Here is a 55,054-nt window from a genome sequence, read left to right as displayed (position 1 = left end):
AATGTTCGATCGCTTGCGTAATCTCCGTCTGCAATTCCGCCAGAATCTCCGCTTCCTTGCCGGCATGAAACTGTAAGAACGTAAAAATGACGTGGTTGATCTCAGTTACCGGGTCGCTCACGTCTACGAGAAATTCGAGTTTTTGCGTAAATTTCGCCATGTAAAAACCTCCGTAAAAAGGAAATGGCTCCCACGTGTCGAATACGGACAATAAACGACAAAAGGAGCGTGTTGTAATGACCCTAAATGGCCGTGAAAAAAGAGACTTGCTTATTCAAGCTGGGATACAGGCTATTCCATATGTTGGCGGATCATTGTCAACGCTTTATTATGGACATAAGCAAGAAGTCCGATTTAAGCGAATTGAATCGTTCTATGAAGAAATTAAAGAAGAGCTAGAACGTCTACACGCAAGCATTCCTGCGGTTGAAACACACGATCCCAACGAACTAATGTCACTTATTGAACAGCTACATGATAATATAGAATCAGAACATCTTGAGGAAAAGCGCCGTTATTATAAAAATTACTATATCCGAATCTTGAAGAGCCCTGTCATACGTAATAATTATGACCAACGAAAGATGTTCTTAGATATTTTAAGATCACTAACTCTTACACAGATTGAGATTTTTCAGTTTTTAATTGAACAACCTGCCCCTGTGATTGATCGAGGTATTAGTCGCCCTGGGTACAGTGAGACATTAATATCCGGTTCAATCGAACAATTAAAGATTCTCGGCTTAGTTGACTCTCAACTTCATGGTATTGTGATAGGATCACAAAGTGGAATTAATGCGTCTATTTCAGCAAGTCAATTAGGCAAAGAGTTCCACCGTTTCTGCATGAGAAGCATTATTTCTCCTTAGATAATTTTGAAGTTACTACTCCAGACGCGAAGAGTAACGTCCACAGCCACCAGTATTTTACGAGCAACTGGCCGGGCGTCAAATTGATCAAGTCCGATAGAAACGCCATCATACGCCGATTCGCTCCTTTTACGTCAATATAAAAAGCCCGAACCAGTTACGGTCGGGCTTCGTTAACGTTGCGTATTATTATTCAATAACGGAATTACTTCGTTGCTTCAGCAAGTTCGGCTTCGAGCGCTGCGATTTCCGCTTCGTATTCGGCGATTTTGGCGTCAAGAACCTCAATGGCTTCTTTCTTTTCCTTTACCGCAGCAGCAGACGATAAGCCTGTTAGTTCCGCTTCTCTATCAGACTTTTCTTGTTTGAGATTAGAGATCATTCTTTCGTATAAGCCTATATGCATTCCGATAAATTCCGCATCCTTCTCAGTAACCGTTCCCACGCCGTCGGCCTCCTTCGTCTCAAGGAACACCTTGCCTGGCTCGAAATCGACGTCCATGCCGGCAATTTCCGCAATTTGACGCACAGGACCGTAGCTGTTTCCGTTAATAATCGGAACTTCTCCGACTACTTTGCCGTCAACATGCAGCTCCCAAACGCTGCCTACTTTCGTCCCTACGAGTTGCTTTACTTCCGCAGCAATGGCGGAGCCTGCCGTCATAACGACTGCGCCGACAAGTGTTCCTGCGATAAAATACTTCGTCTTTTTCATAACGTTCCCCCTCCAGTTGTTTGCCACCATTATACAATAGTTACGCCGCCTGGAGGAGGTAGTTTCGTAGATTAGCCGCCAAGCGCCGATATTCTAGCGTCCAAACTCTGCGCGTACGATAAACTTGCTTTCGCGTCAAGCGCTTGCTGTAACGTTTGAACTACTCCACCGGCAAATCCTTCACTACGAACACTCGACCAGTTTAGAAAGAAAACGCCTGTATACCCTCGAAGAGTAATCCGGTTAAGTTCCGCATGAATTGCAGGGCCATCAATGTAAAGCCCGATATCAGCGTTAGGGTTTGGCGTCATGCCTACCGTGTTTCCGTTATTTCGAAATAACAATGACGAAACGGACGTAGGGCTGCCGAAAGCTCGCATCTCTATCATCGCTGTTGCCGACGATTCTACCTTGAACATACTCGCCGTATTCGACATCTCCGCGCGAGGATAAGCGCCAGCTCCCGCCGTCTGAACGAGCGATCCCGTTATAATAGTACCCGCCAAGCTACTCCCGATAATACTCCCGCCAATTATCTGCCCGGAACCGGATAAGCTGCCGGTATTAATCGACCATCCGCCGATTGTCCCGGACAGCGCCGTAATGTGTCCCGTAAAGTTACCGTTAGCCGCCTGTAACGTCCCGGAAAAGTACGCGTTACCCGTCGCTGCATCTTGCCATATCGTACGGACGCCGGCCTTGTTATATAACGCTAACCCGTACTCGCCTGGAGCCGTCTGTCCTAACCGTACCATCGTCCGGTTCATATCGTCAGATACCCGCATGCCGAAGCCGTCAACCAACGTTACCGAATCGTCATACTTTACGCCTTTGAGGACGGCGTTTTTCGATGTGTACGTTATCGCCCGTTTCGATCCGACCGTCGCCTGGAACACGTAATCGGCCGTTTTCAGTTCGCGGAAATTCGCCAATACAACGCGGGCCCTTTTCGGCTCAAACGGATACCGCTCGTACTCCGTAACCCGCGCATCAAACCGGTAGCCCATCGATTCATCGATGATCGTTACCGTATCGCCTACGTCGCGGATCGCTTCGGCCCGGAAGTCATCGTCGAGTTTTTCGAGTTCGACGAAATCGACTTCGTAGGACACTTTCGGCAGCTCGACCGTTTTAAGATACTTCTGCATTTCGGCGAGCAAACGGGCCTGGTCCTCGATTTCCGCGAACTCGACGGAGCCTTCGTATACGTGGCCTGTGTCGATATATTCCGAGTCGATATACTTAACGGGATGGCCCGGCAGCCCCTCGATCGTCAAGCCGTTTTTGCCGTAGCCGTACAGCCGCGTGATCCGTTCCATATCGTGTGACTTCCGCGTAATCCCCGTCAGATTTTTCCGGTACCGAATCTCGACGCCGTAATTTCCGCCCCGCCGCGTCGTCAGCGTTATATCCGTGTTATTGTACGTCAGCTCACCGTTGTATAGCGTTCGGACCTCGCCGAGCAAGTCAAATTTCCGCTTTTCGCCGAACTCGAATACGTCATCGGACGCAAAAGAGCCCTCCACCGCGAAAGTGAAGGGCGTGCCATTTGCGATAAGGCCGAGCTGGTACGTCGGCGGCTGCGTTGCTAAAAAGTCTACGTAATCGTCGAGATAATACCGATTAAGCTCGAACGCAAGATGATGCGCCTCGACCCGTTTATATACGCGAAGCCCCCGCCGCTCCTCGTTGACCGATTTAATGACGAAATACTGTCCCGCAATTCCTCGGTCGGTCATGTCGCCGGGGAACCGGACTTCAGCGGCTTCCTTAATTGCGTCGTATCGACTCTTATCGTCAGGCAGACGCGGATACGAAAAGGTGACGTAAAACTGCCCGTTAAGCGTTTCCTTTACGCAAACGTCCGTGGCGGCCGCAAGAATCTGCCGGGCAGGCGCGCCGTTAATAATCGAATGTATTTCGAGTCTGCTGCGTAATTTTCGCGTCAGATTATCGCCTCCTTACAAGTGCCTGTCGCGCCAAGTTACGCGTACCTGGACCGTCCGGCTGCCGCTACTATCCGTATACGTAATCGTGTTAGCGCCCGGATACAGGTCGAAAAAGTCGCCGTCATAGCCAGCGTAAACGCCATTACGAAGCACGCGCAGCCGGCCGGAATCAATCACGACTTTATCGCCGGGACTGACGGGGCCATCGACGGTAATTGACTGGACCCGGTATTTACGGGGCTGGGCCGTTAATGCGCCGTCGGCCGCCATAATTGCCGCTAAAATCCGTTCGCGGACGAGCGCCGCCGAAAGTTCCCCGTCAGCCCCCATCGCTACGGACTGCGTAATATCACGTATAAAATCGGCTGACAACGAACCATCCCCGGATAGGACGAGCGAGCCCGTAAAAGTCGCGGAAGGGGCCGCGGATAATGCCGCATCGCCGGAAATAAATGCCGAGAAGATTACGTCAGTGATAAACGGCCGATTAAACGGAGTAGCGTTAAATGCCGTTTGATTAAACATCGGCCGCGTCAATTAACGTTTGGACTTCGGATCGCCAACGCAGCGGAACGTCGGTAATTTCGCGATGATTCGATTTGATAAGATCGTAGTAAATTTTCGCCATAGTTACGCACCTCCTACGATGATTTCCGCGAGTTCGGCAAGCGCCAGTTGTGTCGCCAGCTTGTCCGCTTCCTGCGTTTCGGCTAGCTCGGCAAGCGCGAGTTTTAGCGCGGTATTTTCGGATTCCAAAACCGCAACCGTCTCCGTAAGCGGACGCTGAAATATTGGGACTTCCGGCTCTTCCGGATCTGGGTACGAAAAAAGGACTTGCTCAGTGTCCGGGTCTACTCGGTAACCATTACACGCGGCAAAGTCCTCTGCATATTGTCCGTATTCCAGTTGCAACATACCGACCGTCTCCGGGACTCTTGCGGATAAAGCAACGTATGAGTCAAAGTCTTGCTCGACCGTTGTCTCAATCACGTTTCCGGAGCGTTCTCCTGCGTCCAAAATGATGTTGCCTGTTTCCAGTTCAAAGTAAAGCCTGCGCCCAATCTGCATGTCATTCCCTCCTATTCAAAAGCCCACCAATATAACGTTGTTGGTGTACCGCTGCTAGACGCGCGATAAAGCACTAGGGACGCCCCCGAAGATGTTACCTGGAATTGATCGGAGCCGGTGCCTTGTGCTCCGTTTGATATGTTTGTTGCAGACCCGCCGCGAATATCAGGGTACGTATTTATTAGCGACCCAGTTGATTGACTTGTATATATAGTCGCCCAGTCGCTTTGTAATGTCGCGTTAATACCTGTCAAATTGACGAGTATGAGCGACGGCGAAAATGCTAGACCCGTAATATCTATTTTGTGGTAACCGTCAGTTGCTGCGTAATGCATTTTTGACCCTTGTGCCCAGCGCTTACCCTCAATAAGTGTACCAATAAGCCCAAAAACATTCGATCCGGCACGGATGTTAGACGCAATCAAATCCGGCTGCGCTGCCGATCGTACATTGCCGAAACTTCCGCTACCTGGATAATATCCGGTCGGCGGCTTGAGGTATACGCGGTTGCCGGTGCCGGGATTAAATAAGACCGTGGATATCGCGTCCGGTTCTTGGCTGGATCGGTCCTGCATCGTTCCCGTCACGATCCCTGATTCAGTGCCAATTGTACTCGGCGCGAGAACCTGGGCAGCGGTCGCTGTTCCGTACTCACCCCCTTCACCCTGTAAGATAAAAGCCGTTCCGCTGAATACCAACGTGTAGACGGACCCGGATTTGAGCAGCCCCGCCGCCGGAGCCGATCCGTTAGGTTTGCGGATTGCTTGCGCCCCCGTCCCGTTGACATTAAGCGTAGGATTCGCGCCGTTATCTACGTGTAGTTTGACCATAACGCGCATACCCTCGACAAGTTGCGGAGCAGGCGCAAGAGTTAACGTGTATGCCGTTGCTGTACCGGCTGTTGTGCCGTAGCTGTTACGCTGTACGAGGTCGTGAGCGTTGTTGTCCGCCTTGGCTTCGATGTAGTCGAGCGCAAAATCCTGCACCCCATTGTGCTGCTGAAGCTTGGCGATATCCTGCGTAGCCTGCGCCACGGCCCCACCAAGAGTAGATCGATAGACAAGCGTTGCATCAACGGCGTTGGCGGTGTAGGCGTATTTGTCGAGGACGATGTAATCAACATACCACTCATTTGCTGCGATTTCGGCGGCGGTGTACCTTGCAGAGTTGGCCGAAATAAACGTTGGGGGGCCTGACACAGCTCTCCAACTACTATCTAGCTCCGTCCCTTTATAGACCGACAAAAATTTTCGTGTAGTATACTTAACACGAGACGATCCCCAAAACTCCGTGGAGTCAGCGGACATAATATACCATCCGCTGCCGTCTAGTTTTGGATAGGCCCGCTCTCTTACTACAACTCCCTCCATCAACTCAACCTGATTTCCTCCCTTGACCACATTCAGCCCGCCAATATCGCCCGTCAGCGTCTCCGTGATCGGCGTTGCCCGCACGTAATCAAGTGTGGCGTATGCAAACTCAGGCGTTACTTTGTTGGCGGCTACGTAGGCTTCCGTGTTTGTTGCCGGGGCTGCGCCCGTTAGTATGGATACCCACGAGTTATAGACGGTCCCGTTATTACCGTTAGCCTTCCAGCCGTTACAGAATCCTTTTCTTGCATTGGAATTTGGAGCTACCGCGTCCGTCCATCCGCTCATAGCATTACCGACCGAAAGATAAATCCGATTATCACTCGTTGTAATAATAAATTGATCTGCTGCTATCGGTGCTGGCCCATACCGTTGCAAAACGAGTCCATCAAATCTAACTGCATTTTGATGCTGAATCGTATTTGTCGGCACTGCAATGTTTTGGTATAGACGCTTGTAACCCGTATACACGCCTTCTAAACCTACATCGCTTAATCCGTCCATTTTCAGTCCTGCCACCAACCGCCTAAACACCTGCCCCGTTGCGCTGTCGTAGCTGTCCGCAATCGTCCGGTCTACGTTGCTGGCGAGTTTGACGGGAGCGTGGGCGTATTGTGGGTTGTATGGCGTAAATGGGGTCGCTGCTGTCCCTAGTTCAAGTTGTGGATTCGCGAACGTGAATGTACCCGTCGATGCCGATGCCTTGCCGAATCCAATTCGTAGCGACGTATTCGCGCCAGAGTTGAAGCTTACCGTAGTCGCTGACGAAGAGCTGACGATATTGGTCGACGTCTGCAATCCCGTAACAGAGATACGCCCGTTATGCGTGACTGATAAGTTGTATGTCGTGTTCGGCGCGCACGGGATATCAAGTGTGCTCGAATTTCCGCCGGAGGTGTCCGTGGTCGTGAGTGTCAGTTGATACGGATCGGTAACCGTCGCAAACTGGTTGATCGTCCACCGTGTAAATGGCGGCAACAAGTTTTTGCCCTGCAATGCCAAGCTCACGCCCTGCAAATGCTGCACCGAATCCACGTAAGGCCAACGGCGGTCTATTGCTTCTCCGGTTATCGTTGTGCCAATGGCGGCGTAGTCGGCGGCGGATAGTTCGTAGAGGCGGATTTCATCGAAATAAACGATCGCCGACGCTGTTGTTACGCCTAACAACGTCCTAAATCCGTTACCCACTAAAACATTTGCTGTCGGGACTTTTAACGGGACGAATTGCCACTGCCCTACAAGCGAGGTGTTTACAGATGCAGCATAACGCGATGTGTTCGTGCCTGCGTCACGTAATGATACGTTAATCGTTCCCGATGTATATGACTCAATGTAGACCCAGCAGCCGAATAAATATTGTTTGGTTGCGTCAAGAACATACGCATAATCCTTGTAAAACGTTGACGTTGAAGCGGATGCCGTAACCTTGATGGCATTAATTCCGCTCCGTTTCTGCGTTGTGGACAATTCCACCGTGCCAAACGTCTGAAACGGAGTTAGACTTTCGCAACCGCCATCGCGCCCCAAAATGTTACAGAGCGTGCAGCCGATAACCTTAAACGTTGCCCCGCTTGCCTGGTCGCTGTTAATGACGTTGACTCCCCGCTGTATGGGGGACGGGATTGTTTGGCCTTCGTCCAGTTTTTCGCGGATCGTGTCGTAATCGTAGGCGGTAAAGTTTCGAGCAATTTTCGAGCTAATCGACCAAGCGCGGGCGGTGCCTTGAAATCCACGTGTTACGGACGATAGCGTATTTCCGGACTTTGCCGCATACATAACCGTTTCCGCGTTCTCGCCTTGCCCGATAGTCGCGATATTGGGCGCATCCGGCAGCGCGGCTCCATTTAACACCGTAATCGTCGTAGCGGCTCCGTCAATTGCTGCGGCTAACTCGGTTACTGGCGAGTTCACCATTGCAGGATATAGCGTTGACATTCGTTTTCACCTCGTTAATTTTTCGTTAGTTTACAGATAAAGCAACGGACGCGGCCGGAAATTTGAGCAAATCGTTAACCTGAAGCGTACGCGGATTGTCAACCGCTCCGTAAAAGAGCAGGTTGCCGCCGGTCGCAGCATCTCGTATGCCGACGTGCGTAATCGTGCCCCAGTCTGCCGTCGCGGTCGGAAACGCAACCTCGGCGTTACTTCTTAATGTCCGCCGGCCTGTCTCCGTAGCTGGCGCTGCAAATGTAACCGCCCGCCTCGCATACGCCCCGCCAGTAACTTCCGTACCTGTATCGGCCGCCGTCGGATTACTCGTATAAAGTGCGATATATACCGTAGAGGGCCGCGTCCAGGCAACGTTCCTAAACGTCTGATTAAGCCACGCGTCCGCGAGATAATTCGATACCGCTAATGCCATTTGTTAATCACTCCGTTTCTATTCTGTCTCGTACTCGATCGTCAGCGTAAACCCAGCGGCCAAAGTCGTCGTGCCCGCGTTTGATAATTCGATAATTGGCGGCGTCGGTTCGGAGCCTTCGGATTCCAGGACAAACGAAAAAGGGGCAGCCGTTAGACTGTCCTCGTAGATTCGTTCCGGCCCGTATGCAAACGGGTCCGTACATTTAAGTGTGACTCGAAACTCGCCGTACTGTCCGATCTGCTCGGGGACGAGCCGGCCCGAAAGTTTGGCGTAAAAAAAGCGGTCAGGCACCTCGTCGAAAACGAGAATGCCCGCCGCTGTTGTCGGTTTAAGCCACGTTAATATTTCGGATTGCCGGCGCTTGAATGGGATATCAACGCTCGGATCGATATCCATTACGATTTCAATTTCGCGTTTACCGAGTTCGGTCCCGAAGTCCAGTACGCCGGGCAATCCGGCCGGTTCGTCTTCATACTCACGCAAGTCCGGGCTGTTTACCGTATAGCGAAGAAGGCGCGCACCGAACTCGGAACAGTGCCGCCCTTTGAACACGAAGCCGTATTCAGCCACGTTAAGCACCTCCCGTATAGTTGTTGCGCGCCATTTCCGCCGCCATATCTACGCCGACACGGCCGATAGCCCGAACGTCGATTTCATCTTCGAGGGTCGTGTCGTTCATTTCAACGCCGACGATGCGCTCGATATTTACCGTTGTTCCACCGCTTCTGCCGGCCCCGTCGATCAAACTCCGCAGTTGCCCTGGAGTAAAGACGTACTCGTCGCGTCGAAGGATCGCTGCAACTTCGTCCGGCATTAGCATATCGCCGGCGTTAAATGTCCGGCCAGTTAAGCCGTCGCGTCCCGTATGAAACAGAGGCAATCCGTCAGCACCGAACCAGCGGCCCGTCCTGCTATCGTAAGTACCGCCAATCTCCGCGCCGAGTCGTTTGTTTTCGGCAGCAACACCCGCCATAGCAGCCGTGTTGCCTTCCGACTGATACGTTTTCCAAGCGGCCGAGTTCGCCTTCATTTGCGCCGCGATAGCCGCTTGATACGGATCGACGACCGCTGCCGCCGCGACTTGCTGACCGGTAATTGTCGCCATTTCCGCCTGAAACCGAGTCATTTCCGCCTTGATTTCCGCGTTCGTTTCGATAAACGCCTTCAGACGTTCATCCTCCGTAAGCTGGTAGAGCGATATCATGTCGCCATTAAACGATTCGGCCGCGGACTTGAGATCGTTGTACCAAGCGTCGATATCCGCTTTTTGCTGATCGAGCGCAGCCAGCTTATCGTCGCGTTCTTGCTTGAGCGCGTCCTTATTGTCCTCGACGTCCATCTTCCGGAGCTGCTCCTGCAACTCCTCGAAACGTTTCCGGCCTTTTTCCGACGTGGCGAACCGGTACTTTTCCATTTCGTCAACGATGGACTTGCGCTCACGGCCACGTTCGGCATTGTCGATGATTTTCAGGATATCGTCGTAATGCTTCTTCGTATCGGCCTTCCGTTTGTCCAGCGCGGACAGTTCGGCCTTTCGCTGCTTCTCGATATTATCGAGGAAGGATTTCGTCGATGCTTTCGCGGCCTTTTCGGCTGTGTCGGCGGCTTCCTTCGCGGCCCTCTCGTCCTGTTTCCGTAAGTCCATCCGAGCATTGTACATTTCGCGGTCGGCACGTTTAAAGTACTCCGTATCCTTACCGTAGCGATTCCGGACCCGCGTCCATGCTTCGAGCTGCATTTCGGTAATCGCCCGTTCAGATTCGCCGCGCTCCGTCATCCGCTGCGTTTCGAGCTCGATCCACTCCGCCGACTTTTCGTAGCTGGCGCGTTGTGCCTTTTCGGATGCGCGGGCGCTTTCTTCGGTCGCCTTCGCTTCTGCTGCGGCCATTTGCGAGATCAAGCGCTGTCGGCGAGACTCCGCGTCGATCCAGATATCGTCGTACTTTTTATACGTTTCCGCCAGCGCGGCCAACCGGTCAACCTCTTGCTGCTCCGTAAGATCGCCGAGGAGTCGCCGTTTTTCCAGCGCTTGGAGCGATGCCCTGTACGCAGCTTGCGCGATTTGCTCGGCTGTTTGCGTCTTGTCCTTTTTATTGGACTTTTTGTCGCCGTCAAGATTGAGCGTACCCGAGCCCGTACTTAATCCGCCACCAGCACCGCTACTGCCGGAGCCGCCGAGCAGTCCGCGCCAAGTACCGTTTTGGATTGCGCCAAGCTCGGTATCCATCTCGTTAAGTAACGTCTGCAACCGGGCTGCTTCGGTACTCAATTCGCTCTCTACCTTTTTGGCCGCTTCGCCCAGCGCTGTGTTAAAAAGGCTTGGTCCACCGCCGAGAAATTCCGCTTGTCCTGTATCTGCCGCCGCAACCGCTTTTAATGCCGTAATTTGCTTTTTTGCGGCTTCTAGCGCTGCTGCCGTTTCCCTACGTCGAGACTCCGTATTTGCTGCTTCCGCTTCTAATCGGGCCGTGAGTGCGTCGTTTTCGGCGGTTATGATATCGCGTATTAACGACTCGTTCGTAATAAGCAGTCCGCCTTGCGTATCCAGCTCGGTCGCAAGATCCGGATAACGTTCGGATAGTGTGCGGACAGTTCTCGTCAGTTCTTCGTTTTCTTCAGCGGTGCGCGATGTTTGATTCCGCAGCTCGTTGTAACGGTCGAGTAACTTTTCGGACTCCGCGATTTGATCCTGCTTTGCCGCAATATCTCGTAACTCCTCCATCCGGAGTTCGCGGAGTGCCGGCGTAGACTGATTAATTTCGCGGTTGATTTCTTCGATAGCCGCCGCAGCTTCTTCAGCCGTCATACCGTATTGCTTCAGCTTATCGTTCAAGTCCGAAAGCGCGTTCGACGCTTCCGTTAATTCTTTCGGAGCAGCGATAAAACCGCCGCCTGACTTGGACTGCGCCTGTGCAAATTCGTCACGCAGCGTTGCTAGGCGCTCCTCAAGTTCCGCTCTTTGTTCGAGGATATCGTTCAACTCTGCGGCTTTATCGCGTAACGCCTGTACGTCATCAACCGTTCGGCTTAACGGGGATTGTTCGAGCATTTCGTTAAATTGGCGCTGTGCTTCGGCCGCTTCCGCTGCTTCGACTTTGTAAGACATAAACGCGCCGGCTGCTAATCCTACTGCTGCCGAAATTGCTCCGATCCAACCAAGCGCCGCATTTGCCGCAATACCAGCCGCCTGTAATGCCCGCATTGCCGTAACCATTCCGTAAATTGCAGTAGCAAGTGCGCCGGCCCCCGTTCCTGCCGCAAGCATCGTTACAATAAACGTCCGCGTTCCGGAGTCCATTTCGGCCAGGCCGAGTAACATCCGCGTTACTTCTTCCGCCGCTGCCCGCATAGCCGGTTTAAAATCGTCACCGACCGCGATCCCAACGCCTTCCAGCGCCGACCGCATTTCCTCCAACGCACCGTTATACGTATTCATTTGCGTTTCAGCGATTTGCTGCGCCGTGCCGCCGGAATCTTGGAGTTCGCCTGTAAAGCGCTCCAACTCGTCCGCTCCCGTCGATACCAACGTCAAAAAGCCGGACGCCGCTTCAGTGCCCGCGATAAGGGCCGCCGCTTCCGCCTGCGCCGATTGAGTTAAGCCGGACATGGCCGTTTGAAGCTGGCGCAAGATATCACTAAAAGGAAGAATCTTACCGGACGCGTCGGCCGTTTTGATACCGAGTTGTTCGATAACCTTTTCCGCATCGCCGACCGGATTGACTAACCGCAGGAACATCGCCCGAAGTTGCGTACCAGCCATTTCGCCTTGGATACCGGCATTCGATAAGATACCGATTGCGGCCGCCGTCTCTTCGACACTGACGCCGAGGGATGCCGCGATTGGAGCTGCATAACGCATGGCATAGCCGAGCTGTTCCATTGACGTATTGGATGACGTAAATGCCTTCGCTAGAACATCCGAAACACGGCCGGTCTGCTCCGCTTCCAGCCGAAACCCCGTAAGGATATTCGACGTTATGTCCGCCGCGCGTCCGAGGTCCATTTGAGCCGCCGCCGCAAGGTCGAGCAATCCCGGCATAGCCGCTATGATATCGTTAGCCTTAAAGCCGGCAATTGCGAGGAATGACTGGCCTTCCGCTACTTGCGACGAGCTAAAAACGGTCGAGACGCCGAGGCTTATCGCTTGATCCTCTAATGCTTTAAACTCCGCAGCCGTAGCGCCCGACATCGCCTGAACACGGGCCATCGACGATTCAAAAGCGGCCGCTGTATCTACGGACTTCGCGATTATTGCCGTCATAGCAGCGGCCAGCGCTCCGTATGCGACGCCGACTTTCGTTAGCGACGCACTCGTCTTATTCGACATCATCTCCGCGCTATCGCCGGCCGATTCGAGGCTATCTTCGAGTTCCCATATCTTCTGTGCGGTCGCATCCGACGTCTTCTCCAGCGAAAGGAGTGCGCCTTCCGTTTGTATGATTTGCGCTTGTAACTTGCCGCGATCCTTATCGTTAAACGTTTCGTCGTACGAACGCTTCAAGTCCGCTAGCCGCTTCCGCTGGACATCGATTTTAGCGTTAGTGTTATCGAGTACGCTGGTTAAGCGTCCGATTTGCGTCTGCGTGTCCGCCAGTTTTTTCGCCGCGGACGCTGCTTCGTCAAATCCGCCGGCGCTACGTTTTGCCTTCGCAGACAAATCGTCCATGTCACGGACTGCTTTCGTTTTATTTGCGGTAAAACTAGAAATATCGAGGTCGAGCCGGGCTTTAATCGCGCCTACCTGGGCCGCCCCTCCACCGCCTATTGATCCGCTAATGACCGTTACCTCCTTCCGAGTTTATTCCGTAGCTCGGCCAGCCCCGACCGGTCGAGTCCCGGTTCCTTCAGTGCTTCGCTGCTGCCGTAAATGTCCATCTCCGCCTGCAATCCGTTAACAAAGCGCTCGCGCACGTCCTTATCCGCCGACTGACTAATAGTCGCGATACTTAGCGACATCAACCGTTCCTCCGCGCGGACGGCCGCTTTATACCGGAGCAGCAGCGGCAAATCGACGAGGAAATATTCCGTTTCAATAACGTTCTGACTGACACCAAGCCGTACGGCCGATTGCGTCAAAAACTCGTCAAGTGTTAGTTGCCGTCCTCCGGAATCGCTCTTACCCGGAAGTGACCGAGGACGGCCCGGAAGTTTTTTAACGCGCGCTGCAAATCGTTCTTTTCGAGTGTCAGCCGGATAAATTCGCTGATTTCGTCAAAACCGGCATCGTTGTCGATTACATCGCGGTCGATATCCGCCAGTACGGAGACAATCGATACAGCTTCGTCCATTGCCATATTTGCGCCTACAATCGCGGTTGCAACGAAGTCTTCCGAGTGGTGCGAGGCTAGAACGCTAGCGATAATCTGAGGCAGCGTTTCAACCCGTTCGAGCAGCGCTTTAAATTTCGCCGGCGTTAACTTCGGGATTTTGACGGACTTGCCGGCCAGAACCGTGTATTCAGGCGAGACAGTGTCCGCCGATTTATTAAATAACCGTGATAGCACGTTAATTTTCAGCTCCATTCATGCGAGATAAAAACAAAGACGGCCCTGTTAAGAGCCGTCCTTTTAGCGTCTTACTCTTCGGCGTCCGGATCGCCGAACGAAATTAGCAAGCCGCCCTGCGTCATGTCCGGAAATGCGCGGAAAGTCGTATTTGTAACGAGTTCGTTGTCGTAGCTGTACGTGTAATTCAGATTGGATTGCGGAGCCGCCTTGTGGAGAATGATCGTATCGGCTGGCGTTGCGTATATGTCGAGCGGTTCGATTTTTACTTTTTTCGCGAACGGAAAGAGGCGCGCCACGATAGCCGCACTAACGTCTACGCGCTGCTTCGTTGGGTCGGCCGCGTCCGTTACGAGTACCGCGCCGGGGATAATTTTCGATAGTTTCACGAGGTCACGTTCGGCGATCGGAACCGCGACCGAAGCTGTCCGGCCTGTGATAATGACGTCCGCCGGCGTTGTGCCGAGCTGGTCGATAGGTACGTCGCGGGTCGTTTCCTCATACGTAAGCACGACGCCGCCCTGTGTTTGCTCGAATACGACGGGCGATGTGCCCCCGAAATCGAACGTTACGCGGGCCGGGCCGAGCGCGATTTTGTTAGCATCTACTGCCATTTAATAGCCTCCCTGCGGCAGACAACGCAAAAAAGCCCCGACCGTTTCCGGCTAAGGCTTAATCGTGTGTTGCCGTTATTAGATTGTTGTTATGCCGTCTGACCGTCAATCAACGTTACCGTGAAGTTGACGGAGTACGTTGGTCGCCCGCTCTCGTCCTGTCCGAGGTAGAGCGGTGCGGACTGATCGGCAAACGACGCCTTGATGCGCTGTGTGCCGATAACGAACGATTGCCGCTGATGAAATTCGCGGTACAACGCATAAGCCGCCGCTTCAGCCGCCGGGCCCGATTTATTTCGCACGATTACCTGGAACGAAGGTCGCCGTGTTGGTAACCACTGGCTCGGTGCATAACCGCCAAATATCCGGACAAATGCCGCGTTGTCGCCGGCCGTATCCGGAAACTCGTTGTGATAGTACGTGTACGGTACGACGGACTCTAAGTAGGTTTTTAACTCCGCGATAGTAAACACGTTACATTCCCAACTCCTTCCGGATTTCGTCCGCGATCCAGGCATTAACCTTGTCCGCGTATTGCTTGACGGGCTGTTCGAGGTACTTCGGCTGCGTGCCGGGCGTGATCGGATTCGCAAACGTGGGCTTTCCGCCGAATTCGTGCAGCCACAGCGCATAATTAAACCGGCCGGACTTGCCGTCTTCGGTCGCGCTGTAGTAGATTTCGCCGGTAATCGTATCCGCCGTTTCCGAATATTCCGTCCAACTTTCGCGCCGGAGCGTACCCTTTTCGAGCGGAGCCAATTGCCGGCTGGCGTCATGTATCGCCTGCGTCCCGTCATATACGCCGTTACGGGCACCGCGGCGGGCTTTCGCTTCCATTTGCGTCGTCCAGGCGTCAAATCCGGAGGTATCGATCGATATACCGTTCGTCTTCGTCATTTAACGTACACCACCGTCAATATAGGCTTGCCGGAGAGCATCCGTTTCGGGCCGCCATTAATCGGCCGGTATACCTTCGTAACGCCGTACTCGTCCGTGTATTCGATCCGAGCCGCCGGCGGAAAATTCGGGTACTTATCGAAAAGGATGCGCGCCGACACCGTTACCTCGCGGCCTTGATCATCGGTTACGACGCGAAATCCCTCCTCGACGCGGCATCGGTACGTAATGGGCTCCGAGTCCGGTTGCGGATTCCACGGATCATCGTAACCAGGCGCGTAAACGGTGACGGTCTGCTTCAGCGGAATGATTGGCATATATCGTAGCCTCCCGTCATAGGACCGTAAATTTCGCGGCCCGTTTCGATAGTTTGACGCCGTTTTCCGCCCCGATAATGTCGAGCGCGGACTGCGGAATCAGCTTCGATAAGTCGGCGTCCGGCCCCGTTACTAATTCCGTCTTAAATCCGACGTTGAAGACCGATGCGAGTCCGAATACATTAATCCCCTGCCGCTGCATACGGTTCGTATCGTTAAAGGCGATACTCAGGACGTTAGCAAACTCGTATACGGCGGCGTCGGGGATCACGTAAGTTGCGTATTTGGTCGTCAGCGTTCGTCCGGCTACGTTCAATATTCGATTTTTGCGTGCCTCGTCCGAAGAGTCCCAATCCTCCACATCGATACAGTTATCCGCGATATAGACGTCCGCGTCCGTTATGCTAATCGTCATGGTTTCGCCTCCTTATTTCGTCGATTTACGAGGGCGGGTTGGTGCGGTTGGTTTCGGGCCATCTTCGACGACCTTCGGCGCTGCCTCGTCGACCTCTTTCGTAATCCACTTCGGTACAAGCCGGTCGAGCGCCGCGATTTCGTCCGGGTCAATCGTTACGTAAGCGCCGAGCCAATCGAATACAATCGTTTTACCGCCGGTGGATACCGTGTATTTAGGCGCTGCTTTATACGCAGCCATTAGGCGTCACTCCTTCGTCAGTATTTCGTCAAATAAGGGCCCGAAGGCCCTCGATTAGGAAACGGTAGTTGCTACGTTTTCGAGAATCGCGACTTTCTCCTTCGCATTCTTAACGGTAATACCGTACTCGCCACGAATCTGACGGGCAACGAAGTCTGCACCGGCCGGCGAAGCATCTACGTCCCAAAGCGCGCGACCTTGGAGCGGCGACAACGACAGAATCGAGCGGTCGAATAGCGCGACTTTGTTTTTCGGGAAGTTGGGGTCAACGATAACTACCGCTTCGCTACCGCCTACGATGTCGCCAACGACGGACGAAATACGGTGACCGGTCGTAGTATCTGTACGGACAGTTCGGATAGTGTCGCCAGCCAGTTTCGTAATTTGACGGGCTCCGGCCGTGTTCGTCAGGATCGTATTGACGCTGCCGCCACGTTGGTAAACCTCTTCCATAACGTCATTCAACGCTTTAGCAGTTACCTCACCGCCAGCCAAGTTCGCCTTGTGAGCGCCGTTTTGGTTCGCAAAGTACAGCAGACCGCCGGAAGTCGATGGCGTCGAGGCTTGGCCTTGGATACGACGGCCGTAAATCAGCCAATCGTTAAGCTCACGCGCCAACTCTTGCAAACGGAGCTGAACTTGGTAATCCAACTCGTTAGTAACGTTGTGGGTACGAACGGCTTGTTGCGTACCGGAAACGGCTGCGTAACGCTCGATGATTTGCGTAAAGTTGTAATCCGTGTAACGGTCGTGACTCTCGTCAACGCCTACGCCTGCACCTTGAAGCTGCGGGCGAGATACGATACGCAACTCGTCGCCTGCGTCAATATCGGCGGCGGTCGTCCCGTCAAAACCGCGGACAACGGTTACTACGTCGCCAGCTACAGCGGTAACCTTCAAGTACTCTTCGCCGACTACTACGATTGCATTAACGCGAAACTTTGCGCCGTCTCCAGCCGCAACTGTTACAGACGTTGCGGAAGCTGTAGCGTTGGCGGCAGCGGTCGCGCGGTTGGAGTTTAGGTTATCGGACATCCATTCGTACTTCGTCTGAAACAGCGACTCCCCGTTAAGTCCCACGAGACCGAGTAGCGTAGGCGCGTCGTCGATAATAAGCGAAATACCCGCCTCTAGTTGGCGGACTTGATCTTTAAAGTCATAAGTCAATGCTGGCATTGATTTTCCCCCTTGATTTCTTTGTTTTATAAAATAAAAAGACGACTAGCGCAGGGCTGGCCGTCCTCTTATTTAAGGTTAGCTAACTTGTTCGATAACTCGATTACCTTCGAGAAATCCTTCCGTTTCTTCGCGTCTTCCAATTGCGTCTCCAACGTCTTCCGCTCGTCAGGCTTCGGATTACTCGGACCGCCAATCGGCTTCGGCGTGTTCGTCGCAATCAGAAACGGTTTTGCCGCCGTCAATGCTGCGATAGCCTCCGCAACGCCCGTAACGCTTCCGTCATCGCCTACGGTTACGCCCGATTTGTCGGCGAGCAGATACGCGTCCTCGATAGCGTCCGGCAAAACGTTAGCAGCCGCGGCGGCGATCTTAAACTCCGCCTTCAGCAAGCGTTCATTTGCAGATTTCAACGCAGCCTGTCGGGCCGTGTCCGCATCCGCTGCCGCTTGTTTTGCCGCCGCAAGTTCGGCCGCAGTACGTTCTTGCTCGGTCATGGTCGCTTTTTGACGTTCGGTTTCCGCGGCCTCCAAGTCGGCTAGCTTCGTCTTCAGTTCGTCGTAATCGGCGTACTTCTTACGTTCTCGGCCGAGTCGTTCCGCAATTTTTGCGTCTAGTTCCGCCTGCGTAAACGTTGGCTCCGGATTAGGGTCGTTGCCTGGTTCCGGATCGTCTTCCGCGAAAAGCTGGATGTCTAACGGAAATCTATACTTGCGTTTAATTACGTCAGTCATTCGTTATACCTCCGATTTATGGCCGTCGCCAATATCCGTCAGTTTAAGGACATATCGTAGGTCCAAGCGTTGAATATTATTTTTCAATCGGATCATTACCGGGCTCTGTTCGACTTTCGCCAAGTACACGTTCCGGATTCCGTAATGCCGTAACTTGATGGCGACAATTTGGGTGGAAAATTTCCCGCCGCGGCAAATCCCCAATGTAACGGTAATCGCCCGGCGCATCCCGTACGAGTTTAACGATAAGTCGCTCGTAATTCCGACAGGCATCCGTTGCGCCGTGACTCGATATGATTCCGTAAAACGCGCCACGCTGGACCGCCTCATTAATTGCCGTTTGCCGTTCTGTCTCCGCCAATTTGGTCCGCGTCACCATATCGACGTAAACTTCCGGCTTCCAGCGTCGGCCAGCCGCGTCAATGATTCCGGTATCGACCGCATCTCCGAGCGTCTTCCGCATGCCGGCGAGCGTGTCCCGGTTGATCGTGCGCCGCCCGTTAATGCCGGCGGTCATGTTCGCGCGCATCGATTCAGCGGTAACTTGGCGGACGGCCGCCTTAACCCGCCGGTCGACGTTTTGAGTTACCGCCAGCAAGTCCGCCTGCGTATCGAGTATCACAGCGTTGACGTACCGGCTGTTCATACGGTTAAACTTCGCGATATCGGCGGCCGCCTTCCGTGTTTCGACGACGCCTAGCGCAACTAACGTTTCAACGACGCCAGCAGTCCCGGCTTCCGGTACATATTTCGCAACCCAGGCGGCCGACTCTTCGTTTAGCGACGCAAGGATTCGCGCAACCTCACGGAGAGCGGCTTCCGTATTCGCCCGCGACATGTCCGTAATATCGAGCGATAACAACTCCGCCCGAATCCGTTTGACTGCGTCTTTATAGGCGGCAACGAGGACGTCCGTATCGGCCATTATACGACGACCTCAGTAACCTCTTCGTTAAACACCGAGCCGTCAACGGTTCCGGCGATCCGCGTTTCGTCTTCGCTCATTCTCGTCAAAACTTCGGCGGCTTGCTGGTCATCAACGGCGTCCATCCGTTTAATAGCGGATTTAACGTCGAGCGTCGGCTTGGCTCCGGTCCGGATCGAGTAAATCTCAGCTTCCTCTTTTTCGTTTTTCGGGATACCATCGCGCCAATTAATCTTCGGGTAAACGGGCGTATATGGGACGAAGCCCTTAACGCCACGGTTCGCGTAGGTTTCGAGCTCCATCGCGGACCATAACGCATCCCGGAGCGCTTTATCCATATGCGTCCGAATACGTTTGACCTTGGATAAAATCGGCATAAAACGTGCTTTAATCGCAACGCCGTCCGTATGCGACGTGCCGGTTCCGCCTTTATCCGCGCCGGCCATGGTCGTGCCGAATAGCCATTGTGGCGTTTCGGACATTACGAAGACTAGCGAAAGCAGCGTGTCTAGCTCTTTAAACGCGGCCTCCAACTGCGATTCCCACGTCATATAACCGGGAACGACGTCCGTCTTCTCGACCGCGATGTATTTACCGCCCCAGCGTGTTCCACCGTTGCCGTCGTCGTCAATTTCGGGCCCGTAGGCAATCGGGTCCGAATGCTTCCAGAGGATATAGTCGATCTGGACGAGCCGGTCGTTAATCGCAGCAAGTACGGATTCTATTTTTTCGATATTGCCCGTACCCTTCCAGTCATAGTCGACCGTTTTATACGGCGCGTGGAATACGAGCGGACGATTAACGCCTGTAGGTACGATATCCTCCGCGCGGCCGGTCGGTACGGATTCACCAACGCGGAAAAGCGGAATCTCAGCGCCAAACCGGTTATCGACGCCGGCAGTTTCCGCGCGGTATCGCTCGTATACGATGTAGCCCGGCAGATGGCGCTCGACGACGAGGTATGGCGTTTCAGCCAGTTTGTTACCGGTCATGATACGTTCGACGGCTCCCGTGCCTTCTTCGACCCATTCGATATATGCGATATTGATAGCGGTAAACTTCTTCCGGCTACCGGCAGCAAGTTCCGGAAACACGTACATTGTATCGACCGACTCAATAATTGGCTCCGGATTCTGCGGCGGAACCGGAAGGTCAGCGGCGGTCAGCGCGGAAAAGTCTTGTCGATCGGCAAAGTACGTCTTAAACCACGCATCGCCCGTAATGCCGGCGCCTGTTACCGTTTCGTGGATTAGCTGCGTAACGTCGTTCTCTTCGACGATGCGGTTGAGCGCATCCTGTTCGGCGGAGTCGTCCGGATTGCCGGATTCAAACGATGGCGGATCGCCTACCATCAAATCGGCGGGCTTGGCGACGAGTACGTCCATCAAATTGACCGCGATGTACAGTTTCGCGAGCTGCGGGGCCGCCGGCGTGTCGCGTAATAGCTCCGTCGCCCGGTCGTATACGTCGTACAACCGGCCTTCGTAGATTGCGCGAGCCCGTTTATACTTCGCCAGCCGTTCAATGTCGGCGGCTGGCGGATAGAGAGCGGCTGTCGTAAAAAGCCTCATAGACATAGTATCTCCTTCCTACTAATAGAGTTATATGGTAAAATAATACTGGGCATTGCCTACTAATAATTCAAAAGGAGGGGATAAAATGCAATTTGAAGAATTTGTTAACAAGATTCAAAACAAACTTGCAGCCATTCAACAAGAAAAGCTGCAAGAAAAACTAGAGTCAGCCGCAAAAGAATATGCACTTGACCAGATTCGTATTCAAGCAGCTCGACTTCTGAACGGACTAAATGCTAGGTTCGTGATAACTCCTGGAACTTCAAATGAGGATTACGTAGACGCGATTATTTCCGGGCACGGCATACGCATTGAGTACGGGAAAATCTTAGAAGAGAAGCGTATGGCAGCAGAGTCATTTCAAGAAATTCAACACGAATCTTTTACTGACCTGATTCAAGAAAGCATCTTGAGTCAGATTGGTTAAGTACGGGGTAGCCCAGCTGTTCTATCTGTAATAGATTGCCGGCTTACTCCGTACCTTCTTGCGCGACGTCTTCGATATGCTCACGGCCATTTCCAGGCTGTCTACGGTATCATCATGCGAACCCGTCCCGTATTGCTCGAATTGTTCGAGTAGCAACGCGTGTCGTCGCGTAAACTGAATAGCCCCGGACTCGATGTCGGGGGCTAACGCTTCTATCCGAAGTTCTTTACGACTCCGCTGATATATCTCCTTGACGCGAGCCTTCGCGGGGTATCCGGCAGTCGTGAGCGTTTGCTTCAGCTTGTGGACGAAAAATTCCTGCGCCGCCTGAGCCTCGGCCGCGATCGCTACCGGTTGATATCGGACGACCTTATCCGTAATCGTCCGTAAAAATACGTCAGGATGAACCCGCTCGCCCCACGCGTCAATAACGTAGATAGTGCCGGATTTCTTATGTCGCGCGATTGTTACGGTAGCCGAGTAATCCCCACGCGTTTTCCCCATCGCGAAATCGACGCCCATGTATACGTCATAATCGGCGCTCATGTAGTCGATATCCTTACCGTCCCAATACGTAAACTTGTCCGGACGGAAAACGGCGGACTCTTCGTCGATCGGATTATTCATGTACTCCGTGTTAAACGCTTTGCTCCCGTTATCCCATTTCCACGTCATCAGCTTCCATAACGGCTGTACTTCCGGCCACAATACGCGAGCCCCGCCGTCCATATCCGCCTGATTCGCGATATATAATGCCAACGCGTCAGCAGCTCGTTTGGCCGCGTCCTCTTCCGGATTCTGATATACGAGTCGGCACGCTTCCCATAAGTCCATTCGCGCCGGCCATTCGATAATCGCCCGGTAAACCTTCGTCTTAAAGTCGGCCCTGTCGGTCAGTATCCGGATGAGCAGCGCGTCATGATGCACCGTCGTTCCCATGTATACGATGGCCGTCCGTTTGCCTCGGGGGTCGCCGAGTGGGATAACGACCTGCGAAAACCAGTCCCGCATTTCTTGCCGGAGCTGTTCCGTATTCGTATTCCGCTTATCTTCGAGATCGTCACATACGATAAGGTCGGGCCGGACCCCGTTCCAATTTCGGCCCCGTAGCGCCTGACCGGTCGATGCCGCTTCTACGCGGGCAATCGGGTACTTGACGCCTTCGGACCGAGGCTCTGCCGCGATAAACTCCGCCGAGTTATCCTTTACGTTCTCCTGCTGCTTAACGGAGAGGAGATGTCCGAAGTCACGCCGGAGCTTTTCGTTATACTTCAGTTGTGTCGCGATCCAATCGAGGTTGCCGGACGAAACCGTCGGCGTCTCCGATATGAGGATAACGTACTTCCGTTTCCGGTAGCACAATTCTCGCAGCGGAAATGCCTTCGATAGATACGTCGACTTGGCGTGAGAGCGCGGGGCGGCGACCGCTATCTTCGCATTGACTTCGTTGTTGGATACGTTGTCCATAATGCCGCCAATTTCGCGGTGAAACTCCGGCATATCATCTGTTGACACGGAATTAAACCCGTCCCAGTTGCCGATATTGCCGGGGTTACGGGCCTCGCTGAAGTATTCGAGCGCGAACGTTAATAGATCGTCTTCGGCGCGGTTGATCCGGTCAAGTCGTTCATACTCCGCCGCAGCCCCGTCCAATTCCCGCAAAACATCGTCAGGAAGGGACGCTATATCGACGTCTGCGGCCGTAGATAGGAGCGATTGATAGCGGGCAATTTCGGCGTCACGTTCGGGCCGCGAAAGCCAGCGAGAACTTACGTTGTTCCATGCGATATAGCGTCACCTCCCTTCAGCCTCGCGGCCTTGTGTTATATTCTCGTTAACTTTGCGTTGATTTAGCGTATAGGGTCCGCATTGGACGGATTACCTTATCGCGGCGATACGATGCGTTAGAACGGATTTTAGACGGGTTAAATTAAGCAGCATCAACGGCGGTGACGAAGCACCCGCAGCCTCCGATATCAAAGCGGTCGACTTCAGCACCGGTCGTAATATCCTCGCGTAACTGTCGCATCGTGTACGGAATAGACGTCCGCTTACCGGCGACCTTCCGTTCCTTCTTCATCATCGATACGGACTTTCCCGTTAACGTCCGGAATTCTTCTTCGCGTGCTTCGTGATATGCATACTGTTCGCGAAACTTTTCGTAAAGGTTCGTGAAATGCCCGTGTCCGCCGCGTACGCAAAAGCCGCCGCAATTGTTATGTGCGAACCCCATACCGTAAAGTCGCGGCCTGGCGATTCCTAACGCGTCCAAGTCCGCTAGCATATCCGTTTTATCAACGTAAGGCTCTTCGCACATCGGAAATTCGACGCGGTATGGCGACCAGTTCGTAATTGGCGCAGCCCGGCGATGGTCCTCCGTCCAATCGATTCCGAGGTAAAGTACGCAATCATCCGGAGTAAAGTTCGCTTTCACGTAGCGGTCGGCTACGTCCTGCTTCAATTTGTGCGAGCAATGAGCCAGCCGCGAATTACCGAGATATTTAACGTCGAAAAATACGTCCCACGGCGTCCGACCGTCCGCAATCCACACGAATCCTGGTATAAGCGCCATTGCTTCGGACGCAATTTCGGGTAACAGCTTCTTTCGGATTTCTACGTCAGCCTCCGAACGAATATCGGGGATTGTGTCACACTTCGCCAATAAATCGGACGGTCGAGGTATGCCGTGTACGGCCGCCGTTGTCTCAATGAGAAACCGGTAGAGGTCGCGGTCCTCGATAAGGGTATCCGTAAACAGGTTAACTACGGATTCCGAACCGTGCTTCGCGATGACACGACAAAGAGCCGACCAGGAACCGATCCCGCCGGAATTGAATACGATATGCTTCAGCCTAACGGCCTCCCTTCGGAATTACCGTAAAATTCACGGCAAATAACCGTCTCACATCGTCGGTGGACGGAATATACTCGGACAACGCTAGCGCCCGTCTGAACGGATTTCTCACGGGTTAAATCAACGTTAGGGCTACGAAAGTTCAAACGTTAAATTTGATACGCCGATTTTTCTGACGCCTGAACCGGAAAATCTAGGCATACCCCTTGGGGGTAAATACTTTAGCGCATTAACGCGACATACATGTACACAAAACGCACATTTCGCGCAGTAGTCCGGCCAGCCTACGCAATCCCCGCCAACCCGCGCCGCCACGCCATTCTCAACGTTTCTCACTCGTCCCCACACCACCCTACTCCGCCATTTCTACGCCAAATTTGCACTATTTTACGTATTCGGACGCTGAAATACGGCCAGGCCCGGTATGTCTCCGAAAATTTCCGAGGAGGCCCGCAAAAACGGTCTGTCGCAGATAAAACGCCTTATTACGAAATCATCCGAAATCTACCCGTACGTATCCGTACATCTAATACGTTCACATTACGTCTATTCGGATGTGCCTTCGTTACCACTACGTTTCATCGCTTCTAACCGTGCCCGCAGCGCCTCTACGTCAGTACCGACGTCACTCTTCGTCTCAACTTCGACTTTATCCGTAAGCATGCCGTTCACTTGTAGCAGTAGCTTCGCGGCAGCCGCGTTATGCTCGTTAATCACAGCGTCAGTAAGACTCGTTATTACTTCCGGAAGCCGTCCGCTATTGTTTCGTACAATCGCCCGTTTAAGTTCGCGATCAAACGAATCATCTTTACGCCAGTTCTCGACCGTACGCGCAGTGACTCCGGCCAGCTCCGCTATTTGTTCGTAAGTCTTACCTCCCTTAGCCGGAAGCGATAACCATTCGATAGCTATCGTCTGCCCTGCCGTTAGTGGCTTCGCCATATTACGTTCACCTCCGTTTTAATCTTCGTGTTTTATCCCGTTCGAATTTCCACGTTGAGAATGCGTAGGCAGCTACGATATAAACTGCAGGAAACGCTAGTACGTGTAGTATTTCGCTTACCATACGGTCACGTTTCGTATCCTTAATACCGTCCCTTACGCATATCAACGCGATAATAAATAGCGTTAGATGAACGCCAAGGATAACGAGAATTAACGTTAACAATCGTACCTACCTCCGTTTCTTATCCGTTAGCTCACGTCCAATCATATTGATTGCCGAGAGCCTAAGTGCCTGCCGCAGCCTTCGGCTTTGGCCTGTCTACGTGTAAGATCATCACGTATCCAGATGTATCAATAATCACTATTGGTCCCGGCCTCTTTCGGTTTTAAAAGAGGACGGTAATGTCTTATAGTAACGGTTCATCCGAAGTCCATACGATTACTAATAGCGCTACTATTCCCGGTAACCATAATACATGCGTTACAATACGCAAATACCACGGAAATGACGTAATACTATACGGTTGAAATACGAGCCCTGCCGCTAGATATACGCTGATAATTAACGCTATTAGCACGTCTATTCCTCCGTTCGATGGCGGGAGTGTTACGTTAATACCGACTCTCCCAACGTGGCCACTCCGTCCGAGTAGAAGACTAAGAAATAATTTCGACCCCAAATCGCTGACTCGCCTAGAACCACGCGGGATTTCGGCGTTTTTCGTTGTACGAATAAGGTTACCTTTTTTGCCGATTTGTACGAATGAGGTTACCTTTTTGTCCGGTAACCGACGTTAAACATCGCCAGCAGCGTATCATCCGGTGTCGTACTCTTCCGGTAAAATACGTTCGGATTGAAGAAGTAACGGACCGGCTCGTTGCTGGCTCCGAACTTCAACCGTGCGATCACGTACTCGCCACCGAATTTCATGCGCGGCAAGCTTCGGCTAAGCGACTTTTCGTGTACGCCGATTACCTCCGCCAGCTCCTTACCGTTAAGCCACCGGATCTTCAGCGGATCGGTTTCCGTAGGATTGGCGCATAGTGCGTTAGTTCCGTAGTGGACATACGGCAGCATCCGGTACATAAGACCGATGTCGGCCGCGTTCACCTCGCGGTAAATGTGGCGGACTTTCGCCGTATACGAACGAATAACGGCCCTATTCTGCGTTGCGCCCCGGAAGTGGTATCGAGGATTAACGCAATAAGAGCCGTCATCATTTTTCGTAAGTATTCCGTTATCGAGCGTTACCGTTAGGAAATCGTAGAACGTCTGCCGCTTGCGTTTAAGTTGGAGAACGTCCATCATTTGCGCCGTCGTTAACGCCCGTTTATCCGCGTCAACAAGTCGTCCGTCATCGTAACCAACGTAACACTGTAGCACGAGAAGATAGCCGCATTGTGCCGTCGTTAACGCGCTGATTACGGCGTCTAATTCGCTAATGTCAGCGAACGTAAACTCCGTAGTTCGGCCGGTGTGTTCCTCGCGTTCGCGGAAGCTTCTCCGTTGCCTGGCGGTTGTCTTACGCGCTTCCTCGCCGGGATTTAACTCTATCGTTACGGTCTGTATCGAGTCCGTGTTGTTTCGTACCGTGTGCGGAATAATTAGCGCCTCCTATTAAAAAAGTACGCTAATCGGGCGGAGTATAGGCCGCCGCGTTCGTTTATTAGCGAAATGTCGGAAAATAAAAAAAAAAGAACGCCCCCGAGTTGAAGCGTCGTCTATAACGTATAGGTTTGAAACTACGAAAAATACACTATCAAAACAGGAAATTTCCGCCAACTTGTCGAATATTTTCGTAATCTGTCTGAGAGGAGTTGGCGTAATGAGTAACGCTATAACATCGCATTCTATCGTGGGTCCTAGCGATATCAAATGTAAGGTCGATTATTACCGGAGCGGAGACGAAATTTACGGTCTTATTATGCGGTTACCTACCGGAAATACCGTTTCAGCATCGCCGGCGTATCGTGTTGACGGATCTGATACGCTGGATGGCGCGGCGTATAACGTTAAGAAGTTCGTGGAGTCGTCCGATTTCAACCGCTGGCTGCGAGGTGAACTACGTTGAAACCTCGCACACTAACGTCGCCGGTCCATTTTCATACGGCCGCGCTCGATAATACGCTGGTTGACGTGTTCCAGGACGGAGAATTGCTTGGCTCCGGGCATGTTATTGAGGTCCGCGAAGGAACCGTCGTGCTGGCCGGTCCTGAAGGCGTGGAATACTACGTGCTGGAAACGTGTGTGTTCGTTTACGCAAAATAACAGACGGGCTGACACTCCCCGTCTGTTACGTTTTACTTCCGGCTATTTCGCCAAAATCGGACCGCTGCCGCAATGAGAATGAACGCGGCGATTGCGGATATTACCGTAGCTGCCGTTTGCATGACGTCACCTCCCTTACGTTATTGAGTCGGTGTTTCAAAAAACTTCCAACTGATAGCGGATGCTTGCCTTCTCTGCGTTCCTGTATAAAGGAAGGGCGCTATCGCCGATCTTCCGCGTTGCAGACTTGTTTTGTCGAAGGTGTACGTTCCCTCATATGCTTTCAGTGTTATAGTATCAGCCGTTTCATGCGCTTTGGAATATTCATCCTTGTCAACGTAATAGGTTGCTTCCTCTTGTTCTGGCCATTTAACGTGTAACATTTTTTGACGTGTCATCGTAATCACCCTCCCGTTTATTATTCAAAGCGTTTATGTTAAGATTGGGAGGAAGGCCGGGCCGTAACCGACCTTCCAATGGAACCTATTTTCGTTTGCCCGGACGGCGACGTTTTTTGGTTCCTTTTTTCTTGCCCTTTTCTCGCCCTGCGGCTGCGAATGCGATGCATGCGGCTAGTAAGTTGATTAGCGAGGATAAGAGCGGTTCCCAATCTTGCATTGCTTGTCTTCACCTCCGACCTGCTTCCGACTCGTTTATCGTGTCATCCACAACTTAATAATAACACGACTCTTTTAACGAGTCAATACCTATTTGACACTTTTTTCGAGTCAACGTATAATAGCGTTATTCGGAGGTGTTTGCTATGATTATCCGTTCAAATTTACGCGCCCTGGCCGATGCCCGCGGCGTATCTATACGAAAAATCGCGCAGGATATCGATTACCGCTTCGAGTCGGTCCGCCAAATGTACAACGACGAAATGGAGCGATACCCGCGCGACCTCTTATCGAAGCTTTGCGTCTATTTTGACGTCTCACCGGCGGAAATGCTGACGTTGGCCGAATCCTAAACGTTGCCTATTGCATAAAACGGGCACCTCTACGTATAATAGGAACATGCGTTCTTATTACGGAGGTGCCCGTTTTATGAGTAAGCTAGACGATAATAACCGCTGGTCCGGAAAAATGTTATTGACGGAGCATGCAGAACAATATGACGCGATGAAATCCGAAGTCCCAACGGTAGGCCGCCCGACTCTCGATGAATTAACGATGATTCGCGACGCCGTTATGTATCCGTACATTATAACGATGTTACAAAACGGAATTGATAACGTAACGGCGTCGCGGCTGCCATTAAAGAGTTTACTCGAACGCTGCCTCGAAGTTCTCATGAACAGCGTATCTGACAATAAATTCGCGTTAAACCGTGAGCTACGGAAGCGAAACATTAAAGTTCATAACGAGGAGGCCGGCGATGGAATACTCTATTTTCGCTACACTTGCCGCGGCTATAACGAAAGGTTCGGAATTGCCCGTGAAGCGTTACGAAACGAAATGTCAACGCGCCTTACGCAGTACGTAGACGACGTTGGAAAGCAGCTTCGGAACAACTCCCGTCATTGAACGAGGCTCAACGTATCCCGCCAGCGAACCGCTTGGCTTCGTGCGCTGACGAATGCTTCCGTAGCTTCACGCACGACCGGCCCGGCCGCCGTATCCCGCTTATACTGCTCCTGGCGGGCCTTGTTCCGCCCCTTTGCGTCCCTATCTACGCGCCAGTTTTCGTAATTCGTCCGGCGGCGGCGTGTCGGCTTCCGGTGATTTCGCCCGTCGGTCCCCGTCTCCTCGGCCGCCTTTAACCCGGTTTCGCGATCGCGGCGCAAATCGAGCTGCCATTCGGACATAAACGGGTACTCTCCGTGAGAAACTTTATGAGGATTAGGGTCCGTCAATTCTTCGTCAAGGATTGCGTCAGTCAGCCGATCAAGCATTGCTGTGTCTAAGGATAACGGCGACGGCCGCTCAGACTTTGCCCCACTCGCTGTCCATCCGTCTAATACCGTTTGATTACCGGCAGCATGCGCTAATACGTAATCTTCCGTAACGCGCTCTATTAGCGCCATACGCTGCGTACGGTCGGCGAGATCATATCCGACACCGTCGTACGCAAACCGGAGCCCCTCGTCTTGCTTGCGCTCCTTTACGTTTTCTTGAATCTCCGTAACGAGCCGCGCGAACCTCTCCGTATATGTCTGCATCTATGCCGCGTCCCCTTCCACAATCGCCTCGTCATGATCTATCTTGACGTCTCCGTATTCCCAACGCTTGTATACCACAGCAATTTTCACGGCCGCCGTTTCTACGTAATCGCCAACGTTCTGTTGCGTAATCCCCATAATCTCGGCCGCCTTCGCCTGCGTTACGTCTGCCCCGTAAACCCATGCGACCGCCTCCGTTTGCCGATCCGTTAGGCCGGCCGAGTTAATTGCGGAGTGTAAATCGATAAGGATGTCGGAGGCCGCCGTGTCTCCCTTAAAACGCCGCGCCGCTATCCGGTGCCGATCCCGGAGCAACCGCTTAACGCCGGCCGCCGTGGATAACGAGTAAGTTTCGGTATATTTACGGGACTGTTTTTCTGTGTCGATTTTAACGTGACCCATTCTCGCCCTCCTCGTTTGCTTTCGTAATAACTCCGTCCCATGCCGCAAATTCAGCGGCAGTATGTCTTTTACGTTCCGCTAAAGCCGAGGCTGCCGTATCTTTAGCGACCCTAGCCGCATACTCCGACTCGTATTTAAGCACAACCTCCGAGGCTATTGCGATAAAGTTCGTAGATTTGATGTCGTATTCGTACGAATATAGGCGCTTAAACCGGAACAGTTTCGCTAACCAACCGCGGCGTTCCTCGTACAGAATCGCGGAATAGTAAGGGCCGAAGAATCTTTCGTGGTCCTCAATAATCGTCACGCGATACTCGTTACCTGCCGGACTGGTTACGGGAAATTTCGATAATTTCAACTATGCCGCCTCCTTTAACAGTTTTACTTCGCCTATATCGCCAAACTCACGCGCTACCCACTCGCGGGCTTCCGGGTTTTCCTCCTGTTCGCCTTCCGAGGGAATCCATCCGAAATGGCTACCGCAGATATAATTAAGCCGAGAGAGTAGCGCTTCATCCTTAAACCAAACGTGTATCGTACCCTTCCCGAACATGCGGAACCGTAGCGCGGCGCTGTCAAACTCGAATCGACCAATGTGCGTAAATTTTCCGCTCACGTCCGGATCAATAAGCTGAAGCGCTTTGATAATATCGTCAACCCACGCGCGGACTTCGTAGCTGATACGGTCGTATTCATCTTTCATGTCCCACCGATCGAATCCGGAGTACTTTATGGGGATTACGATTTTCTTATTGATTTTGTACGAGCTGTTCGTCTTCCAACCGTTATAGTAGTGGACGTTGCCGGAATAGCTCGTCATATGACGGTCTGTTATCCGCTGGAATATCGCAACTAAGCTCTCAACGAGGATATCACGTTGGTTTGCGCCGAGCGCCATTAGTAGCATCCGGATGTTCGGAATGTTAATCTCCATTTCGCCGGCCGCCTCTAACCGACGGTTCAACTTTTGAGTAGCGTCGTGCGTCAGCATCGTTCGGAACTCGTCCGTATTTAAAATAAGCTCCCAATAACCGCGACGTAGGCTATCGATTTCGGACGCGAGGTCGGCCGCCGTAATCTCCTTTTTCGCCGGAATAATATACGATAAGTGGTTACTTCCGGACGACTTACGATTAGCGGCCGCAACGTAAGCGTAAAACGACGCCTTCTCTCGGACCGCCTTAAACGTATCGCGGGCGAGCTTACACGCCGTCTCGTATTCGAGAACAAGCCGTTCTATATCGTGTAGTCGCGCGGCCAATTCCGATGGCTTTACGAAAGTAGATAGCGCCGCCCCGATCTCGCCTACGTCATCTACACGGTCGCGTGCGGTCAGGAACGGGATTCTGTCGTATACCGACTTACCGCCGCCATCCTTCGTGACTTTTACGTGAATCAACGCGACCTCGACGGCAGTGCGGCGCTCAGCGTCCGTAAAAGCATCGCTCACATATCGAATATCAGCGCTATACTCGGACAGCTTCCGGAGTAACTCCTGTCGCTTTGAGCTAAACGGATTATTCAGCGTTTCCTTATTAACAATCGCAAATATTTCGCAATAAGATAGCTGACTCTCCGCCAGTTCGAGCGCCTTCAGTACGTGATCGGCCCCGTCGGAAAACGGCGGATTCATGACGATGAAATCGTATTCCTTGAACGTTTCGTACGTCAGGAAATCGTTCCACACTACAGAAATACCCCCGCCGACCAACGAATTTACAAGCCTTTCGTCACACTCTATCGCGTCAATCCGAGGCTTGTCTGAGTAACGGTGCTTGTCGATGATGTAGCGGATTATATCGCCTTTGCCGGCGGACGGCTCTAATACACGGCCGTGGATGCGAGCGCCGGTGGTTAGTTGGTCGAATAGCGGGCGAGGCGTCGGGTAGAAGTCAGGATTATCCGTATAAATCATCGAAGTTAAGCCGCCTCCTTTACGTCAATTGTCGGTAGTAACGTAATCATACGCTTGCCTATTGCGCTGATTACATTGACCGTAACGGCGTTCCCCGCTTGTCTATAGCGCTGGCTATCCGAAATGCCTGCGTGCTTTACGGTAACATGCGCTACGTCCGAGAACCCCTGTAACCGCCAGCACTCGAGCGGCGTTAGTTTGCGGATGCGGTATCGCGGATACGTCCCTATAGCTACACCGTGCTTGTCCTGCGCGGTAAGTGTGAACGATTCTTCGTCGTCGTCTTTGAATCGTCTGCCGTTCTGGCGTTTTTCTTCGCGGTCTGGCGTGAGTACGGGGCGGACTTCCAGAACAGCAGTTTGAGCTTGATTGCGGTTAAGCCCTCTCCAATCCGATGCCGACAAACAGTGCGCCTGCTCTAGCTCTTTCCCAATTCCCTCTTTTCGGGAGTACTCAACGCCAACTTTAACTCCTTCTCCCTTATTCGTAGTTAGCGTAGGAGATAGACCATCGGAGTCGTAAACGCTCCCGTTCATACCTCGACCGGAAGGATTTGTTTTGCCTAGCATGATGACTTGGGGCTCCGCGATCTTCTGCTCTCGACCGCCGCCGCTAACGACTGTGATTGTAGGCGCAACACCATCAACGGAGTAAACGCGATTCATTTGATCGTTACCGTAATGCTCCAGCGACCCATGAACGATAGGGTCTGCGGAATCGCCTCGCTCTTTCAACTGCACCAACAGTTTCGCCGTCTTTTCGTCGCTCAGATAATACTTTTCGTCAACGTCCGTTTCTAACACGTCGCGTAGCCTCGTCGTTACTGCGCTATCCTCTGGCCAATCGAAGTTAAACGTCCGCACGCCAGCTTCCGCCGCTCTACGTTTCGCCTTCGTCACGACATCGTTCGATTTCGGCAAAATCCACGGATCGTGCGCGGCGTCTCGGCTAGCAACGATAAAAATCCGTTCGCGATTCTGCGGCACGCCGAAGTACTTCGAGTTGAGAACACGGAAATCGATTGCGTATCCGATATCATTTAGCGCCGCGCACATCGTGTCAAACGTGTTGCCGCCATCATGCGAGAGGAGCCCCTTAACGTTCTCCAACAACAGTAACCGCGGCTTCTTCGCGTTAGCAATCCGTGCAATCTCGAAGAACAACGTTCCTCGCGTATCCTCGAATCCCTTACGCTGGCCGGCGACGCTGAACGCCTGACACGGAAATCCGCCCACTAGTACGTCATGTTCCGGAGTATCGGCCGCGTCAATCTTCGTTATGTCGCCGTGCAATTCGGAACCTCCGTATAGCGCCCTATACGCTCGCGTCGCGAACGGGTCAATCTCGCTCGCGAATACGCACTCGCCTCCTAACGCATCCAGCGCTTGCCGGAATCCGCCGATCCCCGCAAATAATTCGATATACGTAAACGTTTTAACCGTAATAGCTACCGCCACCCTTTCGTGATATAATCGTCTCAAATTCGTTTATGATCGGAGAGTGCCGACTTGACCCGAAAATTCAATCCCGTAGAAATACCGCTCGTTGAGCTGTACATCGCGACGGACGCACAACGACGACTCCGACTATCTGCGGACGTCGTTAAAAAATACGAATTAGACGCTGGAAACCGCGTTACCCTCGGTTACGATGCTACCGAAAAAGCAATAGCAATACGTCCGGCCACTAACTCAAATGATCCGACGGCTGCTAACATCGACAAACGTGGGTACATTTCGGCCGGACGTTTCTACAGCCGAACCAAACTTGACGCCCGCCCGAAGAAGTACATTTATTTTACGGAACAAGACGGCTGGTTCATATTTGTTGCAGAGGAGGTGAACAAATAATGGATAGACGCTATGAAAGCTGTTTCATGAATAAATCACACGGTATTGGGGCGCTCTATTACCTTGCGGGAGGGTTAGAAGTTACTGTTTGCAGTTTTAGTTGTGCATGCAGTTATTTATTAAAACATGCTCCCTCTTTGCTTGAACAGCCGGTTGAAACCTCACTAAAACGCTTTAAGGACGGCGTACTGGAAGAGATAGTATTAGACGAAGATGAACAGCAGTTACTAGACGCCTACGTCGTAATGGCGTCTGTTACGAAGTAATAGTTCCGCCATAATCTCGTCAACCTTCGCGTACAACTCGTCCAACGTCCCGTCGTTCGTAATTTCGTAATCAACCGCGAATCCGTCAACGTGCGATTCCGTTTCATGCGTCAAGTCGGCGAGTTTGAACGTATCTCCGCCGGTTGCCGCCCGGTGAATACGTAGAGCTGACTTTGCCTTAACGCGAATGATAACGAAGCCTTCACGTCTACAACGGGTGTATTCGTTCGGCTGGCGCAAGTCGGTGATTACGTACGGACCGCCTTCCTCGTCCCACGTAATTTTATCGAAGCATTGCCGAACCCATACGTCCGGATCATATTGCCGGAGCGCCTGCCCCACGCCTTGTAATAGCGCGCGGGGCTTTTTGCCGTCCGTAAACTGCTCCGGATAAAGCCGGCGGCATACGTCCTTGATTCCGTCGCCGAACGCGAACCGAACGTAGCCGTAACGTTGGGAAAGACGATTGCCTAATTCGTCTTTTCCACTACGGAGATGACCGGTTATGGCGATGTTGGGGAGATCGGTCATTACGCAGCCTCCACGTTTTTCGGACTTACGTACTGGAAGAAGCCTGAGTGTTCGTCGCTATGAACTTCGTAATTGCCGTATGGCGAAATTCCTTTAACGACACCTACGTCTCCTTTTTTGTATCCGTGATTGATGGTACCTATTCCGTCTCCGCTGACGCCGTTATTCCCCGTAATTCGGACGCGGTCGCCCTTCTTAAAACCGGCAGCTTTCGGCGGTGCCTCCGCATCGGTACCGTCTCGGCTGTCGTCTATACACACGAGCCCGCCGTAACCGTTTCGGAAATTAGCACCGGTAGCTTTTCCGCCAACACAGCACAGCCCCTTCACGTCGTGAACAATCGTCAAGTTTTCGCCAAGTTCAAGGGTATCGATTCGATAATTCACTTTACCGTGCCAGCTATCTGTGATCGGAAACGAAATGATATCCCCTACGCGCGGCTCCGTCGGCTGCGGTGCATTAACATAATCGGCCGGGATTGGCAGCGCCAGCGCTCGACGGAGTGCAATCGCTTTGCCGATATGAACGTCGAAGCAATCGCCGGGGGCCGCTTTTGCGATGCCGCGGTATTGTACGCAATCCCCACCAATGCGTCGAACCAGTGCTACCACTGTACGTTTTTCGCGATTAACGACGAACTCTACTTCGCGTATTGCGCCGAATCCACGTTTTTCACAGCCACGCGGCCAATACGACCTTCCGGTTTCCTTATTGTAAATCTCCGTTGTGGACAGCTTCTCAACGTCAGCCTTCGCACGGGCTACGATTTCGTCGCGACTATCCGGAGCAGGTTTCGGCTTTAACCGCTCAATATCGGCCGCGACGACGATACCTTCCCGCGCAACCTTTACGTCGAGTTCGAGCTTCGTTACTCTCGCCAGGATATCGCCGACTTGACGCTGAAGCAGCGCGATATCGGATTCAGCGGCCGGCGGAGTTAGCGTGTTGGCCGGAGCTACCGGTTCGAGTACGGCGTACGCGCTGTTTCCGCTAGAAGCACACACGTACCAAATACCGTCGTCAGCGTTATAGCCGACGTTACCTTCTCCGTTAAAATCTACGTAGTTATTGCGTACAGCCTTACCTACGTTACCTAGCGAAAAGTAACCGTAGCCCTTTCGTACTTTCGTAATAATGACCTTTTCGCCTGGCTTCGCTTCCCGTTCATCCAAACGATATCTGCCACCATTAATCCGGACGATATCCGTCGGTTCGAGGACGACGTACTCGTCGTGCCTAAGTGCGAACCCGTTACTCCATCCGTAAGCGGTTTCTTTCGTATAGACTCCTTCAAACCCGAATGTTTTTAGCGCAGCCACGTTAAGTACGTTGCCGGTTTTGTAATCACCGAACGATCCTCGTGCTTCGATAACTTTAATCCGCTCTCCCACGACGGCCGCTCGCTTAACCTCGACATATTCACGCTCAATACCGCCAAGTGTTTCGTCCTTCAATACTGTTACGGCCGGTTTAGTTACGTTTTCCATTCGTCATTCCCCCGATTGATTATTATTTTTCAAACGTTGCTCCCTCGTCTAAGACTCGCACCTCAACGTCCTGCCGCCCGAACTTGATAGCCTCGTCATAACTCGCCATTAATACGTCAATTTTGCGTCCCTTAATCGCGCCGCCGATGTCAGCCGCCACAGCGTCAAATGTCTCGTTGCCTATGCGGACATTTAGCGCGGTGCCTAACGGAATCACTTCGGGATCGACCGCTATAATCCGGCGGCCCTCCTCGTCCACAATCGTCTGCCGGACGTCAATGCCCGTTTTCGTGATTCCGGAGCAGCCGCGGCAACCTGCGGTATACGCCGTAGCTTCGTATACCTCCCATTCGGATTCCAGCGAAACCGTTTCTGGCGGAGCTGCTGACATCACGATTAGTAACGTAATGAGCGCAATTATAACGTTAACTATGCGGCTCCCTTGACGTCAGGAAACGCGGCGGCGAGCTGGCGGTCGACTTCGGCAATCAGGCGGGCGCGGGCGGATTCGTACGTGACTGGTTCGAGGTCTTTAAAGTGAAACTCGTCATAATCAGAACCGTCGAGGTGACGGCACGTTACTGGTCGCGAGTCGGAAACGTCTATTTCGGAAACACGGGCGAGTGCCCCGCAGACGATATCGTCGTAGTAACCGTTTTGGAGCGTAAATACGACAGTTCCTGGCGTAATACCGGCAGACACCTTCGCTTCCAACTCCGCAATTTCGGCGGCCAGGGCTTCGGATTCGGCGCGCTTGACTGCGAGGAGTTCGGTTGTGCTGACATGCGGCTTCGGTTCAACTACGGCACCGCCTGTAATAATTTCGTATTCTTCCGCATCAAGAAAGATCGCCGAATCTTCGGTTCCGTCCGGCCAGATATCCGGATCACCAGAGGTGAAACCCATAACTTCGTGTACGTCCCCGTTTTTGTATCCGTAGTCCTCAAGCGAGTTCTCTACAGCGTTAACAATACGTACTCTGTCGCCGATTTTCACTTTTCCTGCGCTCATTCCGATTCCTCCTTGAAAAATTTCGTTGTCCATGCGTCAACCTTCGTTACTTCTTCGCGAAGCCGCTCGGCCAAATCCGCAATCTCCCATTGGGCACCGGAGCCGGCCCGCCTCTTACCGTAAAATTCGAGCAGCGCACGGAGGTTTACGGTCATTACGAGATTGCACGTTGCGGCATTCGGTAGGACGTAGCGCGCGTCTTCGGCTGGAACGCCGCATGATCGCAGTCTATCGTAAATCTCCTGCGCATACTCCATCGCAAAGTCGAATAACTCCGACGCATCCGACGATCCGAAATCGCCGGGAGGTTCGTGCTTATCCACGCTGCACGACGGCGGCTTTACGCTGCCTATTCCGCCGGACTTATCACCGGAGCCGAACCGGACGTAGCGTTGCGATTGAACGGAAAAGCTGAATCCGATCCGGTGACGTGTGAGCTGCGCCAGCAACGAGCGTGAAACGCCCTCGACCGCGAAAATGTACGTGATGTGCTCCAAAGTTGAGACGTGCTTACTTCGGATAATGTGCCGGAACAGCCGGTCGGACTCCGCGCCGCCTTCGCCATCGGACGCCGCCTGCCCGAAGTATTTAGCGCCCTCGGCCGGCAGAATTTCCGCTGGCTTCTGCGGTGAGTAGCACGTTCGGACTGCGGTTAAAGCGACGGCTGCACGTTCATTAGCGAACGCATCGGTACCGAAAACCTCCGCCATTTCGTCACGAAACACGTCTGTTAACGCCGTATGTGCGATCAACTTAACGTTCAATCGGGGGATACCTCCTCAATCCGTACGCTCACCGCGACATCGCCGTCGCCTTCGACAGTTTCGCCAGCCCATTCAGCGAAAGCCTGGCGCATACTCTCCGTAACTTCTGCACGCTTTTCGTCCGAGGCATCCGCGTACGCACCTTCCAATTCTTCGTCGAACGGCTGCTTAATCGTTATTTCCGCAATAAAAGCGTGCTTCATTCGCCTGCCGCCTCCCTTTCCGTAATTACGTAAATTTGTCCGCGTTGATCAACGATTTCCCACCGGGCCGCATCGATAACATGTCCGGGCTGTACGATTACTTCGTACTCGACCGGGATGGGCACGTCATATCGGCCGAAGACTATCGTTGCGATTACTAACGCTAGCGCTGCTGCCGCCGTGGTTGCGGATCGCCACGTAGAGCGGCGACTGCCTAACCACGTAACGCCGGCTACAAACGCCGTGATAATAAATACCGCAGCAAGGAGCGCAGCCAGCTCGTACGGCTCCGAAACCGTCCCGCCGCCCGACGTATTCAGCACGTCGAGACCCGTCAATTTGTCGTCCACTGTTCGTCAACCTCCTTCGTTTAATTTCGTGCTTCACGTACTCTTAGTCGTACGAGCGGCCTATTTCGCACACATTGCGGAAACTTTTATTTTCCCTTCGCCATCCAGCGGTCGAATTTACGCAGCTCTTCTTCCGTCAAGTCGTCCATTTCCGACCTTTTACGTAGTAGCCAGTGCTTGCGGTAGCTCCGCAGCCTGGCGACTTGCTCTGCGCTACACATCCGCAAGCACAGCCCCTTTCCGTCCTTTTCCGTTATCTAATCGGGCACACGCCGCCTTCGCAGCCGTCCGCACCGTCAAGTCCCGGTAGTGTCCCTGTCTCATACTGCGTTAAAATGGCCGGATCAAACGCTACCATCCGCCCGGACATCTCTTCGTACTGCTCGCGGGCAATCGCTTCATACGGAGCCAGCGCGTAAGAGCCGCCATCCAGTGCGAGGAAAGACACCGCCGTAAATTCGTCCCACTTTTCGTATACGATCCGCTCAACCTCCGCCCACTCAGACGGCCGGACCGTTATCGTATTCGACGAGTTATGCTCGGTGTAATAGCGTTGGAATGCGAAATAGGTATCAAGTTGTTCAGCGGCCGATACGTCGTCCTTCGTCCGTTCAGCGCCGCTCGCAACCGGGAAGTCGATGACAAGCGTTCTGGCGTTGGCGATTCGTTCCGCTTCCGTTTCGCCTGGCGTGCCAACTTCGGCATGTACCTGCCAGCCGAGATCCATTACGGCCTTTGCTAACGGATCGGCCGCGTTAATACGGATGCGCCGGATATAGTACGGAGAGTGCGACCAATGCAACCCGGATGATACGCCGCCAGCTACTTGCGATATCGTCCCCTCCGGTTTGACCGTTGTGACGAGTAACGGCGATGATACCCGGAGTTGCTTCGCATAGGTGTCCGCTTCTTCGCGGGCGACCGATCCCAAGAAGGATAACGTATCGTCCTCGTCCCACAGATCGCGGTCAGCAGCAGCGAATGCGTCTTTAACGCCCGTAAGCGAATTTCCGAGCAGGCGGTCACGCTTCTGTATCGCGTCCCAATGCGGCAGCTCCAACTCCGCCAACGTCATACGCAAGCCAGCTCTCGCGGACAACCGCTGTGCTTCCCTGAGCCCGTCTGCGTCAAACTCGCCACTCCGTACGAACTGCGTCATATTAACGGTCGTCAAGTTACACACGCCGTACGAGTCGAGCAATATCTCCGCGCAAGGATTCAGCCCCTCCGCATTCGGCCGGCGGCGGCGCGCTTCTTCGAGGTTTACGAATCCAGGTTCGCCTTCCGCCTGCATCATTTCGAATACGAGGTTCAACGTAGCTTGCTCCGGCTTCGATTCGAACGCAATCGAATTATTCGACATACGGCGGTGGTGCAGCGGCCGAGCATTCGGATCAAATAACGGCAGGCTTTCGAGGAATGTCGCCTCCTTTTCGAGTCCGAGCGCTCGGGCTTTCGCAATAACTGCGTTGTGCTTATCCGCGTCCCAAATGCCGTTAAGTCCGTATTTGGCAAAAATACATTCGTAATCGTCCGCGTCCATAAGGAATATTTCCGCAGTCCGACGCACTCCGCCGACAACGACGTTGTTACCGATAAGATTTCCAATGTCGAGGACGTGGATTGGGCGAACTTTGGCGTAACTTTCGTCGGTGTCGACAACCTCGTCCAATCCTCCGAAGTATTGCTTCGAGACTTTTTCCAGCGGTGCAAGTCCCGGATCGATTTCGTTCTTCAGCACGCTATCGATGCCGGCAAACATTTCGCGCAATGGTTCCGGGCCCGACGCTGTGCCGCCGAACGTATTCAAACGCTCCCCATTCGGGCGGACCGAGTTATACGAAATCTTCACGGTATGAATATGCTCGCATTCCGGCTGCGTCAGAATATCGAGATAGACACGTAGGCTATCGACCCATCCTTCCTTCGAGTCGCCGACGTATATCTTCGCGTAACCGTTCGACATGTCGCGGAGGACTGTCCGTTCATAGCGCGCGGTTTTCGGGACCGGTTCGTAATCCGAGTGAAGCAACGTCGTATTCGTCCGAATCGGCGGAAGCGCGGCCGCCATCGCTTTCGTACACTTGAACCCGACGCCAGTTCCGACCATGAGCAGATAGAATAAATCGCCCAAATCCGACCATGCCGCGATATTAATAAACGAACAATTGAAGTTTGCTAGCGGATATTTATCGGCAACTTCGTTTTCGGCTCCGCCTACCCACAGCGTTCGGCCCGATAAAAACTGGCGCAGATTGAACATGTTGTCGAATAACATTTCCGCCTCTTTCCGGTGCCAATCGTAATCGACCGGATAACCGATGCGCTCCGTGTGCTTAACGCCAAGTTGAACGTTATACTCCGTTGCCCGTCGGACCGTCTCCTTCCACGTTTCCCGACGGCCTTTATCCGGTAACCAGCGCGAGTAAGTGCGGTAATATACGAACTGGCCGAGCGCAGTCATGTGTGGCGGAAATTCGGGATAATTTGCGATAAATTCGTCTGTAAGTAGCTTCGTCTCAGTCACGTAACCTCTCCTTTTGCGTTAGCTCGCAATCTTATCGTTTAGTGCGCGTTCGTCTTCGTCCGTTCGGCTTCCGCAATTCTCCGGTCCAAGTCGTCACGGCGCGTGATCAAGTCCGTAAGTCGGCCGTTCTGAATCGAGATCGCTCGTTCGATTTCGTCACGTTCGCGTCGTAGCATCGTCAAAGTGTCCGTCATACGTCAATCAGCTCCTTTTCGATAAGATACGCCAACACAATGGCAGCCGCATCGCTCTCGTCATTCGTCACGAACTCGTAATCGTCCGGCAACCGGAGAATACGCTTAGCGCCCGCAGCTACTTCGTCCTTTTCCGCGCGACCGTACCCGCCGACTAGCCGCTTAACTGTTGACGCGTTAACCTCGGCCGTAACGCGAAGCCCGCAACGTTGCAGCCCCGTATCAACCGCTGCCCACGCGCCAAATATCGTCTGCCCCTGCCGTTTGCTCGCCGGATTTTTGTAATCTTCGCGAATGACTCCGGCCGGCGCGGCGAATTGGCTGACGAACGTTACTGTGCGAGCCTCGACGAGACTGTACCGGAGGCCGTCCGACTGTTTGGCGTCCGTGACGATCCCTTCCGTTTTAATCAACGTTGGCCGGCGGTTCTTTACGGAAATGGCCGCAAAGCCCGGTGAGGTAAGCGATATGTCAAGGCCGATATAAAGCGCGGCTGGCTCGTTACTGCTTCGTTTCGTTGCCGTAGGACTTCGCCTCCTTTCTCCACGCCTCGTAAGCGTCCATGAACTTAGGGTACTTAGCGTTGAGACCGGCTGCTCCGGACGTATACCACATCGATTGTGGCGCGAGTCCCTTCGGCTGACATTTGCGCTGCTCGGCCGCCAACCACGAAATGAAGTCATCGAACCCGCCACCGAACCACGTATCCGAAGCGAAGTAGCCTACTCGGAACATTTCGTCAGGCTTCGTCAACGGTTTCGGCCTCCTTTCGCTTGCCGACGAACTCATACGTAATCCCTACCGCAGCCGACCCGCAAAGCATGACGATAGCAAACGAGCGCGCCGGCCAGCTATAATCGCTACTTAACGCCGCCGTGACCAACGCGGCCAGTCCGATAGCGGCCGCGAAAATCAATCCAGCCGCCATAACTCCGTTTAATGCTCCGTAATAAATTTTCTTTACCATACCAACGCCTCCTTAGACGAATCGAACGTGTAATAATTTCGCTAATACTCCGTGCAGCAGTCGATCGTATAACCGCCTCACCCGCTCGCCTCCCGTAATTAAACGTAGTCCCAATCGACATATTCGAGCCCCAGCGCCTTCGCCTCGGCCCACTTTTCGAGCGTGGCCGTTTCTTTTGCGAGCCTGGCCGTTTTCCCCGCGATTACATTCGCCAGAACCCGCCGGCTCACATCATTTTTGACGGATGCAATGTCCTGGCGTAGTTCTTCGAGCTGACCCCGGAGGAATTCGACGTTGCCGCTAACTGTCCGGTGCATATCGTCAACGCGGAGGTCATCGTAATAGCTCACGTTAAGCAGCCGCCTTTCCTCGGATTTCGTAAATTTCCGCTAATGCTTCCGCCGCGCCGCGCTTCTTCCAATCCGGTAGCCCCGACCGCTGGATTGCGGAAACCTCGCGTTCGATTTGCGTTAATTCTTCGTCAGTTAATCCGTGAGCGCACGCCGTCTTAAAACTGTTGAACGTCCAATCGTCGAGGCTAAGCGCTGGTGGCCGACCTTCTTCGGCTGCTTTCGCTATCCCGCCGAAATGTTCCGCCACTCCTCGCCGGTCAACATCCGTTATCCGAATACAGTGTACGGCGATATCCGGATTCTTCTCGTAATCGTCCGCGTCCATATTCCACGCCTTCTTCGACCCGTTGACGTAGAGGATGACGTAATAATCAAGCGGAGCTTCAGCGGAGCCGTACATGATCGAGTAGCATACGCATTGTTTGGCGTGCTTCTCTTCCGGACCGTTCCGCTGGCCGTAGGATGACGTTTTACTGTACGTTCCCTGCTTCGACTTGACTTCGAGGCCGACGCGGATAATCTCGCCGTCATCCGTCACGTACCGCATGATTCCGTCGCTGGTCCCGTACAGGTAAAACGGAGCTGGGCCGAAATCGACGTAACGGTTCGTTTTCGCGAAATCCTCAAACATAGGCTCGCCCCGGTCGTTCCGCTCAAACCGGAAGCGCGCCCCAGCTACGTGCTTCTCCGCGAACAAAATGTCCCGCTGGATAACGTCACCGATCGCCGTTCCGATCCGTGTCCAGCGGCCTTGATGCGGGGACTGTCCTGTAACGTCACGTTTAGCGCCGCGCAACCGTTCGTATTGACTCCGAGGGTCCGAGCCAATAGCCGACGGTGAGAAGTATGGCTTTTTCGGCCATACCTTGCGGGATTTCTGCGACTGGACATCGTAATACCTTTTGTGGATTTGCGCGTCCAGTTCGTCGTCGAACTGCTCCGGTTGCGAGTGGTATCCGTCTAGGAAGGCGCGGAAGTTACGGGCGATTTCCTTCGTTAAGTCTTCCGCGCCGATTCGTGTAAAATGAGTCAATTCGCGACCTCCTTCGTTAATCTCCGTACAATTGCGCCATGCGGAACGTAACGCAACGGTCGCTCGTCCGAATCAATTACGACGTTTCGATACTCAATGCCGGCCCCTTCCGCAATCTTCCGCAACTTGGCGAATACTTGAACGGTCGCCGCCGCGTCATTCATAGCGCGATGATGGCCGGTTAAGGCGATGCCGTGGCGGGAACATACGGCGGCTAACGATGCTGATTCGGCTGGCTCCGTCAAACTAGCGAGGGCTCGCGTACATACGAAATTGGCCGGATTCATGTAGACTTTCGCTATAAACGAGAAGTCAAACGGAGCATTGTGTGCTACCCACGTCGTACCTACCGCGAAATACCACAACGCGGTCAGTACGCGGAATATATTCGGAGCGTCCACCAAGTCCTCCGGCCGGATTCCGGTAAGCTGCGCCACCTCGTCCGGAATAGTAGCGCCATCAGGCAGCGCAACAAACGTCTGGAACCGGCCGATTTCGCGTACACTGCCGTCGTCTTCGATAACGAAGCGTATTGCGGCAATTTCCGTTATGTGATCCGTAACGTGGTCGAGTCCGGTTGTTTCGATATCAATAACCGTAAAGGCTTCGCTCATTCCTCCGCCTCGTTTTCGTCAATAAATTCGTACTCCAACGTCTCGCCGCGCAGCCCGGCCTCATACGCCAGCTTTACCGCATCCGCAATCGAGTAAGCTCCGTCCAAGTCACAGAAGAATACGGCATCCTCCGGTTCGCCTGCGTGAATCGTGACGGTCTCTTTTTCGCCGGCTTCCGTTGTTACAACGACGGATATCGAACCTTTACCGTGATATTCATAACCGCTTTTGTCAATGTTACGCGTTTCTACGATTTTCATTTACGTGCCTCCTACGCTGAATATTTATTTTCAAATTCTGGTTTAGGCCGACAATTCGCGAAATCCCATTCGTCAACACCGAACTCCTGCATCCAGCGCGGCTCAATTACGATGTCGGTAACGAGCGGAACAGATAAATCGGGCCCGCAAGTTCCCGTCATGATATCGTCAATCAGCGCAACCGCGTCTGGCGTCAAATCCGCGTTCGGGATCGAGTTTTTGATTTCGTCGTGGATTGACGCGTTAAACTCCCAACCGCGCTCCTTGCAGATTCGGGCGTTCCGGTTACCGTTCATCTTCAAAATGTCCGCGCCAGTCCCCTGAATAACGGCATTGAACGCTGCCCGATCCCAGTATCCGATAAGCCCCCGGTCGGCCGCCAAAACGTCAATTTCGTCCTGTGTGCGCTGAAGCTTATCCGCATCGCGGGGAGAGAGCGCCGACCGTTCCGCCTTTGTCCGCAGCGCCTTCCGTTCCGTATACAACCGGATAAGTCGCTGCTCATTCCGGGCAGCCATCGCTTCGACCGCCTTATAATTCGGGAATCGGCGCTTCCGGCCGTATAACGTTTCTACGTAACCGTTCGTCCGCATGAACTCGCGAATGTCCGTGACCATTTGCGTAAAGGACGGGAAGGCAGCGTCGAAGCTTTCGAAAAAGAAATGCGCAACCTCTGCGGTAACATTCATCTTTTTCGAGAAAGCTTCGGGAGTCTGTCCGTATGATTTCGCAAGAACGCCGGTCTTCATTACGGAGCGTGGTTTGAACGTACCTGTGGAATCATAAGCCTTATCTACGCAATACTTTTCCTCGAACCCGAAGGTTTGCATCGCCATCGTCGTGTACAAGTCTTTGCGGTCTATAAAAATTTGACGAAACGAGTTGTCTCCGTATTCGGTGTACATTATATGAGATTGGATGCGGGGCTCTATACTACCTAAGTCCGCGCCTACGAAAGTAAACCCTTTACGTGGGACAAACTGATTTCTAACTAGAACCCCGCCACCTTTAGATGGCATATTTTGTAAATTTGTCCCTTTGGATACTCTTCGTTCATCCGAGATTAACTTCCGTACGATAGTGTGGTAGTTGGAGTCAGAGATTTCAACCAACCCTTATCACCTCACGATCGTTGGAGTAAGGCATAAGCTCAGCCCTCAACTCGACCGCTTTAGCCTCTGCCTCTTCTTTTGTTTTAGAGTATTTCCTGTACCGTGTCCCACCTACGCATACGTCTACTTTCCACAAGTTCCGGTCGTGTCTCTTCGAGACCCCGCGTATCCCCGTCTTACTGTGTTTTAACGCCCCTTGGAGGTTTTGCATGTTATCGGCGTGACTGGTTACGCGTAGGTTATTCCTTGTGTTGTTTAATCCGTCGCCGTCTCTATGGTCGATCTCCTTCCCGTGGGGCTCTCCTAGCAGTAGTCGATGTAAATACACAGATTTCCGCTTGCCCCCGACCTCCTCTACGTGACCGCGTACATAAATGTTTCCGTACGCGAATACTAAGTTGTACGAACCGGAAGACCCTCTAACTAAGGGCAAGTCCTCCGTGTCGATCAGAAACTCGTATACGTCGCCATTCCGTCGCCTTACGATAATCGCCGTCGTGTCCCCGCGAATCTCGTAATCGTTCTTGATACGTCATCCCTCCGTTTCAAATTCGCGTAATATGTCGATCGGCCGGCCATTATACCCTGCGCTCGAATAACGTCCCGTCGCCGTCCCGCCCGCTTTGAACTCCGAATGTAGCCGACCGTCGCGCTCTACCGCGTTCGGTATCTTCGTAACGTACGTATTCAGCAACTTCTCGTAAGCAGCCACGGTCGCGAGCGGCTTCAACGCGTCTTCCTCTTCGTAATACGCCTCCAAGACGTCGGCCGCCGTCGATCGTGCCTTTCCTCGTTTAAACTGACCTGTCCGGTCACGTATTCCGAGGTGATCGTAAATGAGATACGCGAGGTGATTGCCGTTCGTGATCGTAAACTCCTCCGTAAAGAGTGGCGCATGTTCGTCGTCGGCCGGCAGAAGCTTTTCCGCTTCTAATTCGGTTAAACGAGCTTTTGCGTCAGCGTATCGTTTCAAATGCGTTTTACCCGCCGCTTCATCCGTCGCCAAGTCCGCCTTCAGCTTCGCAATACGATCCGCCCGTGTCGTAATACGTTTTTGCTGCGCCGTAATCCATGCGTCGATTTTGCCGCGGTTAATCGTCCGGTCCATCTTCCGCACAAACGCTGCGTCAATTCCGTACGATTCGAAAACGACCGCCCGCGCCTCCTCCAGCTTCGGCGTAAACTCGCGTTCGAGCTGCGCCAAGCCCTCCGTATCAATCTCGAATCCGCAGCGTGCCAAAAATACGTCCGTTTCCGGTAATTTCGAGTCGATCTTCGCGTAGCATTCGAGTAAACGACCTTTTCCAGATGCGGAAGGAGCGGCCGCCATCATAGCGTATTGCCACTCGAACAGCCGCCAGCCGTACTTAACGTCGTTTATCGCGTAAATGCCGACCAACTCCGTATTAAACGGGGCCGGGCTCCGGTTGCCGAACAAGTCCTCGAACGTAAATATCGGGCCGGGAATACCGAACAGTACGCCATACTTCGCGACCAGCGCCTTCAGGCCGTACGACTCCTCGTGTTCATTCAGCGTATTCATCGCGTCGAGCGTATCCCAAACGCAGCCGCCGATCATATAGCCGTCTTTCTCCGCGACGTGCAGATCGTAACGCGCCGATCCCATATGAAACGTCTTACCATGTTCCGGTCGGCGAAGGTACGGGCTGATCGCGTCAATAACGGCCGAACGGGTCAGTTGCGAATCGCTCGCTTTGAACGCCGACTCTTCCGTCAGGAACTCGAATCCTTCCGTTCCTCTCATATCGACGTGGCCGTACGGCAGGTAATAGCCTTCGTCGAGCAGCGGTAGCCATATCGAAAATCCGATGGATAAATCGATATACGTATCAACGCCGGTACCCTCGAAATCGCCCGCCGTCATGCTTCGTACTCCGAGAATATCGAATTTGCCCGGCCATTCCGCCATTTGCCTCCGGCACTCTTCGCGCAACCGCTCCACAAACGCGGGAAGCTCGGAATTGTCCGTTAAAATCCGGTAGTTGGTCGGTTTGGAGGAGAGAACGGAACGCATCCGCTCTCCCCTCTCCGACTCGGCCGCCGCGGCAATTAACCGGAAACCGACCGCCGTTACGTCACTCTTCGTCCATTTCTTACCGTCCGATCGAACGTTGCCTATTCGTCCGTCGGCGTAAGCTTTGCGGGCAGCCTCGAAAGCTTTCCGCTCCTTGTCCGTGAGTGACATTGCGGCGATACGTTTAAATGCGTCCTCGGCCGTTTCAGATTGCGCAGCAATCTTTCGCTTAATCGCGTCCTTCAACGCCGGCGACGCCATTAGGCCACCGCTTTATCGAAACGTTGCTCGACAGGAGTGACAAGCTTGGCGGACGTTGTGTGGTCCCTTACAGAACCGTCCGCCGCTTTAACTGCAATGCGCTTACCGCCGATCCAATGGTCCGGTTGTTCTACGACTTCACCGATAGTCCCAACTGGGTGTCCGCCGGCCGTTCTGACTACTAGCACAATATCGCCCGCCTTGTACTCGTTGACCTTTCTGCCAATCGCGGCCCATTTCGCGGACTCGGCGGCCTGTACTGCCTCTTCTTCCGTTACCGTAGTCAGCTCTCCCGGAAGTCCGTCCCACCCGTTGCCAAACGACGGGAAATTTACGGTGACTCTGTCGGAGCTAACCGCGGTTACCTCGCCAACTTCGGAGTTTTTTACACCAGCGCGGCCATGACGTAACGCTACACTTTCCGGAACCGCGATTCGCACTTTGTCGCCGATTGCGAACGGTCGGGTCGGCTTCGGCTCGTCAACTTTACGCAAAGCGTCGGCGTTCGCATATCCGATACGCGTACCATCCGAAGATGTCAGCGTAAGGCCGCGATAACCTGACGGGCCATACGGAATCACCTTAACCGTCTGCCCCTTCGCCCGAATCACGCTGCTGTCCGCGTTCTCGTCCGTCGGATTCACGATTTCCGCCCAATCGCCGTCTTTAAAATCGCCGATTTTCGCGGCGTAACGGGCGGCGGCGACTTCTTCGGCGGTTGCCAGTCTAACCGAGCACCGATTCGTCCAGCCGGAGCGTTTGCCCGAAATATCGTCGAGCCCGTACTTAAGCAACGTGTCGCACTCGTCAATCTCCCGAATTACGGCAATCTTTCCGATTTTGTGTTCGAAGAAATCTTCGGTGAAAATTACAGAATCTCCGACTTCGAGGCTTTCAGTTTCCGTAACCTTAACGAGCTGGTCCGGCTTGGCGTAACCTCTCGACACTTCTCCGCCAGTGATACGGATATGGTCATCGCTATCCGGAGTACCATTGTCCACCGTGTAAACTGTTCCGTTCGCATAGCCGTTTAACGGATACTGACCGCCGCCCGAAATCAAGCGTACTTTATCGCCGGCCGTAAGGCGAGAGCCGAATTGGCTGCGGGGATCGACGGGCCGAGCCGGCTCAAGCGTAAGATAATCAGAATCACGGACATTTCCGAGCGCATCGCCGGTGTTAATTCCGACCGCCTTTCCGCCATTGTCGTATCTTTTTGCCACTTTTACGATAGCGCCGATTTTGTATCCGTGTGAATTCTTATTAGCAGTGATTACAACGAGATCGCCCACGTTAGCATTGCGCGAGATTTTGCGGTACTCACGTCCTTCATGAATAACCGTCTCGGAATCGGCCGGCGGTGCGGACTGTGCGTCAAACTCCGCCTTTGTGGCCGGTGTAACTTCGCGTTCCCTAAGGAAGTTACCGATATTACCATTCGGACGCTTGCCGCGATATGGCGAGCCGTCGCGGTCGTCCTGCACGATTTCGATTATCGTACCGACATCGTAATTATGTGACCCGGACTCCGTCACTTTCGCGTAATCGCCCACAGTCAGACGCTTTTTCTCCGGAACCTTCCGGTAAGTTGTAAACGTATCGCCGGACGTGTCGTAGCTGTCGCCTTCGTCATCCGTAATCTGCGCGTCGCCACACGAATCAATTTCCGTTACGACGTAAGCAACTCCGGCCGTAATGTCCGAAATCGGTGCTTCTTCGTAAACAATAACGTCGCCTGCCTCGATGTCTGCGCCGTTACCTTCGCCGACTCCGCCGACCTGTTCGTACGTAACCGCAGATTGTGCCGGAACTTCAAGCGTCTTACCGTTGATTACCACGTTGGAATATTTCGTCATATATTCGTCTCCTCGTCGGCCGCTGCGGACCTGGTTATTTTTATTCGATTTCCTTGCGGGCATTAATCGTACCTTTTGCGTCATATACTCGTTCAGATGCGTATTCGGCCGCGCACTTCGCATCCCATCCGTCGTGTACGAACCCTCCGTCGTCGTCAATCCGGCTTACCTCGTCGCCGTCGTAAATGGTCCCGCGACACCAGGCGCATTCCGTTACGACTACCGCTTCGGCCGGGTCTTTACGCAGCAGCAACGGCAGACTCCGTAATAAACGACGTCCGATCGAGCGCTATCGGTAACTCGACCCAACGCTGCGCCGCCGCGGCCTCGCTCGCCCAATACTCCGTAAGCAGCCGGTTCTCGAACATATACACGCGGGGAGTTTCGCCGTCGGCCGACCAGATGCCAACGAAATAGTCAGCGTCGGCTCGGTCGTAGGCCGTTCCGTTTCCTTTCTTCGCATACACAACGAGGTCAGACGTTCCGTCCGCTTTCTTACGGTCAAGACGTTGCCTAATCGTCTTAACCTGAATGCGTACGTGGTCGCCGGATACCGGGTCGGTCGCCAGTATATCGTAAGGCTCCTCGGTATCGGACGTATGAACCCGCCAGCCATTCGCTAACAAGGCCGCCCTTGCGATTAGTTCCGAATACTTGCCGGTAATTTCGGTAATGTGCGCCAAAAAATCCGCTCCCCTTTCGTCATTCTCACCTGCTGCCGTTGCTACCGGAGGGAAAGGCGGAATTTTACGCCCTCCTCCGGATACTTGCGTCGTCGGTCGTTCAATCGTCATCAACATTCGGTCGCCTCCGCCCTAAAACGGAAGCTTATCGTCGGTAATAACGATAGGCTCTGCGTCAGCCGGAGTAGAAGGCGTAGCCCCAACGGTCAGGCCAAGCCGTCCGATATCGAAGCCAGCAACGACTAGGTTTTTCGTTTGCTCCGCTTCGTCTGCCTCGAACAAGAATCCGTCAAAAGCCGCAAAGTCGAAAGGTTTCTCACCGAGCTTGGCGAAGTTGGCGCGTTCGACTTCCGTCAAGTCCTCGTCCATATCGAGAACAGGCGAAAGCGTTACGGCCGTGTCCGTAGACGAACCGGTTTTCGTCAACTCGAACGCAACCTTGTCGAGACGTTTCGCATACTTCGTAATAGCTGCGAACACGCCTTTCGCTTGTTTTGGCGTAAGGTCTACGAAGCCGTCTTCGCCTGTTTCGAGGTTTCCGAAGCCGACGAGGTAGCGCGCTTTCGACTTGAACAGGTACGCTTGCTTACGGATTTCCTCCGCGCCTTTTTCGTCGCCGGCATCTTTCGCGGCTTTTGCGTCAGCGTAGAGTAAATCGGCCGCGCGATCCCATACGGAAGGAGTCGCCGTGACGTAGCCTTTTGCGTTACGTTCCGCCGGGACTTTCGGAACAAAAGTGTGTACTTTGCCGAAAATACCGTGCGCGTAATACTCAGCGGAATCCTCGGACGATTTGATACGAACCTTCAACGTCGTACCGGAAGGGAACGGAACATGTAACGAGCTGCTTTCGTCCTTATCCGCTGTTGCCGCCTCTACTGCTGCCGTGCCGCGCTTAGTAAAATGACTCATTCGTTGCATCACGCTTCCTTTATAGTGGATTTTTTCGAGCGAAGACGTCCTGTCCTTGCGCCCGCTGAACGATACCAACAAAGCGAAACGCCTTAGCTGATATCGTTGAGCCGACGCAAGAGTATCGTTACTCCTGCGTTTGTGCGCTGAATTACGCAATGTATGCGCAGATTCCTTTTGCCAACGTTGATTTTTCGCGCTTGACCGCATATACCTCCGCCTCGATGCGGCTCACCTCTGCGGAAATCGCCGCCAACTCTTCGTCAATTTTACGTTTAACTGTCGCGAGGTTCGTCTGAAGCCGGCGAAGTTCGAGTCCCGCTTGCCTAACGTTTAGCTCGGCGCGTTCGATCGCCAGGCGGCGTAGTTCGCGTTGTTCTGCGCGCTGGGCCGCCTTGAGAGCGCGGGTCAACACCTTGCCGACGTTGCCACGAACGTCTTCCGGCGCGCTTTCCTGCTGATAAACGGTGATTACGGTATCTTCGTTTTGCGCCACGATGTACACGACTCGTTGATAAACGAACAGCCGGCGCGAAACTCCGTCTTCTCCGATTACGTCCGGATCGACGAGACTCGCCTTCCGCAGACGGTCCATGACCCACATTGGCGCGGCCGACCGTTCGACGCCGAAATGTTGCGTTACCCGGTCCAGCGCGTGCGGCGTAACGAAAATCTTACCGATAAAATGCGTACCTGCATTAGCGTCGAATTTCATGCGAGTCGGACCCCCTTAGCCCAGCGAACGGTGTTATAATCGGCTGCGTCTTCCGCCGGATCGGCCCCGCCATAATAACCGGACGCCGCACGCAAAATCTGCGATTTATTCGAAACCGGCCGGCGTGGCGACCGTATTACCTTTCGCGATACTTCGTTAAACATTCGTTATCACCTCGTAATTTTGTCGTTTATGTGAATATTACGTTGCATGACTAAATAGAACGTGTTATTCTCGTTGACACGTTTAAAAATCTACGTTATAGTAGAAACTGTAATTGTAAGGATTACCCAACGACATCAACCGCAAGTTAACGTTACCCTTTCGACCACCGACGCAATGCCTAAGCGCCGGTAATCGTTGGCAGGTATGTTAACGAATCCTCATTAGCGATTTGTTGCGGATGTGGTATAATTAAGCTGTAGAAGACGTCGTCAACGTTTTCTGACAGTTGGTCCTAAACCGCAGTATGAACTTCCGGTGAGATTCAGAATTACCTCCGTATCGTTTCGCCAAAAACGACGCGGTTTCTGAGTCATTTGTTTCTCCGTTAGTCCATGCGGTAAGGATCGCCAATTTACGTGGGTCGCCCTCCGCCAAGAGGGCGATTCTTTCCATTACGAGATAGTTGTCGTCGACGATCGCCAAATCGTCAATGACCTCGTACTTGCTAGTTTTCTCTTCTTCGCTCTTTACTTGTTCATCTAGTGAGTCTATTTGGTAGCCTCGTCGACGCTTTTTGAGGCGTTCCGTCGATCTCCACAGCGCTTGTCTAAATCTCCAATTCACTTGTGCGGAGAAGTTCCCGCGAGTTGGATCGAACCGTGCAATAGCATCTTTTATCCCGACTAAGCAGCTCTGCTCAAAATGCGTTTCGTTCGAAACCGAGTGCCATATGTATTCAGACATCCGGTAAATTTGAGGAAGGAAGTGTTCAAGGACTTCGTGGTATGATTCCTCGCACCCGTTTCGAGCGTTGATCGCCAGACTATTTAGTTCGTTTTCCAACAACATCACCTCTCAATATAGTAAGTACATAATAATGCTGATTTGGGACATGCCTTTAGAAATAATTTCATATAATTTACGGAGGTTTATCGGATGCGCATTTCGTCGCGCCGATGCCTCATTCCGGAACTACTCGCAAAACGCGGACTGTCTCAACGTCAGCTCGCAAATGCTGTTGGCATGGACGAACGCGTTATCTCTCGCTATGTTGCCGAAAACAGTATGATGTCGTTTCCTACCGCGGTCATGATTGCAGATGTCCTCAAATGCAACCCGCGCGATCTCTACGAGTGGTCAACGGATTGAGCGCTCGGCCCGACGAAAACTCTACTCTTGAGTAGAACCGTAACCCCATTGTACACGTTATAACGCGTCGCCATCAACCGATAATAAACGATAATAATCGACGATTTTCGACACGCCTCGTCCTGCCTACCGTAGGATTCCACCCGTTTAACGCCGCCTCGTTCACGTCTTTCCCGAAATTGCGGGGAACCGCTGCCAGCCGCACGTCAAGCTTTCCGCCCAGTTCCGCCACAATCGCGTTTCGCCAAGCTCGGCCCGGCCCGTCATTATCGCGGTATATCGTCAGCTCCTCGATCGGCGACCGGAGTAACAATTCCGCTTTCGCCCGCGTGAAGGCGGTGCCGCCCGTTGCTACGGCGAAGATTCCGCAGCTCATGAGACTTAACGCATCGATTTCCGCCTCCACTATCGCACATTTCCGCATTTTCCGGCTGTATACGATATCAATCCCGTATAGCATATCGCGGATTGGACGGCCACCTTTCGCGTACCAAAACAGCTTTGCGTCCGCCTTCCGGTACTTAACGTTTCCCAATGTACCGTTTGCGTTAAACCAGGGGAACGTAATCGCCTTCCGTTGCCTGTCGTACCCAATCCGCATGAGTTGCTGAATCGGCTCCGATATCCCACGGCCTGCCAGATAAGGCGACCGCCAAGCGTAACTGTCGAGTATATCGGCTTCGCTTACGTCGTTGCCTAGTCGACGTAACTTCGGCTTGTCCGCGGCGAGCCGGATCGGGTTCAGCGTAACCTCGGCGGTCGGGTCATCCGGACGGTCTCCGTACTTTGCTACCAGGTACTCGCCCGTTTCCTCATACGTTTCCTGCCGCAAGAAGGCGAGGAGTCGCGTAAATGATCCGGATTGCCATTCGGGGTCGACCGCGCCGTAATCGCGCCATCCTCCGTGCTCAAGCATAACGGCGAATGAGGGGCGATTTTCCAGCCGAAAAGGACTATTGGCGATTAACTTGTCCGACGACCAGGTTGCGGATTTAAACGGAATTTCTTCGAGTTCGGCGCGGACGTCGACGGGAAGCTCCGTTTCGGTGCCGTTTGGGCCGCGTATCGTAATCATACTTTCACCTCTATAACTTATGGATTGTGGCGTTCGATTAGGTCCCACCAATCTTCTTGCTTTATGCCAAGACGCTCCACTATTTCATTGACGTATTCTGTCCGCAACTGGTACTTAGTCACACCGAGTAGGTCACGAGAAGATTGTTCAATCAGCTTCAACTCGTATTCCAACTCACGCATAGCAGCGTCTAATACCTTTGAAATAAACTCTTGTTTACTTATTTCTATTCTATCCGTAAGTATATCAAGCCGTTTACTTTGTAGGTTAGTTAGTGAAATCGAAAACCTCACCTGTTTTTCAAGTATAGCTTGTGGCGAGGGGTCTTTACTCACTAAGTCTTTAATAACACTGCTTACTATTTCCTTTTTCATACGAACCACCTCTTGAACCAATATTTGATGCAAATTAATCATACATCGATCCGGTTCATTTGTAAATAGTGGAATTAAAAGTTCCCCACGAACTTAGCCGCTACGTCCGCCGCCACCGGTTCGCGTACAATCCCGATATTCGGCAGATACACGATCTCCGCCCGTGTGTCCTCACCGCCTGAGCGCCCCTTGCCGAGCTCGATAACGCCGCGGCCTTCGTGCGCCAACGTATCTAACCCGACCAATAACGCCGCATCTTCGAGGAGTTGCTTCGTTTTCTTAACGTCAGCACGCCGAGGGGAACGAAGTTCCCTGACCCCTTCGTCACTCTTTTCGCCAGCATCTTCGTCAGCCTGCGTAATCGCAATCGTTACGACGCCGAGGTTGCCCGTCATAATACGGAGCTTTTTGGACGTAGCAGCAGCATCGCCCCCGGCCGTTTTGGACGTATTCGTTTCGTAATCGAGGTAATAGAACGGGTCCACGATTACGACGTCCGCGCCAGTTTCGATAATATCCGAACGCAGGGCGGCCAAACTCCGGTCGATAAATCCGTCATCGTCCGTTGCCCGAACGATAAGCTTGCCCGGAATCATCTCGTT

The 55,054-nt window shown here is 53.0% G+C and carries 70 protein-coding genes (2 of these 70 cut by a window edge); 9 read left to right on the top strand and 61 right to left on the bottom strand.

Features of this window, described 5'->3' with window-relative positions; translation table 11 throughout:
* A protein-coding gene (locus ACX93W_RS02025) for a hypothetical protein (RefSeq protein ID WP_459390651.1) crosses the window boundary here: on the bottom strand, positions 1 to 160 show its 5' portion. 35 nt of this gene lie to the left of the window's left edge; the window shows 160 of its 195 coding nt (coding positions 1–160); its start codon is at positions 158 to 160; its stop codon lies off the left edge, out of view.
* Positions 161 to 236: 76 nt separating this feature from the next.
* On the opposite strand from ACX93W_RS02025, the gene ACX93W_RS02020 reads away from it, so the two are divergent.
* Positions 237 to 869 carry a hypothetical protein gene (locus ACX93W_RS02020; protein WP_459390650.1) on the top strand — a complete coding sequence of 211 codons (633 nt, stop codon included), beginning with the start codon at positions 237 to 239 and terminating at the stop codon, positions 867 to 869.
* A 205-nt stretch (positions 870 to 1,074) separates the two neighbouring features.
* Here the strand turns inward: ACX93W_RS02020 and ACX93W_RS02015 are convergent, their stop codons facing one another.
* The 21 genes from ACX93W_RS02015 to ACX93W_RS01915 form a co-directional block, all read right to left on the bottom strand.
* The gene (locus ACX93W_RS02015) at positions 1,075 to 1,584 is read right to left on the bottom strand and encodes a hypothetical protein (RefSeq protein WP_459390649.1); all 510 of its coding nucleotides are present in this window, start codon (positions 1,582 to 1,584) and stop codon (positions 1,075 to 1,077) included.
* 71 nt (positions 1,585 to 1,655) lie between these two features.
* Positions 1,656 to 3,467: a phage tail spike protein gene (locus ACX93W_RS02010; RefSeq protein ID WP_459391985.1), complete on the bottom strand. Its 1,812-nt coding sequence runs from the start codon at positions 3,465 to 3,467 to the stop codon at positions 1,656 to 1,658.
* Positions 3,468 to 3,545: 78 nt separating this feature from the next.
* On the bottom strand, positions 3,546 to 4,058 hold the full coding sequence (locus ACX93W_RS02005) for a phage distal tail protein (RefSeq protein ID WP_459390648.1): 513 nt from the start codon (positions 4,056 to 4,058) through the stop codon (positions 3,546 to 3,548).
* Positions 4,051 to 4,161: a CD1375 family protein gene (locus ACX93W_RS02000; RefSeq protein WP_459390647.1), complete on the bottom strand. Its 111-nt coding sequence runs from the start codon at positions 4,159 to 4,161 to the stop codon at positions 4,051 to 4,053. The genes ACX93W_RS02005 and ACX93W_RS02000 overlap by 8 nt, the downstream gene beginning before the upstream one ends.
* A gap of 2 nt (positions 4,162 to 4,163) precedes the next feature.
* Positions 4,164 to 4,601: a hypothetical protein gene (locus ACX93W_RS01995; protein WP_459390646.1), complete on the bottom strand. Its 438-nt coding sequence runs from the start codon at positions 4,599 to 4,601 to the stop codon at positions 4,164 to 4,166.
* Between the two features lie 11 nt (positions 4,602 to 4,612).
* Complete coding sequence (locus ACX93W_RS01990) at positions 4,613 to 7,906, bottom strand: hypothetical protein (protein WP_459390645.1); 3,294 nt, start codon at positions 7,904 to 7,906, stop codon at positions 4,613 to 4,615.
* A 25-nt stretch (positions 7,907 to 7,931) separates the two neighbouring features.
* Positions 7,932 to 8,333, bottom strand: a complete 402-nt coding sequence (locus ACX93W_RS01985) for a phage tail fiber protein (RefSeq protein ID WP_459390644.1) — start codon at positions 8,331 to 8,333, stop codon at positions 7,932 to 7,934.
* 18 nt (positions 8,334 to 8,351) lie between these two features.
* Entirely contained in the window at positions 8,352 to 8,906 is a 555-nt protein-coding gene (locus ACX93W_RS01980) for a distal tail protein Dit (protein ID WP_459390643.1), read from the bottom strand.
* A 1-nt stretch (position 8,907) separates the two neighbouring features.
* Positions 8,908 to 13,002, bottom strand: a complete 4,095-nt coding sequence (locus ACX93W_RS01975; RefSeq protein ID WP_459390642.1) for a phage tail tape measure protein — start codon at positions 13,000 to 13,002, stop codon at positions 8,908 to 8,910.
* A 116-nt stretch (positions 13,003 to 13,118) separates the two neighbouring features.
* Positions 13,119 to 13,412, bottom strand: a complete 294-nt coding sequence (locus ACX93W_RS01970) for a hypothetical protein (RefSeq protein WP_459390641.1) — start codon at positions 13,410 to 13,412, stop codon at positions 13,119 to 13,121.
* Between the two features lie 14 nt (positions 13,413 to 13,426).
* Positions 13,427 to 13,840, bottom strand: coding sequence for a hypothetical protein (locus ACX93W_RS01965; RefSeq protein WP_459390640.1), 414 nt, complete (start codon positions 13,838 to 13,840; stop codon positions 13,427 to 13,429).
* 71 nt (positions 13,841 to 13,911) lie between these two features.
* Positions 13,912 to 14,454 (bottom strand): hypothetical protein, encoded by a 543-nt coding sequence (locus tag ACX93W_RS01960; RefSeq protein WP_459390639.1) that lies wholly within the window; start codon positions 14,452 to 14,454, stop codon positions 13,912 to 13,914.
* A gap of 89 nt (positions 14,455 to 14,543) precedes the next feature.
* Entirely contained in the window at positions 14,544 to 14,972 is a 429-nt protein-coding gene (locus ACX93W_RS01955) for a minor capsid protein (protein WP_459390638.1), read from the bottom strand.
* Entirely contained in the window at positions 14,929 to 15,351 is a 423-nt protein-coding gene (locus tag ACX93W_RS01950) for a hypothetical protein (RefSeq protein WP_459390637.1), read from the bottom strand. The genes ACX93W_RS01955 and ACX93W_RS01950 overlap by 44 nt, the downstream gene beginning before the upstream one ends.
* Positions 15,348 to 15,668, bottom strand: coding sequence for a hypothetical protein (locus ACX93W_RS01945; protein WP_459390636.1), 321 nt, complete (start codon positions 15,666 to 15,668; stop codon positions 15,348 to 15,350). Before ACX93W_RS01945 ends, ACX93W_RS01950 begins: the two co-directional genes overlap by 4 nt.
* 16 nt (positions 15,669 to 15,684) lie before the next feature.
* Positions 15,685 to 16,083, bottom strand: coding sequence for a hypothetical protein (locus ACX93W_RS01940; protein ID WP_459390635.1), 399 nt, complete (start codon positions 16,081 to 16,083; stop codon positions 15,685 to 15,687).
* A 12-nt stretch (positions 16,084 to 16,095) separates the two neighbouring features.
* On the bottom strand, positions 16,096 to 16,323 hold the full coding sequence (gene yajC / locus ACX93W_RS01935; protein WP_459390634.1) for a preprotein translocase subunit YajC: 228 nt from the start codon (positions 16,321 to 16,323) through the stop codon (positions 16,096 to 16,098).
* A 54-nt stretch (positions 16,324 to 16,377) separates the two neighbouring features.
* A complete protein-coding gene (locus ACX93W_RS01930) occupies positions 16,378 to 17,499 on the bottom strand; it encodes an SU10 major capsid protein (protein WP_459390633.1) in 1,122 nt (373 codons plus the stop codon).
* A gap of 68 nt (positions 17,500 to 17,567) precedes the next feature.
* Positions 17,568 to 18,233, bottom strand: a complete 666-nt coding sequence (locus ACX93W_RS01925) for a phage scaffolding protein (RefSeq protein ID WP_459390632.1) — start codon at positions 18,231 to 18,233, stop codon at positions 17,568 to 17,570.
* Positions 18,234 to 18,309: 76 nt separating this feature from the next.
* Entirely contained in the window at positions 18,310 to 19,158 is an 849-nt protein-coding gene (locus ACX93W_RS01920; protein ID WP_459390631.1) for a phage minor capsid protein, read from the bottom strand.
* Complete coding sequence (locus ACX93W_RS01915; protein WP_459390630.1) at positions 19,158 to 20,735, bottom strand: phage portal protein; 1,578 nt, start codon at positions 20,733 to 20,735, stop codon at positions 19,158 to 19,160. Before ACX93W_RS01915 ends, ACX93W_RS01920 begins: the two co-directional genes overlap by 1 nt.
* Positions 20,736 to 20,817: 82 nt before the next feature.
* On the opposite strand from ACX93W_RS01915, the gene ACX93W_RS01910 reads away from it, so the two are divergent.
* Positions 20,818 to 21,159, top strand: coding sequence for a hypothetical protein (locus ACX93W_RS01910; protein WP_459390629.1), 342 nt, complete (start codon positions 20,818 to 20,820; stop codon positions 21,157 to 21,159).
* A gap of 21 nt (positions 21,160 to 21,180) precedes the next feature.
* Here the strand turns inward: ACX93W_RS01910 and terL are convergent, their stop codons facing one another.
* The 4 genes from terL to ACX93W_RS01890 form a co-directional block, all read right to left on the bottom strand.
* A complete protein-coding gene (terL, locus tag ACX93W_RS01905) occupies positions 21,181 to 22,821 on the bottom strand; it encodes a phage terminase large subunit (RefSeq protein WP_459390628.1) in 1,641 nt (546 codons plus the stop codon).
* A 268-nt stretch (positions 22,822 to 23,089) separates the two neighbouring features.
* Positions 23,090 to 23,821, bottom strand: coding sequence for a hypothetical protein (locus tag ACX93W_RS01900; RefSeq protein WP_459390627.1), 732 nt, complete (start codon positions 23,819 to 23,821; stop codon positions 23,090 to 23,092).
* A gap of 738 nt (positions 23,822 to 24,559) precedes the next feature.
* Positions 24,560 to 24,955 carry a phBC6A51 family helix-turn-helix protein gene (locus ACX93W_RS01895; RefSeq protein WP_459390626.1) on the bottom strand — a complete coding sequence of 132 codons (396 nt, stop codon included), beginning with the start codon at positions 24,953 to 24,955 and terminating at the stop codon, positions 24,560 to 24,562.
* Between the two features lie 772 nt (positions 24,956 to 25,727).
* A complete protein-coding gene (locus tag ACX93W_RS01890) occupies positions 25,728 to 26,342 on the bottom strand; it encodes a hypothetical protein (protein ID WP_459390625.1) in 615 nt (204 codons plus the stop codon).
* A gap of 442 nt (positions 26,343 to 26,784) precedes the next feature.
* Between ACX93W_RS01890 and ACX93W_RS01885 the strand changes: the two genes are divergently transcribed.
* Positions 26,785 to 27,030 carry a hypothetical protein gene (locus ACX93W_RS01885; protein ID WP_459390624.1) on the top strand — a complete coding sequence of 82 codons (246 nt, stop codon included), beginning with the start codon at positions 26,785 to 26,787 and terminating at the stop codon, positions 27,028 to 27,030.
* Positions 27,027 to 27,227 carry a hypothetical protein gene (locus ACX93W_RS01880; RefSeq protein ID WP_459390623.1) on the top strand — a complete coding sequence of 67 codons (201 nt, stop codon included), beginning with the start codon at positions 27,027 to 27,029 and terminating at the stop codon, positions 27,225 to 27,227. The genes ACX93W_RS01885 and ACX93W_RS01880 overlap by 4 nt, the downstream gene beginning before the upstream one ends.
* A gap of 140 nt (positions 27,228 to 27,367) precedes the next feature.
* On the opposite strand, the gene ACX93W_RS01875 is transcribed toward ACX93W_RS01880, so the two are convergent.
* Positions 27,368 to 27,625, bottom strand: coding sequence for a hypothetical protein (locus tag ACX93W_RS01875; protein WP_459390622.1), 258 nt, complete (start codon positions 27,623 to 27,625; stop codon positions 27,368 to 27,370).
* Positions 27,626 to 27,993: 368 nt separating this feature from the next.
* Here ACX93W_RS01875 and ACX93W_RS01870 point away from each other — a divergent pair, with 368 nt between their 5' ends.
* Both ACX93W_RS01870 and ACX93W_RS01865 read left to right on the top strand, forming a co-directional pair.
* Positions 27,994 to 28,197, top strand: coding sequence for a helix-turn-helix domain-containing protein (locus ACX93W_RS01870; RefSeq protein WP_459391984.1), 204 nt, complete (start codon positions 27,994 to 27,996; stop codon positions 28,195 to 28,197).
* A gap of 76 nt (positions 28,198 to 28,273) precedes the next feature.
* Complete coding sequence (locus tag ACX93W_RS01865; protein WP_459390621.1) at positions 28,274 to 28,753, top strand: hypothetical protein; 480 nt, start codon at positions 28,274 to 28,276, stop codon at positions 28,751 to 28,753.
* Here the strand turns inward: ACX93W_RS01865 and ACX93W_RS01860 are convergent.
* Genes ACX93W_RS01860 through dcm form a run of 5 tightly spaced genes read right to left on the bottom strand, consistent with a single transcriptional unit; the run spans position 28,747 to position 33,162 of the window.
* Positions 28,747 to 29,388, bottom strand: a complete 642-nt coding sequence (locus ACX93W_RS01860; RefSeq protein ID WP_459390620.1) for a hypothetical protein — start codon at positions 29,386 to 29,388, stop codon at positions 28,747 to 28,749. The two genes, ACX93W_RS01865 and ACX93W_RS01860, sit on opposite strands and share 7 nt — an antisense overlap.
* Entirely contained in the window at positions 29,389 to 29,790 is a 402-nt protein-coding gene (locus ACX93W_RS01855; protein ID WP_459390619.1) for a sigma factor-like helix-turn-helix DNA-binding protein, read from the bottom strand.
* Positions 29,777 to 30,148, bottom strand: a complete 372-nt coding sequence (locus tag ACX93W_RS01850; protein WP_459390618.1) for a hypothetical protein — start codon at positions 30,146 to 30,148, stop codon at positions 29,777 to 29,779. The genes ACX93W_RS01855 and ACX93W_RS01850 overlap by 14 nt, the downstream gene beginning before the upstream one ends.
* Positions 30,149 to 31,705, bottom strand: a complete 1,557-nt coding sequence (locus tag ACX93W_RS01845) for a DUF4942 domain-containing protein (RefSeq protein ID WP_459390617.1) — start codon at positions 31,703 to 31,705, stop codon at positions 30,149 to 30,151.
* A 5-nt stretch (positions 31,706 to 31,710) separates the two neighbouring features.
* Entirely contained in the window at positions 31,711 to 33,162 is a 1,452-nt protein-coding gene (gene dcm, locus ACX93W_RS01840; protein WP_459390616.1) for a DNA (cytosine-5-)-methyltransferase, read from the bottom strand.
* 51 nt (positions 33,163 to 33,213) lie between these two features.
* Between dcm and ACX93W_RS01835 the strand changes: the two genes are divergently transcribed.
* Positions 33,214 to 33,555, top strand: coding sequence for a hypothetical protein (locus tag ACX93W_RS01835; RefSeq protein ID WP_459390615.1), 342 nt, complete (start codon positions 33,214 to 33,216; stop codon positions 33,553 to 33,555).
* Positions 33,555 to 33,821: a hypothetical protein gene (locus ACX93W_RS01830; protein ID WP_459390614.1), complete on the top strand. Its 267-nt coding sequence runs from the start codon at positions 33,555 to 33,557 to the stop codon at positions 33,819 to 33,821. The genes ACX93W_RS01835 and ACX93W_RS01830 overlap by 1 nt, the downstream gene beginning before the upstream one ends.
* On the opposite strand, the gene ACX93W_RS01825 is transcribed toward ACX93W_RS01830, so the two are convergent.
* The 26 genes from ACX93W_RS01825 to ACX93W_RS01700 all read right to left on the bottom strand — a co-directional run bounded on the left by ACX93W_RS01825 (position 33,783) and on the right by ACX93W_RS01700 (position 52,697).
* A complete protein-coding gene (locus ACX93W_RS01825; RefSeq protein WP_459390613.1) occupies positions 33,783 to 34,352 on the bottom strand; it encodes an AAA family ATPase in 570 nt (189 codons plus the stop codon). The genes ACX93W_RS01830 and ACX93W_RS01825 overlap by 39 nt on opposite strands.
* A complete protein-coding gene (locus ACX93W_RS01820) occupies positions 34,352 to 35,839 on the bottom strand; it encodes a hypothetical protein (RefSeq protein WP_459390612.1) in 1,488 nt (495 codons plus the stop codon). The genes ACX93W_RS01825 and ACX93W_RS01820 overlap by 1 nt, the downstream gene beginning before the upstream one ends.
* Positions 35,840 to 35,861: 22 nt before the next feature.
* Entirely contained in the window at positions 35,862 to 36,230 is a 369-nt protein-coding gene (locus ACX93W_RS01815; protein WP_459390611.1) for a 3D domain-containing protein, read from the bottom strand.
* A gap of 38 nt (positions 36,231 to 36,268) precedes the next feature.
* On the bottom strand, positions 36,269 to 36,850 hold the full coding sequence (locus ACX93W_RS01810; protein WP_459390610.1) for a hypothetical protein: 582 nt from the start codon (positions 36,848 to 36,850) through the stop codon (positions 36,269 to 36,271).
* Positions 36,847 to 37,614: an FAD-dependent thymidylate synthase gene (gene thyX / locus ACX93W_RS01805; RefSeq protein ID WP_459390609.1), complete on the bottom strand. Its 768-nt coding sequence runs from the start codon at positions 37,612 to 37,614 to the stop codon at positions 36,847 to 36,849. The genes ACX93W_RS01810 and thyX overlap by 4 nt, the downstream gene beginning before the upstream one ends.
* Positions 37,611 to 37,817: a hypothetical protein gene (locus ACX93W_RS01800; protein ID WP_459390608.1), complete on the bottom strand. Its 207-nt coding sequence runs from the start codon at positions 37,815 to 37,817 to the stop codon at positions 37,611 to 37,613. Before ACX93W_RS01800 ends, thyX begins: the two co-directional genes overlap by 4 nt.
* The gene (locus tag ACX93W_RS01795) at positions 37,814 to 38,167 is read right to left on the bottom strand and encodes a hypothetical protein (protein WP_459390607.1); all 354 of its coding nucleotides are present in this window, start codon (positions 38,165 to 38,167) and stop codon (positions 37,814 to 37,816) included. The genes ACX93W_RS01800 and ACX93W_RS01795 overlap by 4 nt, the downstream gene beginning before the upstream one ends.
* 86 nt (positions 38,168 to 38,253) lie before the next feature.
* Positions 38,254 to 38,388 carry a hypothetical protein gene (locus tag ACX93W_RS01790; protein ID WP_459390606.1) on the bottom strand — a complete coding sequence of 45 codons (135 nt, stop codon included), beginning with the start codon at positions 38,386 to 38,388 and terminating at the stop codon, positions 38,254 to 38,256.
* Between the two features lie 32 nt (positions 38,389 to 38,420).
* Positions 38,421 to 40,631 (bottom strand): ribonucleoside-triphosphate reductase, adenosylcobalamin-dependent, encoded by a 2,211-nt coding sequence (gene nrdJ, locus ACX93W_RS01785; protein ID WP_459391983.1) that lies wholly within the window; start codon positions 40,629 to 40,631, stop codon positions 38,421 to 38,423.
* Between the two features lie 101 nt (positions 40,632 to 40,732).
* On the bottom strand, positions 40,733 to 40,888 hold the full coding sequence (locus ACX93W_RS01780) for a hypothetical protein (RefSeq protein WP_459390605.1): 156 nt from the start codon (positions 40,886 to 40,888) through the stop codon (positions 40,733 to 40,735).
* Positions 40,885 to 41,358 (bottom strand): crossover junction endodeoxyribonuclease RuvC, encoded by a 474-nt coding sequence (locus ACX93W_RS01775; RefSeq protein WP_459391982.1) that lies wholly within the window; start codon positions 41,356 to 41,358, stop codon positions 40,885 to 40,887. Before ACX93W_RS01775 ends, ACX93W_RS01780 begins: the two co-directional genes overlap by 4 nt.
* A gap of 31 nt (positions 41,359 to 41,389) precedes the next feature.
* On the bottom strand, positions 41,390 to 41,641 hold the full coding sequence (locus ACX93W_RS01770; RefSeq protein ID WP_459392040.1) for a hypothetical protein: 252 nt from the start codon (positions 41,639 to 41,641) through the stop codon (positions 41,390 to 41,392).
* Positions 41,628 to 41,855 (bottom strand): hypothetical protein, encoded by a 228-nt coding sequence (locus tag ACX93W_RS01765; RefSeq protein ID WP_459390604.1) that lies wholly within the window; start codon positions 41,853 to 41,855, stop codon positions 41,628 to 41,630. The genes ACX93W_RS01770 and ACX93W_RS01765 overlap by 14 nt, the downstream gene beginning before the upstream one ends.
* Positions 41,856 to 41,953: 98 nt before the next feature.
* Positions 41,954 to 42,205: a hypothetical protein gene (locus tag ACX93W_RS01760; RefSeq protein ID WP_459390603.1), complete on the bottom strand. Its 252-nt coding sequence runs from the start codon at positions 42,203 to 42,205 to the stop codon at positions 41,954 to 41,956.
* A 1-nt stretch (position 42,206) separates the two neighbouring features.
* Positions 42,207 to 43,241 (bottom strand): hypothetical protein, encoded by a 1,035-nt coding sequence (locus ACX93W_RS01755; RefSeq protein WP_459390602.1) that lies wholly within the window; start codon positions 43,239 to 43,241, stop codon positions 42,207 to 42,209.
* The gene (locus ACX93W_RS01750; RefSeq protein WP_459390601.1) at positions 43,238 to 43,855 is read right to left on the bottom strand and encodes a 3'-5' exonuclease; all 618 of its coding nucleotides are present in this window, start codon (positions 43,853 to 43,855) and stop codon (positions 43,238 to 43,240) included. Before ACX93W_RS01750 ends, ACX93W_RS01755 begins: the two co-directional genes overlap by 4 nt.
* A complete protein-coding gene (locus ACX93W_RS01745) occupies positions 43,852 to 44,115 on the bottom strand; it encodes a hypothetical protein (RefSeq protein WP_459390600.1) in 264 nt (87 codons plus the stop codon). The genes ACX93W_RS01750 and ACX93W_RS01745 overlap by 4 nt, the downstream gene beginning before the upstream one ends.
* 11 nt (positions 44,116 to 44,126) lie before the next feature.
* Positions 44,127 to 45,227 (bottom strand): DNA polymerase, encoded by a 1,101-nt coding sequence (locus ACX93W_RS01740; RefSeq protein WP_459390599.1) that lies wholly within the window; start codon positions 45,225 to 45,227, stop codon positions 44,127 to 44,129.
* Positions 45,220 to 45,555, bottom strand: coding sequence for an HNH endonuclease (locus ACX93W_RS01735; RefSeq protein ID WP_459390598.1), 336 nt, complete (start codon positions 45,553 to 45,555; stop codon positions 45,220 to 45,222). Before ACX93W_RS01735 ends, ACX93W_RS01740 begins: the two co-directional genes overlap by 8 nt.
* A gap of 204 nt (positions 45,556 to 45,759) precedes the next feature.
* Positions 45,760 to 47,523 (bottom strand): DNA polymerase, encoded by a 1,764-nt coding sequence (locus ACX93W_RS01730; RefSeq protein WP_459390597.1) that lies wholly within the window; start codon positions 47,521 to 47,523, stop codon positions 45,760 to 45,762.
* Positions 47,523 to 49,379 carry a hypothetical protein gene (locus tag ACX93W_RS01725; RefSeq protein ID WP_459390596.1) on the bottom strand — a complete coding sequence of 619 codons (1,857 nt, stop codon included), beginning with the start codon at positions 49,377 to 49,379 and terminating at the stop codon, positions 47,523 to 47,525. The genes ACX93W_RS01730 and ACX93W_RS01725 overlap by 1 nt, the downstream gene beginning before the upstream one ends.
* Positions 49,380 to 49,419: 40 nt before the next feature.
* On the bottom strand, positions 49,420 to 49,632 hold the full coding sequence (locus ACX93W_RS01720; protein WP_459390595.1) for a hypothetical protein: 213 nt from the start codon (positions 49,630 to 49,632) through the stop codon (positions 49,420 to 49,422).
* Entirely contained in the window at positions 49,619 to 50,179 is a 561-nt protein-coding gene (locus ACX93W_RS01715; protein ID WP_459390594.1) for a PDDEXK-like family protein, read from the bottom strand. Before ACX93W_RS01715 ends, ACX93W_RS01720 begins: the two co-directional genes overlap by 14 nt.
* A gap of 15 nt (positions 50,180 to 50,194) precedes the next feature.
* Positions 50,195 to 50,974, bottom strand: a complete 780-nt coding sequence (locus tag ACX93W_RS01710; protein WP_459390593.1) for a hypothetical protein — start codon at positions 50,972 to 50,974, stop codon at positions 50,195 to 50,197.
* Positions 50,975 to 51,125: 151 nt separating this feature from the next.
* Positions 51,126 to 51,689, bottom strand: coding sequence for a hypothetical protein (locus ACX93W_RS01705; RefSeq protein WP_459390592.1), 564 nt, complete (start codon positions 51,687 to 51,689; stop codon positions 51,126 to 51,128).
* Positions 51,690 to 52,103: 414 nt separating this feature from the next.
* On the bottom strand, positions 52,104 to 52,697 hold the full coding sequence (locus ACX93W_RS01700; protein ID WP_459390591.1) for a hypothetical protein: 594 nt from the start codon (positions 52,695 to 52,697) through the stop codon (positions 52,104 to 52,106).
* A gap of 93 nt (positions 52,698 to 52,790) precedes the next feature.
* Between ACX93W_RS01700 and ACX93W_RS01695 the strand changes: the two genes are divergently transcribed.
* Positions 52,791 to 53,003 carry a helix-turn-helix domain-containing protein gene (locus tag ACX93W_RS01695; protein ID WP_459390590.1) on the top strand — a complete coding sequence of 71 codons (213 nt, stop codon included), beginning with the start codon at positions 52,791 to 52,793 and terminating at the stop codon, positions 53,001 to 53,003.
* Positions 53,004 to 53,076: 73 nt separating this feature from the next.
* Here ACX93W_RS01695 and ACX93W_RS01690 read toward each other — a convergent pair whose 3' ends face one another.
* The 3 genes from ACX93W_RS01690 to ACX93W_RS01680 form a co-directional block, all read right to left on the bottom strand.
* The gene (locus ACX93W_RS01690) at positions 53,077 to 54,078 is read right to left on the bottom strand and encodes a toprim domain-containing protein (RefSeq protein ID WP_459390589.1); all 1,002 of its coding nucleotides are present in this window, start codon (positions 54,076 to 54,078) and stop codon (positions 53,077 to 53,079) included.
* 17 nt (positions 54,079 to 54,095) lie between these two features.
* Positions 54,096 to 54,452: a hypothetical protein gene (locus tag ACX93W_RS01685; protein ID WP_459390588.1), complete on the bottom strand. Its 357-nt coding sequence runs from the start codon at positions 54,450 to 54,452 to the stop codon at positions 54,096 to 54,098.
* A 74-nt stretch (positions 54,453 to 54,526) separates the two neighbouring features.
* Positions 54,527 to 55,054 carry the 3' end of a DnaB-like helicase C-terminal domain-containing protein gene (locus ACX93W_RS01680; protein ID WP_459390587.1) on the bottom strand. The gene runs 840 nt beyond the window's last position, so the window shows 528 of its 1,368 coding nt (coding positions 841–1,368); its start codon lies beyond the right edge, outside the window — the gene reads right to left on this strand; its stop codon occupies positions 54,527 to 54,529.

The organism is Paenibacillus sp. CAU 1782 (assembly GCF_054551715.1).
Note: the sequence above shows the minus strand (reverse complement) of the source record. Positions and strands in the feature narration are given on the sequence as shown.

Excerpts from the sequence above, each read along its gene's own strand:
- ACX93W_RS02020 (WP_459390650.1), top strand. The coding sequence starts at position 237 with ATGACCCTAAATGGCCGTGAAAAAAGAGACTTGCTTATTCAAGCTGGG.
- ACX93W_RS02015 (WP_459390649.1), bottom strand. The coding sequence starts at position 1,584 with ATGAAAAAGACGAAGTATTTTATCGCAGGAACACTTGTCGGCGCAGTC.
- ACX93W_RS02005 (WP_459390648.1), bottom strand. The coding sequence starts at position 4,058 with ATGTTTAATCAAACGGCATTTAACGCTACTCCGTTTAATCGGCCGTTT.
- ACX93W_RS02000 (WP_459390647.1), bottom strand. The coding sequence starts at position 4,161 with ATGGCGAAAATTTACTACGATCTTATCAAATCGAATCATCGCGAAATT.
- ACX93W_RS01995 (WP_459390646.1), bottom strand. The coding sequence starts at position 4,601 with ATGCAGATTGGGCGCAGGCTTTACTTTGAACTGGAAACAGGCAACATC.
- ACX93W_RS01990 (WP_459390645.1), bottom strand. The coding sequence starts at position 7,906 with ATGTCAACGCTATATCCTGCAATGGTGAACTCGCCAGTAACCGAGTTA.
- ACX93W_RS01985 (WP_459390644.1), bottom strand. The coding sequence starts at position 8,333 with ATGGCATTAGCGGTATCGAATTATCTCGCGGACGCGTGGCTTAATCAG.
- ACX93W_RS01975 (WP_459390642.1), bottom strand. The coding sequence starts at position 13,002 with ATGGACGATTTGTCTGCGAAGGCAAAACGTAGCGCCGGCGGATTTGAC.
- ACX93W_RS01960 (WP_459390639.1), bottom strand. The coding sequence starts at position 14,454 with ATGGCAGTAGATGCTAACAAAATCGCGCTCGGCCCGGCCCGCGTAACG.
- ACX93W_RS01955 (WP_459390638.1), bottom strand. The coding sequence starts at position 14,972 with ATGCCTGGATCGCGGACGAAATCCGGAAGGAGTTGGGAATGTAACGTG.
- ACX93W_RS01950 (WP_459390637.1), bottom strand. The coding sequence starts at position 15,351 with ATGACGAAGACGAACGGTATATCGATCGATACCTCCGGATTTGACGCC.
- ACX93W_RS01945 (WP_459390636.1), bottom strand. The coding sequence starts at position 15,668 with ATGCCAATCATTCCGCTGAAGCAGACCGTCACCGTTTACGCGCCTGGT.
- ACX93W_RS01940 (WP_459390635.1), bottom strand. The coding sequence starts at position 16,083 with ATGACGATTAGCATAACGGACGCGGACGTCTATATCGCGGATAACTGT.
- yajC (WP_459390634.1), bottom strand. The coding sequence starts at position 16,323 with ATGGCTGCGTATAAAGCAGCGCCTAAATACACGGTATCCACCGGCGGT.
- ACX93W_RS01930 (WP_459390633.1), bottom strand. The coding sequence starts at position 17,499 with ATGCCAGCATTGACTTATGACTTTAAAGATCAAGTCCGCCAACTAGAG.
- ACX93W_RS01925 (WP_459390632.1), bottom strand. The coding sequence starts at position 18,233 with ATGACTGACGTAATTAAACGCAAGTATAGATTTCCGTTAGACATCCAG.
- ACX93W_RS01920 (WP_459390631.1), bottom strand. The coding sequence starts at position 19,158 with ATGGCCGATACGGACGTCCTCGTTGCCGCCTATAAAGACGCAGTCAAA.
- ACX93W_RS01915 (WP_459390630.1), bottom strand. The coding sequence starts at position 20,735 with ATGTCTATGAGGCTTTTTACGACAGCCGCTCTCTATCCGCCAGCCGCC.
- ACX93W_RS01910 (WP_459390629.1), top strand. The coding sequence starts at position 20,818 with ATGCAATTTGAAGAATTTGTTAACAAGATTCAAAACAAACTTGCAGCC.
- ACX93W_RS01895 (WP_459390626.1), bottom strand. The coding sequence starts at position 24,955 with ATGGCGAAGCCACTAACGGCAGGGCAGACGATAGCTATCGAATGGTTA.
- ACX93W_RS01885 (WP_459390624.1), top strand. The coding sequence starts at position 26,785 with ATGAGTAACGCTATAACATCGCATTCTATCGTGGGTCCTAGCGATATC.
- ACX93W_RS01875 (WP_459390622.1), bottom strand. The coding sequence starts at position 27,625 with ATGACACGTCAAAAAATGTTACACGTTAAATGGCCAGAACAAGAGGAA.
- ACX93W_RS01865 (WP_459390621.1), top strand. The coding sequence starts at position 28,274 with ATGAGTAAGCTAGACGATAATAACCGCTGGTCCGGAAAAATGTTATTG.
- ACX93W_RS01860 (WP_459390620.1), bottom strand. The coding sequence starts at position 29,388 with ATGCAGACATATACGGAGAGGTTCGCGCGGCTCGTTACGGAGATTCAA.
- ACX93W_RS01855 (WP_459390619.1), bottom strand. The coding sequence starts at position 29,790 with ATGGGTCACGTTAAAATCGACACAGAAAAACAGTCCCGTAAATATACC.
- ACX93W_RS01845 (WP_459390617.1), bottom strand. The coding sequence starts at position 31,705 with ATGATTTATACGGATAATCCTGACTTCTACCCGACGCCTCGCCCGCTA.
- ACX93W_RS01830 (WP_459390614.1), top strand. The coding sequence starts at position 33,555 with ATGGATAGACGCTATGAAAGCTGTTTCATGAATAAATCACACGGTATT.
- ACX93W_RS01825 (WP_459390613.1), bottom strand. The coding sequence starts at position 34,352 with ATGACCGATCTCCCCAACATCGCCATAACCGGTCATCTCCGTAGTGGA.
- ACX93W_RS01820 (WP_459390612.1), bottom strand. The coding sequence starts at position 35,839 with ATGGAAAACGTAACTAAACCGGCCGTAACAGTATTGAAGGACGAAACA.
- ACX93W_RS01815 (WP_459390611.1), bottom strand. The coding sequence starts at position 36,230 with ATGTCAGCAGCTCCGCCAGAAACGGTTTCGCTGGAATCCGAATGGGAG.
- ACX93W_RS01810 (WP_459390610.1), bottom strand. The coding sequence starts at position 36,850 with ATGAGCGCAGGAAAAGTGAAAATCGGCGACAGAGTACGTATTGTTAAC.
- ACX93W_RS01800 (WP_459390608.1), bottom strand. The coding sequence starts at position 37,817 with ATGAAGCACGCTTTTATTGCGGAAATAACGATTAAGCAGCCGTTCGAC.
- ACX93W_RS01790 (WP_459390606.1), bottom strand. The coding sequence starts at position 38,388 with ATGTGTAGCGCAGAGCAAGTCGCCAGGCTGCGGAGCTACCGCAAGCAC.
- nrdJ (WP_459391983.1), bottom strand. The coding sequence starts at position 40,631 with ATGACTGCGCTCGGCCAGTTCGTATATTACCGCACTTACTCGCGCTGG.
- ACX93W_RS01780 (WP_459390605.1), bottom strand. The coding sequence starts at position 40,888 with ATGACGGACACTTTGACGATGCTACGACGCGAACGTGACGAAATCGAA.
- ACX93W_RS01765 (WP_459390604.1), bottom strand. The coding sequence starts at position 41,855 with ATGGTAAAGAAAATTTATTACGGAGCATTAAACGGAGTTATGGCGGCT.
- ACX93W_RS01750 (WP_459390601.1), bottom strand. The coding sequence starts at position 43,855 with ATGAGCGAAGCCTTTACGGTTATTGATATCGAAACAACCGGACTCGAC.
- ACX93W_RS01745 (WP_459390600.1), bottom strand. The coding sequence starts at position 44,115 with ATGAAAATCGTAGAAACGCGTAACATTGACAAAAGCGGTTATGAATAT.
- ACX93W_RS01730 (WP_459390597.1), bottom strand. The coding sequence starts at position 47,523 with ATGGCGTCGCCGGCGTTGAAGGACGCGATTAAGCGAAAGATTGCTGCG.
- ACX93W_RS01725 (WP_459390596.1), bottom strand. The coding sequence starts at position 49,379 with ATGACGAAATATTCCAACGTGGTAATCAACGGTAAGACGCTTGAAGTT.
- ACX93W_RS01715 (WP_459390594.1), bottom strand. The coding sequence starts at position 50,179 with ATGTTGATGACGATTGAACGACCGACGACGCAAGTATCCGGAGGAGGG.
- ACX93W_RS01710 (WP_459390593.1), bottom strand. The coding sequence starts at position 50,974 with ATGAGTCATTTTACTAAGCGCGGCACGGCAGCAGTAGAGGCGGCAACA.
- ACX93W_RS01705 (WP_459390592.1), bottom strand. The coding sequence starts at position 51,689 with ATGAAATTCGACGCTAATGCAGGTACGCATTTTATCGGTAAGATTTTC.
- ACX93W_RS01695 (WP_459390590.1), top strand. The coding sequence starts at position 52,791 with ATGCGCATTTCGTCGCGCCGATGCCTCATTCCGGAACTACTCGCAAAA.
- ACX93W_RS01690 (WP_459390589.1), bottom strand. The coding sequence starts at position 54,078 with ATGATTACGATACGCGGCCCAAACGGCACCGAAACGGAGCTTCCCGTC.
- ACX93W_RS01685 (WP_459390588.1), bottom strand. The coding sequence starts at position 54,452 with ATGAAAAAGGAAATAGTAAGCAGTGTTATTAAAGACTTAGTGAGTAAA.